The sequence below is a fragment of the Ruegeria atlantica genome (assembly GCF_001458195.1).
GTDB classification, from domain to species: domain Bacteria; phylum Pseudomonadota; class Alphaproteobacteria; order Rhodobacterales; family Rhodobacteraceae; genus Ruegeria; species Ruegeria atlantica.
The window spans coordinates 55061-110374 of record NZ_CYPU01000071.1; the positions used below are offsets into that span (position 1 = coordinate 55061).

The window sequence follows — 55314 nt, forward strand, 5'->3', positions numbered from 1 at the left end:
TTGTCCTGTCTTAAGAGCAGATAAACCTTAAAACAGGGCAACCCCGCACATGTTCGACGCCGCACCGATGCTGCGAGATGTCTTTGGATTCGACGACTTCCGCCCCGGGCAGGAAGAGATCGTCGATGCCGTGACCGCAGGTGAAAACGTGCTGGCGATCATGCCGACGGGTGGCGGTAAATCCCTGTGTTTCCAACTGCCTGCGTTGATGCGGGATGGCGTGACGGTGGTGATTTCCCCGCTGATCGCCCTGATGCGCGATCAGGTTCGCGGGCTGCAAGAGGCCGGCGTTGAAGCAGGTGCTCTGACCTCGGGCAACACGCCCGAAGAAACAGATGCCGTGTGGGAAGCGCTGGAGGCCGGGCGGCTCAAGCTGCTTTACATGGCCCCCGAACGTCTGGCTGCAGGGTCGGCGCTGGGGATGCTGAGCCGGATCAACGTCAGTCTGATTGCCGTGGATGAAGCCCATTGCGTCAGCCAGTGGGGCCATGATTTCCGTCCCGACTACCTGCGGATCGGTGAGCTGCGGCGCGCGCTGGGCGTCCCCCTCGCCGCCTTCACCGCCACCGCAGATGCCGAAACGCAGGACGAGATCGTCGAAAAACTGTTCGACGGCACGCCCCCCAACAAGTTTCTGCGCGGGTTCGACCGGCCCAATATCCACCTTGCCTTTGGGGCCAAGGATGGCCCCCGCAAACAGATCCTCGACTTTGCCAGTGCCCGAAAAGGGCAATCTGGCATCGTCTATTGCGGCACGCGCAACAAAACCGAAGTGCTCGCGCAAGCCTTACGCGCGGAAGGTCACTCTGCCTGCCACTATCATGGCGGAATGGAGGCCAAGGATCGCCGTATCGTCGAAACCCGCTTCGCCCGCGAAGACGGGTTGATCGTGGTTGCCACCGTGGCTTTTGGCATGGGCATCGACAAACCCGACATTCGATGGGTCGCCCATGCGGACCTGCCTAAATCCATCGAGGCCTATTATCAGGAAATCGGTCGTGCGGGCCGTGACGGTGGCCCTGCCGAAACTCTGACCCTGTTTGGCCCCGACGATATCCGCCTGCGCCGCTCGCAAATCGACGAAGGGTTGGCCCCGCCAGAACGTCGCATGGCCGACCATGCACGCCTGAATTCTCTATTGGGTCTGGCCGAAGCATTGTTATGCCGCCGTCAGACTCTGTTGGGCTACTTCGGTGAACAGGCAGAACCTTGCGGCAAGTGCGATCTGTGTGACACCCCGCCCGAAGTGTTCGATGGGACCACGCCCGTCCGCATGGCCTTGTCTGCAATCCTGCGCACCGAGGAATGGTTCGGCGCCGGCCACCTGATCGACATCCTGCTGGGCAATGAAACCGACAAGATCCGCGCGCGACGTCATGACCAACTGTCGACCTATGGGATCGGCAAAGAGTGGTCGCGCCCGCAATGGCAGGCCATCTTCCGACAGATGATGGGGCATGATCTGGTCCGCCCAGACCCCGAACGCCACGGCGCACTGCAAATGACCGAGGCTGCCAAGCCCATCCTGAAGGGTGAGGCCCGGATCAACCTGCGCAAGGACACATTGCGCAAGGCCGGACGCCGCCCGGCGGTCAAAATGATGGTGTCCGAGGAAGACGCGCCGCTGCTATCGGCCCTGAAAGCCAAACGGCGCGCTTTGGCCGAAGCCGCGCGGGTACCGGCCTATGTCATCTTCCCTGACCGCACGCTAATCGAAATGGCTGAGAAACGCCCCCTGTCTCTGGACGATATGGCCCGAATTGGCGGGGTCGGCGCGAAAAAGCTGGAACGTTATGGTGACACGTTTCTTGAAGTCGTCGCCGGTGAGGTTGAAGCCGTTCATCCCGCGCGCCGCAAATTGGCTGGCCGGGATCAGGGCGATATCTATGACCAGTTGCTTGAAGTGCAGTCGCAGCTATCACGCGGTCCGCAGGGGATCGACAAGCCGCTAACTTGCTCGGCCTCGCAACTCGCCAAGGTTGCACAATTGCGGTCAGATGACCCGCGCGCAATGGAACATGTTCTGGGTGACCGCCGTCACGAAAGGTTTGGAGCCGCCTTTCTGGACGTGCTGCGACAGACGGACTAGATACGGCCCAGTACAGGCAAGGAAAGAGAGTGGATATGCTGGTAGTTATTTCCCCGGCCAAGCGGCTGGACTGGGCGGAACGGGATGTCGAAGTCACGCAGCCAGACTTTCAGGACGATGCCATCCGCCTGTCAAAAACCGCCCGCAATCTGACACTGGGCGACCTGAAAAAGCTGATGGACCTAAGCGATGATCTCGCGCGCCTGAACCGCGACAGGTATCGCGCCTTTTCAGATGCGCCCGAGGCGGATGTGACACGCCCCGCCGCGCTGGCCTTTGCGGGCGACACCTATCAAGGGCTTGAAGCTGCGTCGCTGGATGCCGAGGAGATGGCCTGGGCGCAGGATCATCTTCGCATTCTGTCCGGTCTTTACGGTGTGCTGCGCCCGCTGGATTCCATTCAGGCCTATCGGCTTGAGATGGGCAGCAAGCTAAAAACCCGCCGCGGAAAGAACCTGTATGAATACTGGCGCGATCAACTGAGCAAAGCGCTCAACGCGCAAGGTGCTGAGGTTGGATCGGACGTTCTGGTCAACTGCGCCAGCCAGGAATATTTCGGCGCAGTAGACCTTAAAGCACTGAAGCTGCGCGTTATCACCCCTGTTTTCATGGAAGACAAAGCAGGCACGCCTAAGATCGTGAGCTTTTTTGCCAAAAAAGCGCGCGGTGCGATGGCAAGGTATGTCATTCAGCACAGGCTGGACGACCCCAAAGGACTGCTGGACTTTGACTCAGGTGGCTATGTATACCGCCCCGATTTGTCAGAAGAAAACAAACCCGTCTTTGTGCGGCCCTATCAGGCTTGATCCAACATCGACGGGTCATAGGCGACGAGTTCAACCGTATTGCCTTCGGGGTCTTCGGTGAAGATACCGCGCCAGCCGATCCATCCGAACTGCTCGATCCGGTAGGGCTGGCCAACGTGGTCATACCACTGCATCACTGCCTCTTGTTCGTCGAATGGCAGCGACAATGCGATGTGATGCAGAGACGACGCTCCACCCGTCACCGGTTTTTGCGACCCGGTCGGGTGCAACCCTGGTCGCGGGGCGGCGGTGTGGTGAAACAGGGCTAGGACCTGCGTGTGGCCACCATATCCGGGCGCAATCTGGAAGAAGGTGATCGCGCTGTTGTGGTCACCGCTAAGACGCTTTAACCCGATCACGTTCTCATAAAACGCGACCATGGCGGCCATATCCGCGCAGCGGATGGCAATCTCACCCAGTGCGCGGGGCTGAAATCCACGATCTTCAGACATGGGTGCAATCTAGTCAGCCCAGATTTACTCTGCAACAACCGGGCAACAATCATCCGGCCTATGGGTCAGAACCATCTGGTGAATCGTCTGCTTTTGCAGCGGTTTGGTCAGGTAGTGATCCAGCCCGGCAGATAAGATTCCCTGATCGTCACCAGCCATCGCATGAGCCGTAAGGGCGACAATAGGAACATGACGGTCAGTCTCAATCTCACGGCGCCGGATTTCGGCTGTGGCCTGTTTGCCGTCCATTTTAGGCATCGAGATATCCATAAAGATAAGGTCTGGGTCAAACTCCTGATACGCCTGCACCGCTTCGATCCCGTTGCCGGCAAAGCGCAGGTCGATGTTCAGATTTTTGACCATCTTCTTAAGGATCAGTTGATTGGTCCGGTTATCTTCGGCCGCCAGAACACGCATGATACGCTGCGTTCCTTCACATGCGGGTTGGTTAGGTGCCTGATTGATCGGTGCGGTCTCCGAAAGCGACTCAACGCCCTGTGGGTGGCCAAGCGCTTTCAGGCGCGCGTACAGCTCAGCCCTGGGGATCGGCTTTTGTAGAACGCCTTCGATCAGGTGGCGCGCGGGGTGGGCGTGAATGACACCGGGATTGGCCGACATCACGACAATCGGCAGAGCGCCCCACCCCCTGTCTTTCAGCATGACAGCCAGCTCAAGCCCGTCCATGTCGGGCAGGTCATGATCGCACAGCAGAAGGTCCACACTGTCGTCCAGCGCCGTCAGCGCCTCTCGGCCTGAGGTGCAAACGGTGACCTGCACCCCCAGCCGACCCAGCTGTTTGGACAGGATCGCGCAGTTGGCGGCCAAATCATCGACGATCATCACATGGCGCAGGCGCCCGTCAAGATCGGGCGGGGCAGGTTGCGGGCCTTCAGCGGTCGGCAGTGAGGCACGAAAGCCAAAGCAGGAGCCCTGCCCCGGCTCGCTATCCACCCAGATAGCACCGCCCATCAATGTGATCAGCCGTTTCGTTATTGCCAATCCCAGACCGGTTCCTTCAAAGGCCCGGTTTCGCTCGTCTTCGACTTGATTGAATTCGCCAAAAATGTGCCCGATCTTGTCTTCATCGATGCCGATGCCAGTGTCCTCGATCGCAACATGCACATCGCAGGATTGGGCATCCGGGTTCGGCACGCCGGTAACGCGGATCAGGACATGGCCCTCGGACGTAAACTTGACCGCATTGCCGACGAGATTGGTCAAAACCTGCCGGACCCGCCCTGGATCGCCAACAAACATTGTGGGCAGGAACAGATCGTAATCCACCAATAGCGTCAGACCTTTATCGCGCACGCTGGGTTGCAGCAGCATCGCGACTTCAAGAATGCAGCGTTCAAAGTCGAACTGTTCCGGGTGCAGGGTCAGCTTGTCCGCCTCGATCTTGGAATAGTCCAGGACATCGTTGATAATCACCAAAAGCGCCTCGCCCGAGTTGCGGATGGTGTTCAAATACAGCCGTTGTTCTTCATCCAAAGGTGTTTCGGTCAGCAATTCGGTCATGCCCACGATGCCGTTCATCGGGGTTCGGATTTCATGGCTCATGTTGGCCAGAAAGGCCGATTTGGCGCGGTTTGCTGCCTCGGCCCGTTCACGAGCAGCGGTCAATTCGGCCTCATGGCGCACGGATGCGGTGATGTTCAGGGCCAGGCTCACCACATCGCCACCATGACCGCGCTGGTCGATCAGCTTGATGTAATGGCCGTTCCACAGCCGGATTACCTCGGGCTGGGGGTGAGGCATCGCCCATCTCTGCAGCATTCTATCGCGCCAGCCAGGCGTCGGCTCGGACCCAAGATCAATCAGCCCCTCAGTGGTCAGAATCTCAAGAATCCTCGGATAGGTTACACCCGGCGCAACCTCTTCCAGCCCGTCAAAGACGCTTAAGTAAGCCGCGTTTGCCCCAATCAGGCGACTTTCCTCGTCAAAGAACGCGAATCCATCCTGAATAGTTTGGATTGAATGCCACAGGCGGCGCTCGGCCACCTCGATCTTGGCGTTGGCGACCGTCAGATCGGATTTGACCTTTTCATTTTCACCCCGGACCGTTTCAACCTCGGCCTGGGTTTCACCGATCCGCTTGGTCAATGCCATCGCATGCAGGCCCAGTTTGCGGTTTGCAGCCGACAGCTCTGCCTGTTTCATTTCCAACAACCGCTCGGCCGCCAGACGTGCGCGCCGTTCCTGTGACAGTTTTCCTGCAAGACTCATCTTTGGTGTTTCCGGGACAATCTGCGTCCAGCATCCGGGCAGAGAGTGAAGAACTGTTTAAGCCGTTGCCCAATGATCGAACCTTGTGCCACTCTTGCCGAAACGGAGGTTTGTTATGCGGTGTTTCTTCGGCGCGTTGTTGGCCTGTGGCGTGTTTGCCCATCCTGTGGCCGCGGGCTGCGCAACGGATGGCCAGATCAATCGGTTCGTCGCGGATTACCTCTCAGCTACGCCCACATCTGCCCTTTCGCCTGATGGCACAATGAAAGATGCACTGTGTACGCAAGCGCGTATAGTGTCTGCATTAGAGCCACATTTAGGGCCGGTCATCGGCTACAAGGCCGGTTTGACGAGCGCACCGGCACAAGAAAGATTTGGCGCATCCGAACCGGTTCAGGGCGTATTGTTCCGCAACATGATGCTGGATGACGGCGCGACCGTTCCATCAGACTGGGGTGCGCGACCGGTATTTGAGGCCGATCTGGTGCTGGTTGTCGGCACAGCGGATATCAATCAGACCACGTCTCCAGAGGAGGTGCTGCAAGGCATCTCAGCCATCCGCCCGTTTATCGAACTACCTGACCTGACCTTTGCCGAGGGTGAACCGATCACCCCGGTCACGCTGACAGCAATTGGCGTTGCTACGAAGCTGGGTGTTTTGGGGGCAGAAATCCCTGTGTCCGATCCGGCAGCTATGGTGCAGGCCTTGGCTGATATGACCGTCACCCTCCGCGCCGCAGATGACGAGATTCTGGCGCAGGCACCGGGCACAGCGGTACTGGGGCATCCGGCCAATGCCGCCCTTTGGCTGATGTTCAAAGGGATTGAATTTCAACCGAGGGACTTGATTTCCGTCGGATCATTCGGGCCGTTATTCCCGCCTGCAAAGGGTAAAGGCGGGGCGTCTGTGTCTTACGACGGCTTGCCCGGCAATCCCACGGTCAGCGTGGTGTTTGACTGACCTATCACCGCCCCTCGCGCAGCCAGCCCGCCAGAAGGAACCCGCCCGCCAGCAGCAATACAAGCCAAGGTGGCAATAGCCCGGCCTGCGTCACGTCACGTGTTTCATAGGCGTCGCGCGGGGTCAGACCGATCCATCCGCGCCCTGATGCGGGACGCCCGGCACGTACGTTGCGGATCGACGGCAAACCGTCCTCCAAACGTACCGTACCGCCGCGCAATTCTGTTGTCACAGGTTCCAGTACCTCGGCCGTTGCGATCGTGCGTTCGAATTCCTTGGGGGCAGCAGGGCCAAGCCCGATGACGGTGGATTGTTCCCCTTCCTGCAGGCGGTAGAGGCCAATTTCCGGTCCGAAATACTGTGCTTCGAACCGCCCCGGCGAGACCTCATCCAAGGTAATTTCGACCGTTTCGCCGTTCGGGCGGGTTACGGTTACCGGCCCGACCTCATCCCCCAGCGTTTGACGGATGATGCGCATCACCTGACCATTGGCCTCGGCCCATAAGGCCTCTTCCTCGAGCTCGGGCTCTTTCATCATCCAATGCGCCAACCGGCGCAGCAATTCCAGCTGCGGTCCGCCGCCTTCGAATCCGCGGCTCCATAACCAGGCATGGTCCGAGGCCAGCAGCGCCACGCGCCCTTCGCCAACACGGTTGAGCACCAACAGGGGCCGGTCATCCACGCCCGTCATCAACACCTCACCCGTACGGTGATTGACGTCGATCTGGCGCAGCCAAGCACCCCAGTTATCCGAGTCGCCAAGGTCCGTCGTGACCGGATGGCGATGCCCCAGGTCGGTGACCATCGGCACATAGCGTTCCTCGATCACCCGCGCAGTGGGTTGCGCGGGCAGGATCGGTGCCAAAGGCGAGCGGAAGATACTGTCGGCGCTGGCGAAATCCGGTCCGGCAGCAACAAGAACGGCACCGCCTTCGTTTATATAGTTGGTGACGTTGTCCAGATAGATCGCCGGTAGGATGCCGCGCCGCTTATAGCGGTCAAAGATGATCAGGTCGAAATCGTTAATCTTTTCCAGAAACAGCTCGCGCGTCGGGAAGGCGATCAGTGACAATTCATCCACCGGCACCCCGTCCTGCTTTTCAGGGGGGCGCAGGATGGTGAAATGTACCAGATCCACGGAACTGTCAGATTTCAGCAGGTTGCGCCATGTCCGCCCGCCCGGATGCGGCTCTCCGGACACCAGCAACACGCGCAGCCGGTCACGGACCCCGTTCATCTGGATCAGCGCGGTGTTGTTGCGATCGGTCAGTTCGCCCTCGGCCTCTGGTACGGTGAACTGAATCACGTTGCGCCCGCCATGGGGCAGTGTGATCGGCAGCTCAACATCAACACCAATGGGAATCGTGAATTGTTCGGCTTCGGCCCCGTCGACCGAAATTTCTAGTGGCGCGGTCGAGGCCCCAGTGGGCGCTGCTCCGCTATCGTCGACCCTTAGGGTCAAAGTGACGGGTTCATCAATAATGGCAAAGGCAGGTGCATTGCGGACGATCAGACGGCGATCCCAATCCGTTTTGCGTCCTGTCTGCAAAAGGTGCATGGGCGCGGGCAGGTCGGGGGCCTGATCGGCATCATGCACGATGCCGTCCGACACCACCAGAATGCCCGCGATCCGGGCTCGAGGCTCTTCGGCCAGCGCTTCGTTCAGCGCTGCCATGACTTGGGTGCCTTCGTCCCCGTCTCCGTCGCCTACGCGAATGCGGCGCAGTTCCGTATTGTCACGGGATTCAATCTCGGCCGCCAATTCCTTTGTGGCCTGCGCGGTCTGATCCGCCCGGTCCGAAAGGGTCTGGCTGGCGCTTTCATCCTCTATCATCAGAACGATATCGGTCAGCGGCGCGCGATCCTCGACCTGATAGACCGGACCTGACAGCGCAGCGATCACAACCAGCGCCGCCAAACCGCGCAAAGCCCAGCCAGACAGACCGCGCCACAGGGCCAGAACAACCCCAGCGACAGCAATCGCCACTACGATGGCGAGAATGGGCCAAGGGATCAGCGGATCGAAGATGACGGTTCCTGTCATTGTCCCAACCTGTCCAGCAAGGCAGGCACGTGCACCTGATCTGATTTGTAGTTCCCGGTCAGCACATGCATCACCAGATTGACACCAAAGCGGTTTGCAAGCTCACGCTGCCGCTCACCTGCATACCCGCGGCCAACCGGCAGTAGTGCCTGACCGTTGCGATCAATGGCCCAGGCCGCACCCCAGTCATTGCCGCCGATCACCACTGGCGTCACGTTATCATTGAGGTTGCGGAACGGCATGCCTTCGATCTGTTCGGCATCCAAGGGTGCGGCCTCGACCCACACTTCGGTGCCCGCGTAGCGACCCGGAAAATCCTGCAGCAGGTAGAAGGCACGGGTCAGGACATGGTCATGCGGTACAGGCTCTAACGAAGGGATATTCAGCGGAGCCGCGATCTGTTGCAGCTTGCGCCCATTCGGGCTGGCGGCCCCGAAGCGGGCTACATCCGCGTCTCGCGTGTCGAACAGAATCATTCCGCCCGAACGCAGGTAAGCGTTGAGCTTGGTATAAGCCTCAGCCGACGGTTGCGGCTGGTCAGGTGAGATCGGCCAATAAAGCAACGGGAAAAACGCCAACTCGTCCCGTTCCAGATCCACGCCAATGGGTTCAGCAGGTTCTACCGACGTTCGGAAAAACAACGTCTGAGCCAATCCCCGCATTCCTGCAGCCGCAATATCGTCAACCTGTTGATCACTCGTCAGAACATGCGCCAGAACCAGTTCCTGTGTGGCGCTCAACGCGAAATCTGTACCTTCGGGCGTTTGCGCCTGTACTTCGGGCACCAGCAAAATCGCCCCCAGTGCGACAGCCGCCGCCCTGGCAAGACCCAGGCGACCGGACAACGCCAGCGAGGCGATGACGTCGATCGTCAGTAACAACAATGCAAGGCTCAGCAGGATGCCCCCAATGGGTGTTTCGGTGCTGACCTCCTGGCCCTTGATCGGAACATCCGACGGCCAGACCGCTGGGCTGAGAACCGTTTCATCGGTCAGAACATTGCGTGCCAATTTCTGTTTGCCGCTTTCGTAAAGGCCGGGTCGCAGATCGGGACCGATCTGACCGGTCACAAGTTCAACACCATCGACGCCCGGTAGATTTCCGGCATCAAACAGAACACCAAAGCCATCCATAACTTGGATCGGTTCCCACGTGGTGCCTTGCAACTGTGACTCCTGCCGTGATTTCGCCGCTGACGAAACCGCCAGCCGGTCCAGCATTTCAACAAAAAGCCCAGACAAGGGAAGGCTGGACCATTCCGCATCCGCCGTGACATGGAACAGTACCACCTGCCCCAAACCCAACGCTTTGCGGGTCACCAACGGCGTACCATCCGAAAGTGAGGCAATCACCCGGTCCGCCAAATTAGGGTCTGGTTGCGCCATGACTTGCGTGGTCACTTTGACATCTTCCGGCACCTGAAGTCCGTAGAAGGGCGAGTTCTCCGGGAAAGGTGCCAGCCCTTTGGCTTCGCCCCAGCTCATCGCGCCACCGACCGAGCGTCCGCCGCTGCGCAGGCGCACCGGCAAAAGGGTGTCCTCGGCATCCCGGCCAAGATCGCTGGCCGCCATCCGCGGACCGGCAAAGCGCAGCAGCAAACCGCCCTGTTCCACCCATTCGACCAGCGCCGCTTGTTCGGACCCGGCCAGTTTCGCCACATCGGCCAGCACGATCACATCTGGATTGGCGGGCAGGACTTCCAGCAATCCGCCATCGACGAAGTCCGCCGTAGGGGTCAGAACTTGCGTCAGGTAATGCAACGGCGACAACAGCTCTAACCCTTCGCGGTTCAGCGATCCGGCAATCAGGGCGACTTCGCGTCGCCGCAAGCTGTCATCGGTCAGCGTGACGGCCCCTGCCGAACGCTCACCCTGAATCTCGAACCGGGTGATGCGCGCGCGCAGTTCGGAAGGCAGCGACAGTTCCACCTGCGCCTGTGTCTCACCGCTGGCAAACTCCATCTCGGCCGATTGCAGGACACGCATTGCACCGGCAGGGTCACGCCCCTGAGCCAGTATCGTAATGCGATCGACAGGGCCGGGTTCAGCCCGTTGCGTGGATAATTGAATGACCCCGTCCTGATAAGTGGCAGGCAGAATGGCGACCGCAGGCGACGGGGCCTGATAAACGGTCACATCACCGCGCGCGCGCAGGGCAGCCAAGATCGCCTCGTGCCCCTCGTAGGTCAGGCGGTCGCTGAACCAATGGGTGTCAAACCCTCCGTCCACCTGATCCATGGCAGCCAGCGCCATATCGACTTGCGCCCAGGTCGGTTGCCACGGTGTCGGGGTCAGCCCGGGTAAACGGCCACGCCATGCTTCGGCGGCTTGGAAAACGGGGGCTTCAGGTTCGGTCAGGCGCAGGATAGCCACGGTGCGACCCGCGCGCCCGGCCTCGATCAGCTGCACATTGATCTGATCCAGCGTCGTTGACCAGCGGGTCGCCCCGGCCCAACTGGCATCCAGCACCAGCAGCAACGGACCGGAGCCTGCCTGATCGCGCGAAGGGTTCAGGACCGGTCCGGCCAATCCAATGATAATCGCCGCCGCCGCCAGCATGCGCAGCAACAGCAGCCACCATGGGGTGCGGTCAGAAACGCTTTCGTCATCCCTCAACCCCAGCAGCAGCGTCACCGCCGGGAACAACCGACGGATCGGCGCGGGTGGCACGGCACGCAAGATCAGCCACAGGATCGGCAGGGTAAAGAGACCCATCAACACCCACGGTGCGGTAAAGCCAATGCCCGCCAGAACCGTCATCCCGTACCCCCATCCAGCGCACGATAGAGCCACAACAGAGCCGCTTGCGCACTGTCATCGGTGTGATGCAGCCCCAGTTGCCACCCTGTCGCGCGGCACAGCCGGGTCAGTGCGTCCTTACGCTTGGCAAGCCGTTCCAGATACCGCTCACGCAGATCTCCGGCCTTTAGGGTTTCGTGTCGGACAGATCCGCCGACGCTTTCAAAGATTGTGCGGCCCCGGTAGGGAAAGGTCTCTTCTCCGGGATCAAGAACCTGCAGAACCAAGCCTCGCACCCCACGGTCTGCGGCTTTGGTGAGGGCCAGTTCAACCTCATCCAGCGGACCAAGGAAATCGGAAATGAAAACGGCGCGGGCATGCGGGATCATGGCGCGGTGTTCGGGTGGCGCATAGTCGGACTCAGCATCCTCGGACCACGCTTCTGCCAGTCGGATGACCTGCGCGTTGCCGCGCCGTGGCGGCAGGGTCGTGCCAGTCAGGCCGACGCGCTCACCACCGCGCACCAGCAGGATCGCGGTTGCCAAACCCAGCAGACGAGCGCGGTCGGCCTTGGCGGACAGGTTCTTGTCAGACGCAAACCGCATCGACGCGCCCTGATCAACCCACAGCATAACCGATTGCGCAATCTGCCACTCGCGTTCGCGCACAAATTGTTGATCCCCTCTGGCAGAGCGCCGATGGTCGATCATCCGGCGGCTGTCGCCGATCTGAGCGGGGCGGTATTGCCAGAAGTCATCACCAAGCCCCGCGCGGCGGCGGCCGTGGTCGCCCAGCAGAACGGTTCCGGCCAATTGCTCAGCCCGTGCCAACAACGGCGGCAGCCGGGACGCTTCGGCCTCAGATCTTTCTCGAAGGGTCAGCGCCGCATTCACGCCGCAGCCTCGGTGCGGACAAGACCAGCGGCAGTCGAGTCGATCAGGTCAGCCAAACTGTCACCGCGCGCCCGCGCCGCAAAGTTCAACGCCATCCGGTGGCTGAGCACCGGACGCGCCATGTCCAGCACATCCTCGGAATTTGGGGCCAAACGCCCCTGCAGCATCGCCCGGGCGCGCACCGTCATCATGAGTGCCTGCGCCGCACGGGGACCGGGGCCCCAGGCGACGGTTTCAGCCACCCGTTCGGAAACACCCGCCTCTTCGGGGCGGAAGGCGCGGACAAGATCGAGGATCAGTTCCACAACAGAGTCCCCGACCGGCATACGGCGCAACAGGGTCTGAGCGGCCAACAGCTCTTCCTTGCTGAAAATCTCGTGCGCTTCGTCCTCTTCCACGCCAGTCGTGGCCAGAAGAATATCGCGCTCGGTCTGGCGATCGGGATAATCCACGTCAATTCGAACCAAGAAACGGTCCAGCTGCGCCTCGGGCAGTGGATAAGTACCCTCTTGCTCGATCGGGTTTTGCGTCGCCAATACATGGAATGGTTCACCCAGATCGCGGTCTTCGCCAGCCACAGTCACAGTGCGTTCCTGCATCGCCTGCAAAAGCGCTGACTGAGTCCGGGGGCTGGCGCGGTTGATTTCGTCCGCCATCAGCAGCTGACAGAAGATCGGACCGGAAATAAAGCGAAAGTGGCGGCTGCCATCCTCGGCTGTGTCCAGAACCTCGGACCCCAGAATATCGGCGGGCATCAGATCAGGCGTGAACTGGATGCGGTTACCGTGCAGACCCATCACGGTCGACAGCGTTTCAACCAGCCGCGTCTTGCCAAGCCCAGGCAGGCCGATCAGCAGGGCGTGCCCACCGCACAACAGGGCGGTCAGCGTCAGGTCCACGACCCTTTCCTGTCCGATAAAGCGACGGGTGATCGAGGCCTTGGCCTCTTGCAGTTTGATTTCCAGCGCTTCGATCTCGGACACGAGGTCGGCAGGTTCGGTCATGACTTTCCCTTCCGTGGACTATTATGGTTGAAGTGTATCGCGCGAAAAGGAAATGGCAAAAGCAATGAGCGGACAAAAACCTGTGACCCCCTCTCCGGACGGGCTGGCGGCCTCGGTCAAAGCGGCCAAAACCAGGGGTTTACCCCCTGTTCACCTGTGGAATCCTCCGTTTTGCGGCGATCTGGACATCCATATCGCAAAAGATGGGTGTTGGACTTATTTAGGGTCGCCGATCAACCGGTTCGAGCTTGTGAAGCTTTTTTCCTCAATTCTTAAGAAAGAAGACGGGAAATACTACCTTGTGACCCCGGTGGAAAAGGTGGGAATCACTGTCGAGGATGCGCCCTTTGTGGCCGTGGATTTTGACGCGACAGGCGAGGGTCAGGCCCAAGTACTGACATTTACGACCCGTGTTGGTGATACCGCGATAGCTGGTCCTGATCACCCGATCCGAATTGTCATCGATCCCGAAACAGACGAGCCGTCACCTTACGTATTGGTTCGCGCAAATCTTGAGGCGCGCATAGATCGCAAAAGCTTTTATCGTCTTGTGGACATCGCAACGCACAAAGATGGCTGGTTTGGCGTCTGGTCCAGTGGGCAGTTTTTCCCGCTTATCCGGTCGGACAGCCTGACCGACTAGGCCGGTTTTGCGACCCGACGATCCTGTGCCAGAACAACAGCCATTGCCACGACCCCTGCGCCCAGCGCTCGGGTCCAGTTCCACTCTTCGCCCAGCACCAGCATGATCAGCATCACGTAGAAGGGGGCGACATTGATGTGAAAGGACGTAAGCGCGACGCCCAGTTTGCCAATCGATGCAACAAACAGGATCTGGCTGAGCGCCATGGAAATCAGCGAATAGATCGCCAGCATCCCAATTTGACGCGTGTCGATAGAAATGGACGGCACGATATCCATGCCCAGATGATGTGCTCCGGCTATCAGGATGGTTGCCATGAAGAACCCGCCAACAAATGTGACCGCTGCGCGCCCGGTCTGGCTTAATTCGGGGAAATCTCGCGAGGTTGCCTGGCTACCCCAGCAAAACAGGGCTGTCGCTGCAACGGCACAGGCCGCGCCCAAACCCAACTGTGCCGGGGCTACCGCGCTGGTGGCGATCAATCCGCCCACTACCGAGATTAGAACCCCAACAGCAAAATTCCACTTGAGTCGCCGAGTACCAGAAGCAAGTTCCAGCAATGTCGCAATCAATGGCGCGCATGAGGCAATGATGGCCGTTGTGACCGGGTCAGTCAGTTTTTGCGCCACGATCAGCAGAAACATCCCCAGACCGATACCAAACCCGCCGACGACAAACGCATGTCCCCAACGGGCACGTAGAACCCGTTCCGGGCCATCTATCATGACCCAAATCGGGAGTAGAAACGCAACAGCCATGGCCATGCGCGCAACCAACAGCGCAACTGGCGGCCATGTCTGCAACAGCACCTCGGCCGCCGGAAACCCAGCCGCCCACGTCAGCATGGACGCCACTGCCAAGCCGTTGCCGGACAGGACCGAGTTTTGGCCGGCAGGCGCAGAAAGGGCGTTCCCGCGCGCGGGGTCTGGGCTCATCGCCATTATGTTCGAACCTTTTGTTGGTACGGCGTTCTGAAATGATTCGCCGCGTTGCCCGGACCCTCGCTGATTCAGTCAGCCGGATCTGGTCGAATTTCGACAAACTGTCGTTTTCAGTCTCTTTTGTTAAAATCGCCTCGCGGATAAGGTCAGCGCACCAGCTAACCAAAGGCCTCCGATGCCAAAATTCGCAGCCAATATCTCTCTGCTCTTTGCCGAGCTTCCCTACCTGGACCGGTTTCAGGCCGCCGCAGAGGCCGGGTTCAAGGCGGTCGAGATTCTGTTTCCCTACGAACTGGCCGCCAAGGAGACACACCGCGCGTTGCTGGCCAACGGTTTGGATCTGGTGCTGATCAATGCACCCCCACCCAATTACACCGGCGGTGATCCCGGTTATGCCGCTGTTCCCGGTGGTGAAGGCCGGTTCCAGTCGGATATCCGCCGCGTTTTGCGCTATGCTCAGGTGCTGCGCCCGGGGCTGATCCACATCATGTCAGGCTATTCCTCGGGACCGGACGCGTTTGAATGCATGGTTCGCAGCCTACAATGGACGGCCGACCTTGCGCCGCACCGACAATTCACGATTGAACCGCTCAATCCAGTGTCCCAGCCCGATTACTTCCTCAACGATTACAACCTGGCTGCTGACATCCTGGATCGTGTGGATCGCCCGAATGTCGGCCTGCAATATGACAGCTTTCACGCGCATATGATCCACGGAGATGCGCTGCAGGTTTGGGAACAGTTTCATCCACGGGTCGTACATGCCCAGGTCGGAGCAGCCCCGGACCGCTCTGAACCGGGACGCGGTCCGACGGATTTCGCTCAGCTTTTTAACGCTATGACGGCGTCGGGATATTCCGGTTGGGTTAGCGCCGAATACACACCGTCAACATCCAGAACCGTGCACTCATTGGGCTGGATGTGACGCCAGTTTCCCTATTCCGTCTGGCAATCAGGGGGAAAATATCTAAAACCGGGGCATCGCGACCTTAAGGATGCCCGAAATGATCCCTGCCCGCTTGGCCCACGCTGTATTCGGACTGATCATGTCCGGCCTCATGTCCTGTATCGTCACTGGCATCGCCACGGTCAAAGCTGTCGGTTTCGGACCGTCCACATTTGGTGACTGGATGGGTTCCTGGGCTTTTTGCTGGCCCATCGCCTTCGCCGTCATCCTGACCCTTGGACCAACAGTAAAACGTATGGTCGAGGGGTGGGTCAGACCGCAGGACTGACCCGCTGCAAAGAGGGCCCGTCGGGCCTGATGAGCAGCGCCCTAATGCGCCTCGGCCCAGTTCGCACCCTGCCCGGCATCCACGCTCAGCTTTACGTCCAGCTTCACCGCCGGATCAGATGCGCCTTCCATCACGTCGCGCGCGACATCGATCAAAGGGTCCACCGCATCCTCGGCAACTTCGAACAGCAATTCGTCATGCACCTGCAGCAGCATCTTGGCGGGCAGACCATTGATCGCATCTGGCATCCGCACCATCGCGCGCCGGATTACATCCGCCGCCGTTCCCTGAATCGGTGCATTGATCGCCGCCCGGCGCGAGAACCCCGCATGCGGCCCCTTGGCATTGATCTCGGGCGTATGAATTTTGCGCCCGAACAAGGTCTGCACATAGCAATGTTCTTTGGCGAAGGCGACGGTGTCGTCCATGTAGCGACGAATACCCGGAAAGCGTTCAAAATAGCGGTCGATGAACCCCTGTGCCTCGGCCCGCGGGATGCGCAGGTTGCGCGCCAGGCCAAAGCCTGAAATGCCGTAGATTACACCAAAGTTGATCGCCTTGGCCTGACGGCGGATATCCGGCGTCATCTCGTCCAGTGGCACATCGAACATCTCGGACGCGGTCATGGCGTGAATGTCCAGCCCATCGGAAAATGCCTGTTTCAGAGCCGAAATATCAGCGATATGCGCCAGAATGCGCAGCTCGATTTGGCTGTAGTCAAGGCTGACCAGTACGTTGCCCGGCTCGGCAATGAACGCCTCGCGAATTCGGCGACCTTCCTCGGTGCGCACTGGGATGTTTTGCAGGTTCGGATCGGTCGAGGCCAGACGGCCCGTGTTCGCCCCAGTGATCGAATAAGACGTATGCACCCTACCCGTATCGGGGTTGATATGGGTCTGCAGCGCGTCCGTGTAGGTCGATTTCAGCTTGGACAACTGCCGCCAGTCCAATACACGACGTGGCAATTCATGCTCGGTTGCCAGATCTTCCAGGATATCAGCGCCGGTCGAATATTTCCCGGTCTTACCCTTTTTGCCGCCTTCCAGACCCATCTTGTCGAACAGGATCTCGCCCAGTTGAGCCGGGGAGCCGACGTTGAAATTCTCACCCGCCAATTCGTGGATTTCAGCCTCTAATCCGGCCATTTTCTGGGCAAATGCGTTGGACATCCGGCTCAGCACATCGCGATCGACCTTGATGCCGTGCATTTCCATCTCGGCCAGAACCGGCACCAGCGGGCGTTCGAGCGTCTCATATACCGTTGTCACCTGCACCTGATGCAGTTGCGGTTTGAACAGCTTCCATAGGCGCAGAGTTATATCGGCATCTTCGGCCGCATAGGCGGTCGCCTCATCAATCGGCACCTTGTCGAAAGTGATCGCCGATTTACCCGAACCCAGCAGCGGTTTGATCGGGATCGGAGTGTGATTCAGATAGCGTTCGGACAAGGTATCCATACCATGCCCATGCTCACCCCCATGCATCGCGTAGGACATCAGCATCGTGTCATCGATTGGTGCCACGTTCACGCCATAGCGGACGAAAATCTTGGCGTCGTATTTCATGTTCTGCCCAATCTTCAGGATCGACGGGTCTTCGAACATAGGTTTGAGCAGATTCAGGGCCTCATTGACGGGCATTTGGCCCTCGGCCAGCGCGTCTGAACCGAACAGATCGTCGCTGGCGCTTTCGCGGTGGATCAGCGGGATGTAACACGCCTCGCCCGGCTCAACCGACAGGGAGATGCCAACAAGATCAGCGATCATTTCATTCAGGCCGGTGGTCTCCGTATCCACGGCGATCCAGCCGCGCTCATACGCCTGGTCGATCCATTTTTGCAGCGCACTCGCATCCCTTACGCATTCATACTTTGACGCATCAAAGGGGATAACTTCAGCTTCGACCACCTCAGCAGCTGGCGCAGGCGCATCGGCAATCGCTGGTGCTTCGGCACCCAACTTTTCCGCGATCCGCTTGGTGAGCGTGCGAAACTCCATATCTGCCAGAAAACCCAGCAAGGTTTCAGGTTCGGGGTCTTTCACCTCAAGATCGTCCAGCGTGAAATCCAGCGGTGTGTTCTCGTCCAGTTGCACCAGTTTCTTCGACAGTTCGATCTGGTCGCGCTTTTCGATCAGGGTCTGGCGGCGCTTTGGCTGCTTAATTTCTTCGGCCCGGTCCAGCAACGTTTCCAGATCACCATATTCGTTGATCAGCAGGGCGGCCGTTTTGACCCCAATGCCTGGAGCCCCGGGCACGTTATCGACGCTGTCGCCCGCCAGTGCCTGCACATCAACCACGCGTTCAGGGCCAACGCCGAATTTCTCAATCACGCCATCGCGGTCGATGCGTTTGTTCTTCATCGCATCCAGCATTTCGACACCGCCGCCAACCAGCTGCATCAGGTCCTTGTCCGAGCTTACGATTGTCACACGCCCGCCCGCCTCACGCGCCTGCACAGCAAGGGTCGCGATGATGTCGTCGGCCTCGTACCCTTCCAACTCTTTGCAAGCGATGTTGAAAGCTTTCGTTGCTTCGCGTGTCAGGGGCATCTGCGGGCGCAGGTCCTCGGGCATCGCTTCGCGGTTGGCCTTGTAGAGGTCATACATATCGTTGCGGAACGTGTGCGAGCCCTTGTCGAAGATCACCGCCACATGGGTCGGTGCGTCCGGGCCAGCGTTCCCTTCAACATATTTCTGCAACATGTTGCAAAAGCCAGAAACTGCGCCAATCGGCAGCCCGTCCGACTTTCGCGTCAGTGGCGGCAGCGCGTGATAGGCCCTAAAAATAAAGGCCGATCCGTCAATCAGATGCAGGTGACACCCTTTTCCGAAATTGCTCATGCGCGCGCTCCGTTCTGGTTGGAAACGGTTCTGCCACAGGCCCGCGTGGGTGGCCAGTAAAGAAGGTAGTCAATCCACACAAGAGGCCGGAAAACTGTGCCGGAACGTTAACGCAGGCCGTCAATCACGCGACCCGGAATTCCTGCCCGGTTCTGTCCCAGATCAGCCCCACACGCTCGGCAATGCCCTTCATCTGCTTGTGCAGCGACCGGTCGTTCAACCTGCGGCTCAATGTGCGCAAGGGAACAAGATTACGTTCTCCATACCCGTCGATCAGCAGAAACATTCGGGTTTCGTTGCGCAGCCCGTAGACAATGTTGGTCTCGTGAATATCGCGGGCAACAATCTGAAGCTGAAACAGTTTTTTGGCAAAGCTGTTCAGTTCATTCAGAACATCATTGCTCAGCGCTCCATCCTCGCACAGCTTCGCAAGGGGACGCGCGAGCTGTCCGTCACCGGATTCAATTCGTTCCACAATGATCGCCGGGCCAATGTCGGTTTGCGCTATGCCAAAACATCGCGCCAAAGGCAGTTGCTCGATGTCGGTCCCGCTTTTCAGCGCCGCCTTCATCTCACCCTCGATTTCCTTCAGCGCATTGCGAAAAACAGAATCGGGCAGAAGCCGCCGGATCAACCGTTTTGCAAAGGATCGGTTGGGCCGTTTGCGCGGGCGCGTCACCTTTACCAATAAGTGGGATTGCCCCGGACAGGCATACACGTCTCGATGTCCGCCGCTGGCAATCGGGTCCTGATCGGACACCCGCAAAAGCTGCACTGCAAAAAGCATCCGGCCTCCGAATTTATTGCGCGTCGTGCTCCGACAGTACGTATTTGCAATCGCAATATGGGCATTCGACCCAGCCGGTATCTTCGGGAATCTGCAACCAAACGCGCGGATGGCCCAATGCGCCTTCGCCGCCGTCACAGGCAACACGTGCGGTTTCGACGATCTTGGTTTCCGGTGCATCAAGTGTCACGGCTGGCGATCCTTCATTGGTTGTCGGCCTCGCGGGCATGCATTAGGTGCGTTTATGAGCGATGAGCAAACCGGGGGCAAGGGTCTCATGACCGATGCGGCAATCAGGATCGATGGACTGCGCAAGACCTATCGTGGCGGCAAGGGCCAGCCCGAGAAACAGGCACTGAAGGGCATTGACCTGAGAATTCCACGGGGGTCGGTGTTTGGCCTGCTGGGCCCGAACGGGGCCGGTAAATCGACCTTGATCAACATTCTGGCTGGTCTGGTGGTGAAATCGGCCGGTTCAGTGTCGATCTGGGGGTACGATCAGGACCGCAACCCACGCCAGTCCCGCGCCGCGATTGGCGTGATGCCGCAAGAGCTGAACCTTGACCCGTTTTTTACCCCCCGCGGCGCGTTGGAGGTGCAGGCCGGTTTGTACGGCGTACCCAAGTCCGAGCGCCGTAGCGATGAGATCCTTGAACTGGTCGGCCTCAGCGACAAGGCCGAAGCCTATGCCCGCACCCTGTCGGGTGGCATGCGGCGGCGGTTGCTGCTGGCAAAGGCGCTGGTGCATCACCCCAAGATCCTGGTGCTGGATGAACCGACGGCAGGCGTGGATATCGAACTGCGCCAAATGCTGTGGGCTAATGTGCGCAAGCTGAACGAACAGGGTATGACCATCATCCTGACCACGCATTACCTGGAAGAAGCCCAGGAAATGTGTGACGAGATTGCCATCATCAACCACGGTGAAAAAATCGCTCAGGATAGCACCGCCAACCTGCTGGGCCGAATGGACAGCCGAACCATGGTGATCGTGCCCGACAACCCAGTTGTCGATCTGCCCGCAACCGAAGGGGTCGAAGCCGCCTTGCGCGACGATGGTAACCTTGTTCTGCAATATCGCAGCGCCCAAACCAACGCCGAGCAGGTTCTTGAAGCTGTCCGCGCAGCCAATATCCGCATTCGCGACGTCCGCACTGAAGAGGCTGATCTAGAGGATGTGTTCCTCGCCTTGACGTCCAGCCGCTCCGAGGACACCCCGGCGGTTGATCCGGATCAGCCGCGCCGTGGGATGCATAGGGTTAAGCTTTAGTCTCGGTCGATTCGGGCCTGATAGCAGTTGTTTCGCGCGGATCGTACATGGATATAGGCCACATCTGGCCGGGCAAAGATATCTCTGACTTTTGCACCGATCTGATCCGTGGGCGTGATCGCCCCGGTGCCATAGACGATGCGGTCATCTGTGCCATAGCCCTTAATAAGGTAGTCGGGCGACGAGGTCAGAATCTCGGGCAGGTCTTGCCCCTCGTATCGCTCACAGGGTGCAGCACACAGAAAGATTGGCCCGGTTTCCGCATATGGATGTGTCTCTAAAAAGGGCCTGTGGGCCAAGACCAGCATTTCTTCGCCCTCGGGAATATTTTGCAAACAATGGCGACACGGGTTACCGGCACCCGTGGAAACGGCCCGTTCTGGCGTTGCGCCATAAGCATCCGGGTGTCCTGCCTGAAGGGCGCGTACGTCGTCGGTGGGCAATGCGGTGATTTTGAACATTTCAGGTCTCCTTTTTCCCGACATTGCCCATCGGACCAAACCCAATCGACCCGTTTCCTGCGCAAAGGACTCGAAAAAGAACAAAACGTGAATATAATATGGAATCGTCATGTATGCCGAGCTGTCGATCACGTCGAATTTCACCTTCCTCACCGGGGCGTCCCACCCCGAGGAGTATATGGAGCGTGCCGTCACCCTGGGCCTGCCCGCCATCGCCATCGCTGATGACAACTCGGTCGCCGGGATCGTCCGCGCCCATACGCAGGCGCGCGAGATTACCCGCAAGGTGCGCGAACGGCTGGAGTGGGAGGCGCAGAACACCTCCATAGGCCCGCCTTGCCCCGATCACATCCCCAAACCGTCCTCGTACCCGATCCACGCGGTGCCCCGCCTGATACCGGCGGCACGACTGATCTTTACCGACGCACCCACGGTTACCGCCCTGCCCCTGAACCGGCAGGGCTGGGCCAACCTATGCCGTATCCTGTCCAAAGGCCGCCTGCGCGCCGAAAAAGGCGACTGCATCCTGCACTTGTCCGACCTGCTGGAGTTTTCCGACGGCCTCCACTTGCTGCTGTGGCCACAAACGGCCCGGTCTCCGGGCGGCGCGGACGGCTGGCGGACACAAGCGCAACAGCTGACGCGCCGCTTTGTCGGGCGGATGCATCTGTTGATGCACCCCCGGTATGATGGCGCAGATAGCGCGTTTTTCTCTATATTAGAGACTGAATCAAAACAACTCGATATCCCCACCCTCGCCAGTGCCACGCCGATGATGCATCACGGGGGCCGCCGCAAGCTGGGGGATGTGCTGACCGCTATCCGCCTGCGCCGCAAGGTCGATGAGCTGGGCCGAGACGCACTTGCAAATGGCGAACAACGTCTGCGATCCGAGTCCGAAATGCTGCGCATTTTCAAAGGTTATGAGGGGGCCGTCGCCCGCGCGCATGAACTCAGCGAACAGCTCACATTCTCGCTGGACGAGCTGCGTTATGAGTACCCCAGCGAGGGCAGCGAGCAGGAAACCCCGACCCAACGCCTGCATCGTCTGGCGCATGAAGGGTTGCAATGGCGCTATCCGGCAGGCGCATCCGAGAAGGCGAAAAAGATGCTGGCGCATGAGCTCGCCCTGATCGGCAAGCTGAAATACGAACCCTACTTTCTGACAGTCCGCGATATCGTTCATTTCGCCCGCTCGCGCGACATCCTCTGCCAGGGACGCGGCTCGGCGGCCAATTCGGTGGTCTGCTTCTGCCTCGGCATCACCGAAGTCAGCCCCGAGATGGGCACGATGGTCTTCGAACGCTTTGTCTCCGAGGCACGGGATGAGCCGCCCGATATCGACGTCGATTTCGAACATGAGCGCCGCGAAGAGGTGATCCAGCACATCTATGACCGCTATGGCCGCCATCGCGCCGGCCTCTGTGCCACGGTCGTGCATTATCGCGGCAAACGCGCCATCCGCGAGGTTGGCCGCGCGATGGGACTAACCGAAGATACGATCTCAGCGCTCTCATCTCAGCTTTGGGGCTTCTTCTCCGCTGCGGGGCTTGAGGCGGAACGGATGCGCGAGATTGGCCTCGACCCCGAAGATCGCCGTCTAAAACAGACTCTAATGCTGGTATATGAGATCGACGGTTTCCCCCGTCACCTGTCTCAGCATGTCGGCGGCTTCATCATCACCGAGGGGCGTCTGGACGAGCTTGTTCCTATCGAGAACGCCACGATGGAGGACCGCACGGTCATCTGCTGGGACAAGGACGATATCGACACGCTGGGCATCCTCAAGGTCGATGTCCTCAGCCTCGGGATGCTGACCTGCATTCGCAAGGCCTTTGACCTGATCGGTCAGCACCATCAGACCAGCTATACACTCGCCACCCTGCCGCCCGAGGACCCTGTCGTCTACGACATGCTGTGCAAGGCGGACTCGATTGGCGTGTTTCAGGTGGAATCGCGGGCACAGATGAACTTCCTTCCCCGGATGCGGCCGCGTAATTTCTATGATCTGGTGATCGAGGTCGCCATCATCCGCCCCGGCCCCATTCAGGGTGACATGGTCCACCCTTATATCCGCCGCCGGAACGGAGAGGAGGAGGTCAGCTTCCCCTCGGACGAGTTGGGCGAGGTGCTGGGCAAAACGCTGGGCGTGCCGCTGTTTCAGGAACAGGCCATGCAGATCGCCATTGTCGGCGCAGGCTTTACCCCGGAACAGGCCGACCGGCTACGCCGGTCTCTGGCAACCTTCAAGAAGCACGGCAATGTCAGCGAATTCCGCGCGCTATTCCTGCGCGGGATGAAACGCAACGGGTATGAGCAGAACTTCGCCGAACGCTGTTTTTCCCAGATCGAAGGCTTCGGCTCTTACGGTTTCCCAGAAAGCCACGCGGCCAGCTTTGCGCTGCTGGTCTATGCCTCGGCCTGGATCAAATGCCATCATCCGGGGATATTTGCCTGCGCCCTGCTGAATTCGCAGCCAATGGGGTTCTATGCCCCCGCCCAGATCGTCCGCGATGCGCGCGAGCATGAGGTTCAAGTGCGCCCGGTCTGCATCAATGCCAGCTTTTGGGACAATGTGATGGAACCTGACGGTCAGGGCGGGCTGGCGCTGCGGCTGGGCTTCCGCCAGATCAAGGGCCTCAGCGAGGAAGATGCCAGCTGGCTGACAGCCGCGCGCGGCAATGGCTACCATCAGGTCGACGATGTTTGGCGCCGTGCCGGTTTGGGACCATCGGTGATCGAACGGCTGGCCGAGGCGGATGCCTTCGCCGCCTGCGACCTGACACGGCGCGAGGCATTGTGGCAGGCCAAAGCGATCGCCACAGCCAAACCCCTGCCGCTGTTCTCGCAAGATCTGGAAGGGGAGGAGCTGGATGAACCCGAGGCCTACCTGCCGAAAATGACCTTGGGCGAGCAGGTGGTCGAGGACTACGTCGCCACCCGCCTCAGCCTACGGGCGCATCCGGTGGCCCTGCTGCGGCATATTCTGACACCGGACCCGCGCGACAAAACCACGCCTGTCGCATGACCGCAGAACGGGGTATTGCCCCTGAACAGAGTCGAAATCGGACCACCCCAATGACCAGACCCACCCTGCCCCCACGCTTTCCCGCGACGCCAGATCAGATCAACTCGCAGGTCCGCGCCTTTTATGCCCGCGTGCGCGAGGACACAGTAATGGGACCGGTCTTCAACAAACATGTCCACGACTGGCCCGCCCATGAGGAAAAGATCGCCGCCTTCTGGCGCAACGCGATTTTGTTCGAGCGCAGCTATGACGGCAATCCGCAGCAGGTTCATATCGAACGTCCCGACGTAAAGCCCGAGTTCTTCGCCCATTGGCTGGATCTGTTTGAAGAGGTCGCGACGCAGACGCTGCCCCCTGAAACCGCGGTACCGTGGGTCGCGCTGGCGCGCCGCATTGGTGTGGGAATGAAGGCCGGTGTTCAATCCGCGCGTCAACCCAAAGACGCACCCCCGATCCTGCGGTGATCCCGCGTCATAGCGGCCATGCAATGTTAGCGGTAAATTAAGGACTATGCGCGCAGCCAAAATGGGTTTACTCAAAGGCAAGCCACCCGCAACATACGCGGTGTGATGGCACAGTCACAACACCGAAACATCACCCGAGGCCACAACGATGAGCACTCAGAACTCCACCCTTCGGGGACTTGGCTATGCGTTTTTGGGCTTTGCGGTCTTTGCCAGCCATGACGCGCTGATCAAGGCGCTTGGCGGCGTCTACTCGGTGATGCAGATCATCTTTTTTGCCACGCTGTTTTCCTTTGTGCCGATGGCTGTCACGATTCTGACCGACCGGACAACCGGGAACTTCCTGCCCCATCACCCATGGCTAGTTTTGCTGCGATCTGCCCTGATGGTCACTGCGATGTCCTGCGCGTTTTACTCCTTTTCCGTATTGCCGCTGGCCGAGGTCTATTCGCTGCTGTTCTCCTTCCCGCTGATCGTAACGGTCCTGTCGATACCCATTCTCGGCGAGGTGGTCCGCGCCCAGCGCTGGGCCGCCGTGGGCGTGGGCTTGATCGGCGTTCTGATTGTCCTGCGTCCGGGCGCAACGGATATCACGCTGGGCCATCTGGCCGCCCTGACAGCCGCCTTTTGCAGCGCCTTTGCATCCGTGTTGGTGCGCAAGATCGGGAATGAGGAACGTTCGGCCGTGCTGATCCTGTACCCCATGCTGCTGGCCATCGCGGTAATGAGCCTGGCCCAACCAGCCGTGTACCAACCCCCGTCCCTGCTGCATCTAGCGATGATGGCGCTGGTGGGCGTGTTTTCTGTCATCGCCCAGCATCTGATCATTCTAGCCTATCGCGCGGCACCCGCCGGGGTTATTGCCCCAAGCCAGTATAGCCAGATCATCTGGGCCACGATATTCGGCATGGCTTTCTTTGGTGAACGCCCAGACGTCTGGGTAGCAGTCGGTGCAAGCGTCATTATCGCATCCGGCGTCTACGTGGTGTGGCGCGAAAGCAGAACCAACACGACCTCAGCCAACACGCCCGTTCTGCGGGTGCGGTCACCTCGGTCGGATACCGGGGCGTCACGGCCCGGGGAGTAAACGTCAAACTATAAAAACGGCGCACTATTCCGCGCGCCGCTTTCAACCGCATTACGCGGATTGTCTTGTATTAGAGCCTTAGTAAACGACGACCGACCGAATGCTTTCGCCTTTATGCATCAGGTCAAAGCCGTGATTGATATCATCCAGACCCATGGTGTGGGTGATCATCGGGTCGATCTCGATCTTGCCGTCCATGTACCAGTCGACGATCTTGGGCACATCGGTTCGTCCCCGCGCGCCGCCAAAGGCGGTGCCGCGCCACGAGCGGCCGGTGACCAGCTGGAATGGGCGGGTCGAGATTTCGGCCCCCGCAGGTGCCACGCCGATGATGATCGATTCACCCCAGCCTTTGTGCGCCGCTTCCAAAGCCGTGCGCATCACGCCGACATTGCCGGTGGCGTCAAATGTGTAATCCGCGCCGCCTTTGGTCAGGTTGACCAGATAAGGCACCAGATCGCCTTCAACCTCGGATGGGTTGACGAAGTCGGTCATGCCGAACCTGGTCGCCATCTCGACCTTTGACGGGTTCAGGTCGACGCCGACGATCTGATCTGCTCCGGCCAGACGCAGGCCCTGAATGACGTTCAGGCCGATGCCACCCAGACCAAACACGATAGCCCGGCTGCCGATCTCAACTTTGGCAGTGTTGATGACGGCACCGATACCGGTGGTCACACCGCAGCCGATGTAGCAAATCTTGTCGAAAGGCGCGTCCTCACGCACTTTGGCCAGCGCGATCTCGGGCAGAACCGTGTGGTTGGCAAAGGTCGAGCAGCCCATGTAGTGCAGGATCGGGTCACCATCCAAAGTCGTAAACCGCGAGGTTCCGTCGGGCATCAGGCCCCGGCCTTGGGTTTCGCGGATCGCCTGACACAGGTTGGTCTTGGGGTGCAGACAGTATTCGCACTCACGACATTCAGGGGTGTAGAGCGGGATCACGTGATCGCCCGGTTTCAAGCTGGTGACGCCCGGACCGACGTCGACAACCACACCCGCGCCCTCGTGACCCAGAATGGCCGGGAACAGGCCTTCGGGGTCAGCACCCGACCGGGTGAATTCGTCGGTGTGGCAAAGGCCGGTTGCTTTGATCTCGACAAGAACCTCCCCCGCCTTGGGGCCTTCGAGGTTCACATCCATCACTTCCAAAGGTTTGCCCGCCTGAATGGCGACGGCGGCACGGGTGCGCATGATCGTTGTCTCCCTGTCTTATTTGCCCCGACCCTGCGTTAATTGCAGGGTGTTTTCAACTGCGCTTTGGTGGCAGGTTGGCTAAATGTTTGATATTGCAGTAACGACATTGTCAGAAGGAGAAACGCCAATGCACCGATTTATTCCCGCGCTGGTCCTGCTGGCAGGCTGTGCTGAAACGACTGCACCTGTGGAAACACCCGCCTCAACGGACGCGCCGGTTGATCTGGCCTTTTGCCTGGGCGGCGATTTTGCCGATTCCATCGGCAAACCGGTTTCGACCATCCAAGCCCAGTTGCCCGAACGGTCGCGTGTTCTGGGTCCTGATGACATTGCCACACAGGATTATCGCATCGACCGGCTGAATGTTTTCGTGAACGGAGCCGGAATCATTCAACGCCTGACCTGCGGGTAAGCGTGGACTCGAGGCATGATTCTACGGTAAGAACAAAATAGGAACATTTTGATATCTGCCAATGCCAAAACGCCGAATACTCTCACTGTGGTTCCCCCGTCTGGGGGCTGAACGGCTGATCCGTGCCGCGCGGGGGCTGCATGTTGGCCCTTTGGCGGTGGTTGCGGAACAGTCGAACATGCAGGTGATCACCTCATTGAACGCAGAAGCGCAGGCCGCAGGTCTGCGTGTGGCCCAGCCCGTGCGTGATGCCCATGCCATGTGCGCGGCCCTGATCACACGACACCGCAACGCCCCCGCCGAGGCCGCGTTTCTGACCGCGCTGCGCCGCTGGGCCGGCAAGTTCAGCCCATGGGTGGCTGAAGAGATCCCCGATGGTCTGATCGTCGACCTGTCGGGCTGCACGCATCTGTTCGGCGGGGAGGAGGCGCTGCTGAGCGTCATTGAAACCGATTGCGCCGATATGGGGCTGAGCGTTCAGATGGGTATCGCCGACACGTTGGGCGCAGCCTGGGCCCTGGCGCGTTATGCGGGGCAAGAGGCCACATCTGACCGCAACGGCGACGCCATCAGCCAAGAGGCACGCGCCACCCGCGCACGCGCAGGGAAACGGCGGCACTGGACCAAGGGCGGGGCCGCGCCGCAAGTGATGGCTCAGGGCGGTGGCGCGCGGATCGCAGCACCAGGACAATCTTATGGCGCGCTCAGCCCTCTGCCGATTGCGGCGCTGCGGCTGGAAGATCAGGTTGTAGCACAACTGAACCGGCTGGGCCTGCGCCGGATCGGCGATCTTTTGGGTCAACCCCGGGCTTCTCTCGCCCGACGGTTCGGGCGCGGGCTGGTGATGAGACTGGACCAAGCGATGGGCAGCGCCCCCGAGCCGGTCTCGCCCGCACGTCCGCCCCATCACTTTGCGGTGCGGATGACCTTGCCCAACCCGATCGGGTTGATCGAGGATGTGATGGCCGCCATCGACCGGGTGTTGCCCACGCTGTGCACGAAGCTGGAAGAGAAGGCGCGTGGCGTCCGCACCCTGCGGCTCGAGGCGCATCGCGCCGATCAGGCGGCCGAGATCATCGAGGTTGGTCTGGCCCGTCCAACCTATGACAAACACCGCATTCGCCCTCTGTTAGAGATGAAAATCGACAAAATAGACGCAGGCTATGGCATCGACATGCTGCGGCTTGAGGCGATCCAGACCGAGCCCATCCATGCCCGCACCGTGGCCGGTCACGCCGAGGCCCGCCGTGTGGCCCGCGCGCGGCTGGAGGGCAATACAGCCGTAGATGATCTGATCGGTAAACTGGGCGCGCGGGTCGGGTTGGACGTGATCACCCGGCAGCACCCGGCGGCCTCACATATCCCCGAAAAAACCGCGCAGACGTTGGCGGCGGCGTGGTCGGAACCCGCCCGTGACTGGCCTGCCCCGTCGCGCCCGCGCCCGTTGCAGATGTGGCAGCCCGAACCGGTGATGGCCGCTGAAGCCCCGGATGTTCCAGCCGCCTTTCGCTGGCGCGGGCGCGACTGGCAGTTGGCACAGGCCACCGGTCCGGAACGGATCGCACCCGAATGGTGGCTGGATGACCCCAACTGGCGCAGCGGCGTGCGTGACTACTGGGTGGTGGTCACCGAACAGGGTGAGCGACTGTGGCTGTTTTACGGCCATGGCGGCACGATGTCGGCAGGCTGGTTCTGTCAGGGGCAGTTTGGTTAGAACGCCTGATTAGACTCTATTTTCCGCGGTAAATCAGCCAATCCGGCAGGTAATCCAGCAAACGGATCACCCAAGAGAACGGTGCCGGGAAATCGGTGCGGAACCGGCGGCGCGACATCGCCCTGACCACCCGGTCCGCCGCGTCCTCAGGTGTCATCAGCATCGGCATCTTGAACGTGTTCTTTTTGGTCAAGCGGGTCTTAATGAAGCCTGGATTGACGATCCGAACAGTTACCCCCGTGCCTGCCAGATCAAATCGCATCGTTTCAGCCAATGATACAAGCGCCGCCTTGCTGGCCGCGTATCCGATAGCAGCCGGAAGCCCGCGATAGCCAGACAAAGACCCGATCAGGGTAATGTCGCCCTGTCCGGCCCGTAAAAACCCTGGCACCGTCTCACCCAACACACGCAGCGCGCCAAGGTAATTCACGTCTGTCATGGACAGAACAGCTTCAGTATCCCAATCGGCCGATTTCATAGGCTCGTAGGCACCGGCATTGTAGACCAGCCCATCCACCACGCCGACATCTGCAACGGCCCGGCGCACAGCCGCCAGATCGGTCACATCAAACGGCACCGCCCGCGCGTTCGGAAGGGTTTTGCAAATCTCGGCCAAGCGCGCCGCATTGCGCGCCGAGAGGATCAGTTTTGCCCCCTGTCGGCTTAGCGCCTGGGCCAAAGATCGGCCTAGCCCCTCACTGGCGCCCACGATCCAATAAGTTCTTCCGTCAAAACTGCTCATGCTTGGGCCATCCGGACTGTCGGGTACATATGGCCCGGACATTGGTTTCGTGTTGTTTCAGACAATTTAAGGATTGTACGGATCGGCAACAAAGCTGGATCACGTTAACGCTCAAAAAACCGAGCAAGACATCATGACGTAACGCACGTTCAAAAAAAGTCCAACGTGATTGATCCGTACACGCATCTGATGCGTAATCCTTTTAAATTGCCGAACTAAGGGGATCACATGTTCGACGAACCAAGGGGCGCACGCAAGAAAATCGCAATTGTAGGTGCAGGAATATCAGGCCTATCCGCAGCTTACTATCTATCCGACGACAATGATGTAACGGTCTATGAGGCCGAGCCAAGACTGGGCGGCCATGCCCGAACGGTCATGGCTGGTAAAAACGGTGATCAACCGGTCGACACCGGTTTTATCGTGTTCAACTATTCCACCTACACCAACCTGACTAAACTGTTCGATGAATTGAACGTTCCCGTGATCAAAAGCGAGATGAGCTTTGGCGCCACGATCGACAATGGTCGCCTCGAATACGGATTGAACAATCTGCGCACCCTGACAGCGCAAAAACGCAACCTGATGCGTCCGGCCTATTACAAGATGATTTCGGACATCCTGCGCTTTGGCAAAGAAGCCCCGGAAGCTGCCAAGAACAATGACACTACGATTGGCGAACTGATCGACGAACTACGTTTGGGCCACTGGTTCCGCCACAACTATCTGATGCCCATGTGCGGGGCGATCTGGTCTACCCCCGTCGAATTCATTGACCGCTTTCCCGCACGTTCGCTGGTGCAGTTCTTCCAAAACCATGCCTTGCTGGCCGGTGATCGGTCAAAGCAGCATCAGTGGTGGACGGTCAAAGGTGGCAGCATTGAATATGTCCGCCGGATCGAGGCTGCATTGCGCGCCCGCGGTTGCGAAATCCGCGTCGCCTCCCCCGTGCAGCATGTTCAGAGGGATGAGTTGGGCGTGACTGTACATAGCGAAGGCCAGGCTGACCTTTATGATGAGATCATCCTTGCCACCCATTCCGACCAGTCGCTGGCCATTCTGGGCGAGAACGCCACACCCGAAGAAATTGCTGCCCTTAGCGCGATCAAATACCAGCCCAACAAGGCCGTCTTGCATTGCGATCCCGGTCAGATGCCCAAAAGACGGGCCTGCTGGTCCAGCTGGACCTATCGTTCGCAGGCCGGAAATGTCGGCGTTACCTACTGGATGAACCGGTTGCAGAACATTCCGGACAATGATCCGATGTTTGTAACGCTCAATGTTGCGGCGGATATTCCCGCAGACAAAATCTATGACGAAGTCGAATTCGCCCATCCGGTTTTTGATCAAGCCGCACTGAAGGCCCAGGGGCAAATTCGCGGCATGCAGGGACAGAACAAAACGTGGTTTGCCGGTGCATATAACCGGCATGGTTTTCACGAAGACGGGATTGCCAGCGCGATGCATGTTGTCGCGCAGTTGAACGGCACCTCGCGAACCATCGGAGCTGCCAATGGCATTGCTGAAAATGACCCGGTCATTCCTGTCGCGGCCGAATAGCTCGGTCTGGTGCGTCGCTCTACTGTCGCTGACCTTGCTGGCCCCGGTCGGGCTGGCGGCGTCACCTGTGTCGAACGAATTGCCGAACGCCGAACTGCGCGGGTCCGCCACGTTCCGATACCTTGGCCTACCGATCTATGACGCAAAGCTGTTCACGCCAGGCGGTGCCCCGTTCAGTTGGAGCGATGATTTCGGATTGCAGCTGACCTACCGCAAAAACCTCAAGCAGAAGGCTCTGGTCGAATCCACGCTGGACGAGATGACACGGCAAGGAAACAGCGGACTGACCCAAGTCCAGCTTGAGCAGTGCTTTCAGGCTGTCAGCAAAGGCGACAGCTATATGGCCATCTCGGAAGGGTCGAACAAGGTTGGTTTCTGGCGGAACGGGCGCAAAACCTGCACCCTGTCCGGGCCAGGCGTCACAAAGACATTCATGTCGATCTTTCTGGGAGACAATACCAGATCCGCAAGCTTTACGCGGCAATTGAGGGGACAGTGATGCTGTATCCCCGGGTCAGCCTCTATGCGCTGATGCTCGCAGCGGCGGGTATTCCCCTCTACATCCACCTGCCGCGTTTTGCTGCGGTTAACCTTGGGATTAGCCTTGGGGTGATTGGAACGGTGCTGCTGTTGATCCGGCTTGTGGATCTTGTGCAAGACCCGCTGATAGGCTGGGCGATTGACCGATGGCCGAAGGGTCAGTTGCTGTTCGCAGCCATGGCCGCCGTTGGGCTGGCGGTTGGCTTTCCGCTGCTCTTTGCCTTGCCACAGGGCGCAAGCGTGACATCGCTGATCCTGATCCTGATACTGCTGTTCTCGGCCTACAGCCTCGGGACCATCCTGCTTTACGGGCGCAGCGCAACCCTGGCCAAAACACCAGACGCAAAAGAGTTAATGACACTGGCAGCCTTCCGTGAAGGTGGACAATTGGCGGGGGTTGTCATTGCCGCGAGCGCGCCTGCACTGTTCGTCGCTTTAGGGGCGAACGCACAGGGATACCCCGCCTTTGGGCTGTTTCTGGGCGTCCTGTCGATCGTAACCATCGCGCTGACATTTCCAATGTGGCGGCGCACGCCGATTACTGGCGAGGGCCTGTCTTTCGCAGGGCTGGGTCAGGCTGGGGCATTGCGACTATTGGCGCTGGCGTTGGTAAACAGTTTGCCGGTAGCCATCACTTCAACCCTGTTTCTGTTCTTCGTCGAAGACAGGCTGCAATTGCCGGCCAAGGCGGGTCCCTTGTTGATCCTGTTTTTCCTCAGCGCCGGCGCCAGTGTGCCGCTTTGGGCCAAGCTCAGCAATCGCATTGGTCCAAAACAGACCCTAATCATTGCTATGCCGCTGTCTATTGCCAGCTTCATAGGTGCTGCGATGTTGCCGGCGGGTGAGCTTTTGGGCTTTGCTCTGATCTGCCTTGCCTCGGGTGCGGCACTTGGGGCCGATATGGTGGTCCTGCCCGCCATGTTCTCGGTCGTTTTGACCCGCGCCGGCCTGAACGCCTCAGCCGCGTTCGGCATCTGGTCCTTTGCGGGCAAGCTGGGCCTCGCGCTTGCCGCTTTCTTTACATTGCCCCTGCTGGAACGCAGCGGCTTTTCACCTGGCCAATCGAATTCCGCCCAAGCCCTGGAAACACTCAATCTGGCTTATGCGGTACTACCCTGCATCCTGAAACTTGGCGCGTTTGGCATGGTCCTGACGTTGCCCACGGAGGTCTCAGCCAAATGAAAACGCTTGTTGTTTTACTGTTCGCCACTCTCGCTTTGTTTATTGCCAAGAACCGGTTCCTGAGCTTCCGGTCACAAACACCGGCCGACTACACCGGCACTGGGCCTGCATTCAAAATGAAAGAGGTTCTGAACGGAGAGATCCTGTCCGAAGGGCTGATCTATGGTCCGAACGGCAAGATGTCGAACAGCTTTGTCGCCCGTATGGTTGGGAACTGGGATGGCAACACCGGCACGTTGTCCGAGCATTTCACCTATTCCAACGGCAAACAGATGACACGTAAATGGTATCTGACGCTGGGCACCGGCAATACGTTCATCGCCACGGCGGATGACATCGTCGGTGAAGGTCATGGAACAATTTCAGGATCAACTGTCAAACTTACCTACCGCATTATTCTTCCCGAGGATGCCGGTGGGCACACTTTGGACGTCACCGACTGGATGTACCTGACCGAAAACGGTGTAATCATGAATCGGTCCGAGATGCGCAAGTTCGGCATCAAGGTCGCAGAGCTGATTGCCACGATGCGCCCCGCGCCCGAGGTTAAATCCGCACATGTCCCCAGTTCAAACGGCTATGATGCGGACGCAGAACAAAGGCCGCTGCAATGATCTCGCGTCGGGTCCTTGTTGCGGGCCTGGCGATCGCCGGGCTGGCTGTTCTGACTGCCTGTTCGGCCAAACCGCGCATTCCCAAGACCTTTCTGTCAGACCGGCAGTTGAACCTTGAAGAATTTTTTGAAGGTAAAACCGTCGCCTATGGTCAGTTTCAGGATGTTCTGGGCAACGTACCGCGCCGATTTACGGTGGATATCGACGGAACGTGGGATGGTGAAACCCTGACCCTGGTCGAGGATTTCCTCTATGATGATGGTGCCACCGAACAGCGTATCTGGACGCTGACCAAGACGGGTGAGGACACCTGGACCGGCACGGCCCCCGGCGTTCTGGGCACCGCCAGCGGTGTCGAACGCGGCGATACGTTCAACTGGACATACAAGATCGACCTGCCGATCAAAGAAGGCACCATACGGGTCGACTTTGACGACTGGATGTGGCTGCTGGACGATGACCGTCTGCTGAACCGAGCCTATGTCTCGCGTTATGGCGTCCGGCTGGGCGAGGTCATTCTGTTTTTTGAGAAGAAATAAGCTAGCAGCAAAAGAAAAGGGCAGGTCCGAAGACCTGCCCTTAAACTTTGTGGTTTAGCTCAACTTAGAAGTTGAACTGCGCACCGAAGTCAGCGCGGATGCGCCCGTCCTCGTCACCCGTTTTGATTTCGCCGATACCACCACGCAGCGATGCACCGCCGCCCAGGTCGTAGATGGCGCCAATACCGATATTGCGGGTATCGTTGTCAGCGGAACCGTCACCGTAAGCAAACTGCAGGGTGGTTGCAGCGCCGAGGTCGTATGCTAGCGACAGACCGTATGCGGTGCCGTTCTCGGCGTCATCAACAACGTCATCGTCCGCAACAAACAAGGTACCCGAGAAGTCACCGAATTCTGCGCCCAGGGTCAGAACGGTCAGCGACTGCTTTTCGCTGCTGCTGTTCACGTTCGCTTTGGTCTGACCATAAGCCAGAGCGGCAGTGATGTTGTTGAAGGTGTAGGTTGCGCTGATGTCCCAACGGTCTGCGTCTTGCGGAACACCGTCCAGAGCAACAGTTGCCTGGTCATATGACGCGCCAAATGCGAAATCGCCAATTGCGTACTGGAAGAACACGGCATTCGCGCCCGAACCGGTCGAGGTGTACTCTAGGAAGCTGTAGTCAACGCCCGAATACTGACCCAGAAACTCTTCCAGGCCCGGTTCGTTACCGAAGTAGTTTGCCAAGTTGTCAAAGGAACCTGCAACGTTGCCGGCGTCAACACGCAGACCACCGTAGATGACCGAGAAGCGTGCGCCGTTCAGGCCCGCGCTGTTCTGTTCGCCGTTGCCGGAATCGTCATCAGCCTGCAGACGCACACGTGCCTGGAACTCAACGCCGCCATCGGTTTCTGCGGTGCCGTCGATGTTCAAGCGGAAACGCGAGACCAAGATGGTGTTGTCGGTGTCGACGTTCGCGGTGCCATCAGCGACGATGTCGCCGTTTGCATCCGTGGTAAAGTTGTTAACAGTGCCGGTGCGATCTTCTTGGTAGCCAATACCAAAACGACCGTAGCCGCTGAATTTAACGTCGGCCGCTGCAACGCTTGCAGTTGCAATCAGAGCCGTCGATGCAATGAGAAGATTTTTCATGGTAAACCCACAAGTTTTGAGAGGAGTGCAGCCGCTAGGGCGACTGCTGGCCTACTCGGACAAATTCCGAGCGTGCGCAATGGTTTCGCTGCATTTCATTCTGGGCAAGGTTGGTATTTGTTGCATCTTTGCAAATGCAGAATACCGCACGAAACCCAATTTCCTGAGTATTTACGTATGTTTCGCGATCAGCAGTGTTTCGTTACAAAAAGTTGATCAAAGAAATGCGACGATGCCCCTTTAAATGCCAAAAAACGTACATGTTTGCAATTGAGACTTCCCGGGGGCTGACCCCACCTTCCGAAAATAGGCAGATTCGGGCAAAATCCCGCTCAAAACAGGTTCTGTGATGGGTAAATCGGATGATGAAACCCACCAATCAATTGCTGGTGTAGAAGAAAGACAGCTTGCGGCTGACCCCACCTGGCGGCAGCGGAAAGGGCGAGGCCGCCTGCACTTGCGCCCTTGCGGCCCGGTCAACATCGGACGACCCTGAACTGTCGATGACATCGACCCAGGCCAGCGTGCCATCGGGATTGATTTCGAAAAACACCTTGGCGAATCCCCGGGCAGCAACAAATACCGGGGGTGCGCGGTTCAGGTGGACCAAGACCTCACCCGCATAATTGGTAGTGTCCGAATTGCCGGGGCCACGCCCGCCCGAACGGCTGCCACTACTGCCAGACCTGAAGGCATCCAGACCTTCGCGCCTGTAGGCGTAAAGGGGCGATTCAACCACCTCTGACGGGAACTGCAACTCGCTGAAGTCCCGCGCACCATTCAGCACGCCCCGCCGTTCCGGCGTCGGTTGGCGTTCAGGGCGCTGCGGCCGGATCGAAGACGTCACGGCCAGTTCTGTCACGTCTTCATTTGCATCCTGGTCGGTTGGATCAACCGGATCATCCGGCTCAATCGCCTCGGACTCCAACGGTACAACAGGGATCGCGGCCTCGGGCGACGGGGTGACCGGCAGCGCCGCCAGCTCTTGCGGTTGGGGCGACACGGGCTGGACCTCGGTCGCGACCTCTGGCTCGACCGCGACTGCCTCGGGGATTCCTTCGGGCACATCGGTCGCTGTTTCCGCTTCGACCGGTGGGGTTTCGTTGACATCTTCGCTGGCGGCGGCATCGCCTTCGGATGTGTTTTCGGTCTCTGCCACATCAGGCTCAACCGGTTCCGTGGCAGTCGGCTGAACCACTTCTGCTTCGCCGATATCGGGCGCGTAAACCTCCTGCGGGTTTTCCGACGCCACAAGCGCCTCACTGACCGGGATTTCCGGTTCCTCAGGCAGTGTTTCAACCGGCGGCTCTGGTGCCTCCGCCGGTTCAGGTTCAATCGGTTCGGCGACAACCTCGGCAAGATCTTCGAATGTCGTGCTTAGCTCAATTGATTCAGGCGCTTGGCCACCTGGCGCGTCTTCTGCAAGCCGCTGCCCGGTCACGCTTAACCCCATCAGGTGCAACAACAGCGACACCAGAATAGCCACCGCCGCAATCATAACCGACCGGCGGATCATTCCAGCGCCTTCTCGGTCACAACAAAGACGGATGAGGCGCCCAGACGGCGTAGCGCGCCGGTTACCTCGATCAGACGCGGGCCCGGTGCGTTTCGGTCGGGGACGATGCGCACGGCTTCGGGCCCTTGGCCACGCATATGCGTTTCGGGATCTGTTGGCGTTCCACGATAGCTCAGCGTGCCGTCGGCGTGCAGGATCAGCGCATCAGGTGGCTCGCGCCCTTCAAGGTCTGCGGTGTTCACGAGCTCAAGATCCGGATCCAACGGCGGGGCCAGCGTGCCGGCGAGCAGGAAAAAGATTAGCATCAGGAAAACGACGTTGATCAGAGCAATCGTCGAGTCGCGTCTGCGTTTGGGGCGCCTGTACTTGATCATTCCAGCACCAGAACGCTTAACCCGTCACGCCCGCGCAGCCGGACCAATACGTCGATGACGCGCTGCGCCGTTGTATCCGGGTCCAAACTGACCAGAACCTGCCCGGCCTCCAATTGCGTTTCCAGATCATTGAGAGAGACCGTTTGCCCGTTCAGCACCAGCCGCTCTGACCCCAACTGCAGGAACAACCGCTCGGTCGGTGTCGCCGAAGTCGTACTGCCGCCCACTGCGTTGCTCAGCTCGATTTCGCCATATTTGGAAAAGGTAGAGGTCAGCATGAAGAACAGCAACAGCAGGAAAATCACGTCGATGAGTGGAGTCATCGACATGGGGCGTCGGACAAAGGGTGCGGTATTACGCATGTCCGGGGGCGGTCGCCACGGCCCGGGTATCGTCGGCCTGCGCAACAGCCTGCCCCGGCACCAGAATTGTGCGCAGCGCCTTGTCCGCAAAGACCCGTTCGCGCGCCGTGCGGCTTTCGAACCAGGACAACAGCATCGAGGTCGGCATCGCCACGGCCAGACCCACAGCCGTTGTCAGCAGGGCAACCCAGATACCTCCGGCAAGCAGGGATGGGTCGACAGACGACCCAGCGGATTGCAGGCTGCGAAACGCCTCAATCATCCCCAGGACCGTACCGAACAGACCCAGCAGCGGCGCAAGCTGCGCCACGGTGTCCAACAGTCGGAAGCCGCGTTCAAGCCCGGCAAGCGCCAGACCGGCCTCGGCATCCAGCCGTTGGTCCAGACCCGGCGTATCTGAGGCATTCATCGCAACCCGTACCAGGGGGGCAAGGTAACTGCGGCTTTTGTCCAGACGGGCGTGGGCGGTTTGCGGATCGCCTGCATCCCAGGCCGCCAGCGCCTCGGACAACACCCGGTGACGCCCGACGCCCGATGCAGCGAATTGCCAAAGCTTGTAAAGCGTGACCGCAACGGTCACCACCGACATCGCGATCAGGATCGCAACAACAGGCCCGCCCAGATCAAGGATTTCGCGCAATGCATCAAAGGGGCTCATCCAATCAACTCCACATTTGTTCGGCTTTGCAGTTTCAGCCCGTCTTCACATATCGAACTGTCCGCCCCGGCCACCTTGCATGCGTTGGTACCGTTGATCAGGGCTTTTCCGACCGAGCTGCAGGCCATGCCCGGCAAATCGAATTGGCGCACACGTGGTCGTTCCGTAGGTAAGTCGCGGAAGTTGAATAGAGAAAGTCTGACAACGCTACCGGAGGCATCAAAGATGACTGTCTCAAAACTGACTTCGTCAATGGCTGTCCCAGTTTGGTTTTCCACGACAAAGGTCAGTCGGCAGGCGTTTTCGACATCCTGAACCGTATTCAGCTCAATTTGCAGACCTTCCGAAGCGGCCACCTCGGACTGCGCTATCGCAACTGCAGGCAATGCACATACACAAAATGCAGCAAGTGCCGGACGGAGAAAAAACATTGGCGCGCTCCCGATTGTTCAAGGCAGACATCAAGGGCCGGCGACGCTCCGCTGGCGTTCAGATACACATAGTCAATGCAAGGGGATGACGAAAGGGGGACCTTTGGGTTTGTGAATAGGGATCACGTCAGCGTTCATGCGCGGTTGCAAGCGCGGAGGTGATCAGCCACTCAAGGGCGTTTGATTTAATACCGTTTTCAGCTGAAAGCACGCTACTTCGGCATTCCAAAATCTGTGCATAAACAGGCCAGTCTTTCTGGTTCGGCGGGTAGATCGAACCGCCGAGCTTTCTGAGTTCCCACTCATGCATCTTTCCGCCAGTTACGCCAAAGCTGATCTGACCGGGAATATGCGAAGTTCGCCAAGCGATCCACGGTCGACGAGGCTGGGAAGATACTCAATCAGAACGCAGCCTGCAACATTCGATGGCTCCGGTATTGGCCCCGTATAGAGTTGCTGTACTGTCACAGGAGATCAATTGACCTTCAGGGCGCAAATTTTTGAAAAAAGTGGTGAGCCGTGCAGGATTCGAACCTGCGACCCGCTGATTAAAAGTCTTATTGCCTCTTTTTCGATAGCGTTATGGGCAGTTCGATTGAGCAGCTTATTCCCTTTAATAATTAGAGTATTCGCGGGTTGTGGTTTCTACAAGGCTCTTCCCAACTCCCCGCATTTTGCTTACCCTATGCGTACCTAAGTCATCTGGACTGGTCTTGAAGTACTTGAATGGCGATTGTTTGATCATGCGCGAAGGCTACGAGAGTACCCTGCCCGTCTCAACCCAAGTTCTTCTGACAAGACCACCTCGCCTTCGTGATCAACAGCCCGCCACAGATAATGCCTCTTGCCATTCACCTTCACGAAAACCTCGTCCACGTGCCACTTCCATTTAGAGAATGCGCGCAGCTGCTGAACACGCTTTCTACGGATCTCAGCAGCAAACATCGGGCCAAACCTGTTCCACCAATATCGGATAGTTTCGTGGCTCACGTCGATCCCGCGTTCGTGCAGCAGATCTTCGACATTCCTAAGCGAGAGCGGGAAACCGATGTACAGCATCGCTGCCAAGCGGATAATCTCGGGACTGGTTTTGAAGTATTTGAAAGAGACAGGTCTGGTCATTGGCAAAAGCTACGCAACCGCCCTGCCCCGCTCAAGCAAAGTTCGTCTGACAAGACCCCCGGGTCGGTTCTATTGTACACCGGTGATTTCAACCTTGCCCACAACACTGGCACCGCTTTCGGCTTCCATCGTTCTGGCAACGACATCAGCCCGAACCTGGGAGCTCGAGGCAAGTTTCAGATCGTCGCAACTCAAACTGCCATTGTGCTTGCCCTCTAATGTAATCTTCTTGGCCGACAATGCACCATCGACGGATCCGCTCAACTGAACGGTAATCGAGCCAGCACTTACATCCCCAACGATTTGACCTTTGACGTCAACACTCCCCCCTTCTGACCTGACGTTGCCTTCAATTGTCAGGTCTTTTTCTACTATTGAACTTGCCACATTGAGATCCTCTGACTGAGTTCGCGGCAACCCTAAGACGGAAGCCGGGTTTTGACCACCCAAGTCAAAGGTGACCCGGTTCCCGGGCGAAGATCCGCCTCTAGCCAAATGCAAAAATGCAGGGCTGTTTTTTTAGGATGCCCTCTCAAAGAGGCAAAGGCGCGCACGAGAACCGAGCCCATACGCTGTGCGAATACGGACGATTCGATAGGGGCTTCACCTTTGACGATGCGGGCTTGATCCAGCAATAGAACGCAGCATTTTGTATACATCGAAGATGGCGTAGAAGTAGAGCTTACGCTTTTTGGACATGTTTCAGATACTGGGGATAGGCTCCTTGAGCTCAGCGAAGTAAGACACTTGTCCTTTGAAGATAGATCCAGGAGTGATTTCTGGGGCCGTCTTTTTTGCCCTTAGAGGGCGTGTAACAATCTTTGAAGGGCCTCTATTTGTCGGACTTTCCCAAGCACGGCCCTTTTTCCTTTTTGGGATGACGCGAATAAACCATTGCTCAATGACACATGAAACTCGCTTTTTCTTCCGCTGTAGGCTCTGAGCGGCCATCTGACGGTTCGAGACGCTCAGCCTAGACCACTGCAAGTATCGGGCCGTCCAAGAGTCGAACGATGTCACCGAAATAGCCAACTGATCGGGCAGGCAACGAGGGATTTGAAGTTATTACGACGGCGAGGTTTCGTTCAAAGTGCGCCGCGATGACTTGGCCGCCATAGCCTCTCGCTAGTGCATAGCCGGACGGCGATAAGAACCATCCGTATCCGTAAGCGAGGCCTGACCAGGGGGAGCGAGCGTGGGGTTTGGTTGAAGCCTCAATCCAGTTTGTGGGAATGATCTGAGTTCCTCGGAAAACCCCGCGATCACGCAGTAGGGTTACCGGCACTTGGAAACCCGTCTGCCTGGCACCTTGTTGTGCCAAATCCGTTTGGCAGCGATCCACGCTGATCTTGATGACACCGAGAATGCTGCGAAAGCAGTAGACGCAGTTCTTTCAATCGATCCTCAATTTTCAGTGCAAACCTATACTGGCCATATGGTCTACAAGACTGACGAACTGCGCAGGTTCTGGGCGGATGCTATGCTAAAGGCCGGTCTACCAGAGTAGCGCCGCAGTATTGTATTGGGTTTCAGAGATCAGAAGTTTGCTTCGGCTGCCACGAATTTGCGCAGCGCTTTCATATGCAAACGGAAAATCGGATCGGACCCAGTATCAAATAAGACAGCTGTTCGCCACAAGCCGCCATACATTCGTTGCGCAGCATCCGTCGATTTGGGCTCGAAGCGGTCGCTCGTAGAGTTTGGTCGAACGTCTGCTGTGTGGACTTTGCAGCCATCCACATTTTTATTCCAAAGGACCGCAGTCAGCCCTAAGCGGACATCCGTAACAAGGATTTGCAGCTCCTGCTTCGGACCATAGGCCGTCAGAGATTGATGGGAGGTGTCGTCAAACTGGTTAGGGTCGCCGTTGCAAGCAGGATCAGGACAACAGCCAACATCTCTATTGAAATCGACCGTCGGAGAACAATTGTCGCGCCACGCTTCTCAGCCCTGAGAGCCGGAACAAGTCTCAGCTTATTCAGCGACGCAATGCCTAGCAGGGCGGAAACGATCACGACCTTGACCAAAAGTACCAATCCATAGGCCGTTCCGAACAAGGCGGCCACTGAGCCCGAAAGCAGCCATGCGAGTGCCGCGCCTACTAAAATCAGAACGGCAACTCCGTAAGCAGCGACATTGCCAAAGTGGTGCAGTAGATCGGCCCCAGTTGGAGTGAGCGCCGCTTTGCGCAAAGGCAGGAGAGCGCCGACCCAAAACGCGGCAGCCAGCAGATGCAGAACCGGTAAGACTGCGAGAGCTGCCCTAGGTTCTCCGAGCGAGTGTCCCACCTGGGCGAAGGACATCGCTACGGCAAGGCTGCCCGCCAAAGCGATCCAGTGCCCTACGCGGGGGAGCAGGATTGCCAATATAGCGAGTTCACCTATTCCTCGCCAAATAGCGGCGGTGCCAAGAGGACTGTCCCAAACAAAACCAAGCATCATTGGGTCCGTCGCGCCCTCAAAACCCATTCCGGATATCCGCGCCGCTCTGATGCCGAAACGTAGAGCAAGCACGGCAAGACCGACAATCGCTGCACCGACCGCGAGGTGCTGCGCAAGCCGTAGAACAGACTCTTCAGCGCGCTTGGCAAAGAGGAGCGTGAACAGGGCACCACCCATCGCCAGCAGCGCCGCACCGTAGCCAAGTGCCTTCGCCAAAATGGCCAATACGACAACACCATCTATAGGAGCCAGTCCTGTCACTGAACGACTGTGAAAGAGAAGCTGCCCTGCATCGGGTGACCGTCTGACGCCATGCCTCGCCAGTCGAAGCGGTAGCTCCCGGGTGCAAGCTCTTCCAAGGGCATAGCACGGAATTCCGTGGTGGGGTCCATACCTGTCTCGCGCTCAATTTTGACGTCGCCATCGGGTGAGGTCAGCGTGACCGAGATGATGCGCATCGGATCATCGAACCGCATGGTAAGCTCCGGCACGTCCGTGACAGTCGCGCCGTCAGCCGGCATCGTTTCTTCTGACTTTGAATGCGCAGCCGCAAGCACAGGACCCATTGCTACGGCCAAACCGAAAAGAGTTTGTTTGATCATCTGAGTTTTCCTCTATTCGGATTGGGCATTCAGTTCATCGTGAAACTCACGAAGGTCATCGGGCCAGGTTGATTTGATAAAAGACAGCACCGCTATGATTTCGTCATCGCTGAGCACACCTTCATAGACCGGCATACCAGTTGCAGGCGCATTCTCCATCAGCCCGGCCAGGCCAAATTTGGTCAGGGTGAAGAGCGTTTCATCATCGTGATGCCACGTATGCCCTTTAGCGTCATGCGGCGGTGCTGGTAGCAAACCATCCTCGCCGCGTATCCGCCAGTTTGGCTGTCCTTCCAGGCGCGCTCCGTGGCAGGCAGCACATTGGTCCGCGTAGATATCTTGGCCAGTGGCGACCAGTTCGGCGTCATCCGGTGCCAGTACACCAACCGCTTTGGAGGGCTGGGCCAGAACGAACGCTCCGGCGAAACCGGCGAGCGCAAGCCCACCGGTGACCAATATTGTTGTTTGCCCTACCATCAGGTATCGAACGGCTGCGCGGTGCCCGCCCGGTAGTACACCATACCGGTCCCAGCCTCTCCCCCAAATGCGATGACGTCATAACGGGCGGACGGATCGTCGCCCATACCAGGGGAGCCCATTGGCATGCCGGGAACAGAAAGCCCTGTGATGTCAGGTCGATCCCTCGACACAGCTTCCAGTGCTTCGAACGGCACATGGCCTTCAAAGACATAGCCATCGGCTTCAATGGTATGACAGGATGCGAGGTTCAGCGGGATATACCGCGCTGACTTCTGTGCTTCGGGGTCCGTCAGTTCCTCAACAGTGACGGCGTAGCCACGCGCGCGAGCCAAGTCGGCCCATGCGTGACAACATCCGCAACCTGGTGAGCTGAGCACGTGCATTGGGGTGCCTGCACGGACGGGAAGAGCAGTTGCGATGAGAGCGGTTGCAGACAGTGTGGTGAAGTGACGACGTGTGATCATGTCTGTCGGTCCTTTGATGTGAAATTTGAACGGAATGCGGGCGAGCGCCCGTTGCCATTCAGGCTTTCGGAGGACCGGTGGGAACACCCAGTGCGAGGCCTGAAAAATCGGCTCGAGCGTACGTCACACCACCCACTGAGATCATCAATGGAGCATTCGGCGAAATCCCCGCCGTGGCGATAAGATCAACAAAACAGGATGTTGACCCCATGCCGCTAGTGTTGTCGCAACAATCCGCGACAGCTTTCTCGGCATCAGCCAATGGATCGTCGCCCGCCATTTGAGCATGATGACCGGAAGGATCCGATCCATGGTTCAAGCCATGCTTCACGGACGCTGCGGATGCGCCGGAGAATGCAACAACAAGAAGTATCGACAGGAGCAAGCGAAACATACCAAATACCTACTGGGGGTATGAGGTTTTGACAAGTTTCGAGGATGTTTCGCCATATATATCCTAGTTGCACCCATTTTGGGTGCACCACATCTCTGGATCATGCCCGGCTAAAACAGTGGAACATGGATCACCTGAAATTCCGGTAATACTGAATTTTGACTGACCTGCGTATTAGTCAGCAACGGCAAGGTCAGCAGGTGGGCGTTTAACCCAAGGTGTTGCCGGTGACGAAGGTGTACGAACTTTCGACCAGATCGATGACAACATCCAACTCTTCTGGTGTGGTCGGTGAATATATCATCACAAAGCCGCTCCACCCACGACGTTGCTTGGCCCAAGGGTGTGCAACGGCCCAATCAGCCTCAATTGCCTGTCGCGCCATTGCGGGGTGCAGCGAAGCGTGCAAGCTGCCATCAGGATGCATATGCGCAAATTCAAACCCACCAACGATAGAGTTCGGTTGAGACAACAACACGTCGGAATCAAGCTGAAAGCCAATCGCGCCAGGTAGCGAAATGCGTGTCGGTCCAAGTGTGACCCCTGGGAATTTCGCAACACGCTCCAGCAATAGCCGGGCCAAATCGGCATCAATTTCGACACCAATCTGAGTATGCGGTACGCCGCTTGTTGTTTCAGGACGGGGCGAGGTGCGCTCCGGCAACGAGCGCTCTTGTGCGAGTACCAACGGGCACGTCAAAGCCACTGCTGTCGTAGCAACCGCCAGTTGTCTCAGGAACACATTCATTTTGTTGTTAGCCCGTCAAAAGTAAAGATTGAGTGCTCAGCGCCGTATCGGTGCCCCTGCACACATCATTCAGCTTTTAACGCTTCGATATTGATCAAGAGCTCTATTTCGTCGCTCACTGCTGGTGCAAAGGCCCCAAGTCCGAATTCAGACCGCACGATAGTCGCCGTTGCTGCCAGCCCCAAGGTCGGCGTGCCCTCCTTTTCACCAAAAGGGTATGGCGCCGACTTGTTAAGCGTTGTTTCCAGAACAACAGGTTTGGTGACGCCATTCATGGTCAGGTCGCCAGAAATATTCGCGGAATTGTCCCCGGTCACTTCAATGCTGGTTGAGGCGAATGTGACCACGTCACCGTCACTCGCGCTAAAAAAGTCATCGGACATGAAGTGTTGCAAACGGGCATCCCAGCCCGTGATCATGGATTTTACAGGCATAGAAACTGTGACAGAAGAGGCAGACGGATCATCTTCGTTGAACTCTATCTCACCGCTAAAACCTGAGAACATTCCATATGTTTCTGAGAATCCGATGTGGTTGTAGCTGAACAATACCTGGCTGTGTCCAGGATCCAGCTCGTAGGTGCCACTCTCGGACAATGCGGGTGTCGCGCCCATCGATAAAAGTACCGCCAGCGGGGTTGCTGCTACTTTGAACATTGATACGCTCCCATTTTGACAAGACGTGTTTGTGGAATTGAGTATTGGGATTTAGGTGTTGGTCGACCATGCTTTTAGGACAAAGTGTTCTACCGTGCAACAAATTGTTCTATAGGAGGGGTGATTGAAAGAAGATCCCAGGCTGATCGCCACACGACAGGCCGCACTTGATGCGGCGCAAAAGATACTGATGGATGAAGGCGTGCTACACGTAACACATGGCGCAGTTTCAAAGGCAACGGGCATTTCCCGCAGTACGCTTTACAGGCACTGGGCAGATGCGCGCAGTCTGCGTGATGCAGCGTTCAGGCGCATCGCAACACCGCCGAACATACCACCCAGAACCGATGGCCCGTTGCGATCTGACCTGCGCTGGTTACTCGGAGTACTGATGGGAGCTTTGAATCACACACCATGGGGCCAAATCGCGCCTCAAGTTGTCGCTGCTGCGTCCACCGATGCAGAAGCGCGGTTGGTGATCACTGAATTTATGAAAGACAGGTTCGCAAGTGTTGAGGCCGTCTTTTCAGCTGCAATAGTTCGCGGTGAGATCACCGCTGATGTACCGGTCGAACAGTTGATAGAACTGGCTGTCGCTGCACCTTATTTCCGCAAACTGATACGTCACGAGACACTGGACGAAGATTGGTTGGATCAACATGTCGATCTGCTTTGCAGTATCGCGAAAACCAATTCGGGACAGTGACCATCACCTAACTTTGCAATCAAAGCGACCTACAACTGGCGCGAGATTACGACAGAACAGCAAGTTATGATCAATAGCCTGTCCAGCCACTTCCTCATAGCGGATTCTCCAAAAGATATCGGCAAAGAAGCGCTGTGATTGTTCGTCGAGGTTTGCAAAGTCTGCTTTCTGCGCAGTGCTGACATTTGTGCCGAACGCAACATCGGTCACTTTGGGCTCAAAGCGGTCTTGGGGCGCTGCAGCGGTTGGAACTGCTGCCCAGTCCCGAATACAGACATTGCAATATCCAAGTTGATCTCACGTTTTCATTGCCTTGGCCCAGAAAGCCGCCATTCAGTTTTCAGAAGCTGACGCTCGCAAAATTCGGGACAACCGGCGGCTCTGAGCCCAATTCTACCGCCTCGGTGATTTTGCGAGCACGGTAGATACGGTTCGCGTATTTGTACTTCTTGTGATCGCGATTGCGCCCAGCACTAAGGCACATGCAAAAGCTTGAGGTAAAGAGATGGCTTCGCCAAAAGCAAGATATCCCACGGCAAACATCGTGGGCAATTCGATGCTTCCAGCGACCGCAGTTTGGGAAGCCCCAATAACAGGCGAGCATTTCTTGTAGATAAACTGGGGTACGAAAGCGGTAACCAGACCAATACCAACAATGAAAAGCCAATCGGATTGTTCCCTTGGGAGAAGCTCTCCAACCTCAGCACCTACGATGAGCGGCGCGAGGCCCAGTACAGACCCCTGATCGCGACTTTCGTCACAGAGTATCAAGCGGAATACAACCGGCTCGCGGGAAATATCGAGAAGGATCGGAGCAAGGCGGAACGCAAGCTCTCCGGCGTGAAACGGAAGATCAATCAGATGACTGTCCGAATCTGCGAAGGCATGTTCAACGAAAGCATGAAGGACAAGCTCACAACACTGGAGCAGGAAAAGGCGTCAATCGAAATGGAACTGGAGACCATGGATGCTGAAGTCCCCGTCCGCCTGTACCCCGGCCTCTCCGACGTGTATCGCGCGAAAGTTGCCAAGCTAACCGAGTCGCTGAATGATCCAAACCTCAGGACAGCAGCAGCCGAGCATATCCGAAGCCTGATTTCGGAAATTCGCATGGTTCCCGAAGGCGATAGCCTTCAGATCGAGTTGGTCGGCGAACTCGCAGGCTTGATGGCGTTGTCCGAAAAGCAGAACGCCCGCAGCGATGCCACGGGCGGTTCTGTGACGCTGAAATGCGTGTTCAAAACTATTAGTTAATCTTGATGCCAGAGCATCCGTTCACTCCCGTGTTTGCCAACGGCTGCTCTGCGGCCAAATCGTGGAGCGTGACGCGGCGGAGCAGCGGAACAAGGCGCGCGCGCACTTTACAAAGAAGCGCGGGATGTCTGCAAAGAGGCCGGAAACTATGTCTCGATGAGTTTGTTCGAAAGCCTGATGTCGGACGAAGAAGGCCATATCGACTTCCTCGAGACTCAGATCGAATTGTTTGACCGCGTCGGAGCGGAGCTTTTTGCGCACCTAAACGCAACCAAAATGGAAGATGCCGAATAGTCGCTCCTGATGGCGCAGGGTTTGCGATACCCGTCAAGGAGGTGGGCATCGCGTGCCTAGGCGCACTCCTGCACGCCGAGGCCTATCAGATACTCACCGGTCACAAACATAAGCTCGTTGGGGCCGGCGAACCGCGCCTTGGACATGAACCATTTTCTGACAGGATTTGGGTAGTAGCTCGACAGTGACGCGCTTTTTATGGCGAACTCATCTTCCGTCATCTTTTTCCGGTTCGAACGATGGGGACCGTGAAACCCGAAGATCGTCTGGGGCGAAATGCAGACATCGCCCGCGCCCAGCAGCATGGTGCAGCTAGAGTGGCAGTAGTCTCCAATGATTTGAAACTGCGCGTCCGTACGGTTGGCGATTTCTATATGGACCATGCGATCCACTACCCGCCCCCCTGGATCATTGCCGACCTGTATCTCTTTTGAAGTTGCCGCCACGCACATCAGAAAGAGCGCCGCCAAAGCTGCCATGATGCTTCTCATCCGCCCGCCTGCTCAAGGGTGGAGTTTTCACTTTTATATTTCCTAACAGAAAAGCGGCCTCGCCGGAATGTCACGCCCGGACGTAAACGTGTCCTGTGCCTTCAAAGACCCACCCTGAACCAGAGGAAGTCTGCGGATTTCCAAGCATGGCGCTTGCAGCTTTATAAGCAACGAAGCTTTTCGGGCGTTGCGTATCCTGCCTCAGGCGCGTTTTTCGCCGATGGATACAACGCCCAGGATGGACAACACTTTGGCCTCGATCTGCTCGGCATTCAGGCCCGCAACCGTATACATGTCCGCAGGGTTGGCTTGGTCGATAAAGGTGTCGGGCAAAACCATGGACCGGTATTTGAAGCTTTGGTCAAAAACGCCTTCATCCGCCAAAAGCTGGGCAACATGACTGCCAAAGCCGCCAATGGCACCCTCTTCGATGGTGATCAACGCTTCGTGGTTGGCGGCCAGATCCAATATCAAATCGCGGTCCAGCGGCTTGGCGAACCTGGCGTCGGCGATCGTCGGTGTGATCCCCCGTGCGGCCAGAGCCTCGGCTGCTTTTTGCACTTCAGCCAGTCGGGTTCCGAATGACAGCAGCGCGACGCGCGCGCCTTCCTGGATGATCCGGCCTTTGCCGATTTCCAGAACTTCACCACGTTCGGGTAAGTCGACGCCGACACCTTCGCCGCGAGGGTAGCGGAAGGCAATCGGGCCATCATTATGCGCGACGGCGGTGGCCACCATATGCACCAACTCGGCCTCATCCGCTGCGGCCATGACCACGATGCCGGGCAGGTTTGACAAATAGGCTATATCGAACGACCCCGCATGAGTCGCGCCATCTGCGCCCACCAACCCTGCACGGTCGATCGCAAAACGAACCGGCAGGCGCTGGATGGCCACGTCATGCACGACTTGATCGTACCCGCGCTGCAAAAACGTCGAATAAATTGCACAGAAGGGCTTCATCCCGCCGGCGGCAAGAGCGGCGGCGAAGGTCACGCCGTGCTGTTCGGCAATCGCCACATCGAAACAGCGCGAGGGGTAGCGTTCCGCAAACAAGTTCAGCCCGGTGCCGTCGGGCATCGCAGCGGTGACCGCAACGATCTTGTCATCGCGCGCGGCCTCTTCAACCAGGGTCTTGCCAAAGACCGATGTGTAAGACGGTGCGTTTGAAGGTGCTTTCTTCTGCTCGCCCGTGACGACGTCGAACTTCGCTGTTGCATGGCCTTTGTCGCGGGCCTGCTCGGCCGGGGCATACCCCTTGCCCTTCTTTGTCAGCACATGAATGAGGATCGGGCCCGTGGCGCGGGCCTTGACCGTGCGCAGGACAGGCAGAAGTTGATCCATATCGTGCCCGTCAATCGGACCAAGATAAGAAAAGCCCAGCTCCTCAAACAAAGTTCCACCCACGGCCATGCCCTTGAGCATCTCCTTGGCGCGTTTTGCCCCCTCGCGGAAGGGTTCCGGGAGCAGTGAAACCGCGCCTTTGGCTGCGGCTTTCAGATCATGGAACGGTTCTTCTGCGTAAATTCGCGACAGGTAATTGGACAGCGCACCAACGGGCGGGGCTATGCTCATTTCATTGTCATTGAGAATGACGATCAGGCGTTTCTTCAGGTGGCCCGCGTTGTTCATCGCCTCAAAGGCCATGCCTGCAGACATTGAGCCGTCACCGATCACGGCAATCGCGTCACCCAATCCCTCGGGCGTCACACCGCCCAGATCGCGCGCCACGGCAAACCCCAGCGCGGCACTGATCGAGGTTGAGCTGTGTGCTGCGCCAAACGGGTCATAGGGGCTTTCGCTGCGCTTGGTGAAGCCGCTCAGCCCGTCCTTCATGCGAAGGGTACGGATACGGTCGCGCCGTTCGGTCAGGATTTTGTGCGGATAGCACTGATGACCAACGTCCCAGATGATCTTGTCGCGCGGCGTGTCGAACACGGCGTGCAGGGCGGTCGTCAATTCGACCACGCCCAGACCCGCGCCCAGATGCCCACCGGTGACGGACACCGCCGATATTGTCTCGGTCCGCAATTCCTGCGCCAACTGATGCAACTGTGCGTCCGAAAACTGCTTGAGATCCGCAGGGCGGTTCACAAGGTCCAGTAGGGGCGTATTCGGGCGGTCAGACATGTGGCGTTCCTGGCTTAGCTGTCCCGGGCAATAACGAAGCGTGCCGCGTCCTTCAAGGTTTCAGCCTTGGCACCGTATCCATCCAACGCCGCGCAGGCCTGATCGACCAGTTCTACGGCGCGGGATTTCGCGGCGTTCAGACCCAAAAGCGAAACAAACGTGGCTTTGCCCGCCTCGGCGTCCTTTTGCAATCGTTTACCGGCCTTCTCGGCATCACCTTCAATATCCAGAATGTCATCAGCGATCTGAAAAGCAAGGCCAAGCGCCTGGGCATATTGGCGCAAGGGTTCGGGATCTGCCTGGGCCAACCGCGCACCAGCGCAGGCGGACCATTCAATCAGCGCACCGGTTTTCCCAGCCTGAAGCGTGGTGATCTGCTCCAGTGTCAGTGGCGCGGCTGCTGTTTCAGCCGCCATATCCAGCGCTTGCCCCAGCACCATTCCCTGCGCACCGCTTGCTTTGGCCAGGGTTAGAGCCAATTCAGCACGAACCTCTGCATTTCCGACCTCGGGCCGGGTGCACAGCTCAAAGGCCAATGTCTGCAGGGCATCACCGGCCAGAACGGCGGTGCCTTCGTCCCACTTTACGTGCACGGTCGGACGTCCACGTCGCAGATCGTCATCGTCCATGCAGGGAAGGTCATCATGGACCAGAGAATAGGCGTGCAGGGCTTCGATGCCTGCCGCAGGCCAGATTGCCTGTGTTGAGTCGATGCCATGCATCCGCGCGCTTTCCAGTACCAAAAAACCACGTAACCGCTTGCCGCCCTGCGTGGTGTAGGCCATCGCCCGGGTAACATCCAATTCGTCCAGCGCGCTCAGAACCAGATCGAACTGAGCCTGAATCCGCGCGGCATCCTGCGCCAGAATTTCCTTGAACATTTACTGACCTTCGACAGGCGTCGTCCCGGTTGGCTGCCCATTGGCATCCAAAGTAATGGCTGCGACCTTTTCTTCAGCCCGCTTCAATTCGTCTTCGCAGCGTTTCTTCAACGCGGCACCGCGCTCATACAGCGCAATGGACTGATCCAGCGCCACGTCACCACGCTCCAACTGGCCGACAACGGCCTCAAGCTCTTTCATCGCTTGTTCGAATGTCATCTGATCAACAGGAGTATCGGTCATCGGGCTGCCTTCATCAGTTCTTCCACATGGGCACGAGTGGCCTCGGCAAGGGCGTTCAGATCATAACCGCCCTCCAAAGTCGAGACGATACGACCTTCACACAGCTCATCGGCGATCTTGCACAGCTCAGCCGTGACCCAGGCAAAATCGCCTGTAGACCAGTTCAAGTTGGCCAGCGGATCGTCTTGATGCGCATCAAAACCTGCCGAGATGATGATCAGTTCCGGCTTGAATGCGCGCAGTCTCGGGAAGGCTTGCGTTTCGTAAGCTGTCTGCATCTCGGCCCCACCAGTGCCGGGTGCCAACGGGATGTTCAAAACGGTCTCATAAGCGCCGGTTTCATCCGGGCGCCCCGATCCGGGCCACAGCGGCATTTGCTGGCTGGTGATCACCAGTGCACGTCTTTCGTCCCACAGCAGATCCTGCGTGCCGTTTCCGTGGTGAACGTCGAAATCGACGACGGCTACGCGTTTCAATCCATGATGATCCAATGCGTGCTTGGCCGCCAGCGCGGCGTTTCCAAACAGGCAAAACCCCATTGCCGTTTCGGTTTCGGCATGGTGACCGGGCGGGCGGATGGCGCAAAACGCATTCGAGGCTTCGCCACCCAAAACCATATCCACCGCCCGCACAACCGCACCGGCAGCCCGGTAAGCCGCGTCCACCGACCCCGGAGACATGAAGGTGTCGCCGTCAATCTGTTTGAAGCCATCGGAGGGTCTGTTGTTACGGATTTCACGGATATGGCTTTCCGGATGCACGCGCAGCAAGTCATCATCCGCGGCCAAAGGGGCGGTTACACGTGTCAGTTCCAAGCCTTCTAATGCGTGAAGAATGTGCTCTAACCGCGCCACCCTCTCGGGGTGACCTTGCGGTGTCACGTGATCAAGGCAATCGGCGTGGGTCAAAAGGGCGGTTGTCATCGGGATCCCATCTTCATCTGGCCAAAAATATCCTCGCCCAAGGCAAGAAAGCGCCGCGGCTGAATCAATCTGGTGCCAGCATATATCCGGCGCCGCGGACGGTCTGCAGGTAACGCGGCTGCTTGGGGTCTTGTTCGATCTTGCGGCGCAGACGGGTGATCTGAACGTCCACCGCGCGTTCCTGCGCCTGACCCTTGTCGCGGCCCAGATCTTCGACCAGTTTGGTTCGGCTGATCGGCTCTCCGGGCTGGGCCGAAAAAATCTTCATCAACTGGCTTTCGGTCGCCGTCAGGCGCACCGGGTCTTCGCCCTGCCACATCTCGCCACGCTCGATATCGTACCGGATCGGACCAAGATGCAGTATCTTCGCCGTCGCGTCCTGCGCAGGCGTTTCCGGCACCCGCCGCAGGATCGCATTGATCCGCAACAACAGCTCTTTTGGCTCGAACGGTTTGGCCAAGTAGTCATCTGCACCGGCCTCAAGCCCGGCAATGCGATGTTCGGTTTCGCCGCGCGCGGTCAACAGCAGGATAGGAGTGGTATGGGTTTCGCGCAGCGCCTTGGTCAGGCTGACCCCATCCTCGCCGGGCATCATCACGTCCAGCACGATCATGTCGAAATCCAACCCCGAAAGCACCCGCCGTGCATGTGCTGCATCCCTTGCAGCCGTGACCAGAAATCCGTTCCGCATCAGAAACTTCTTCAACAGATCGCGAATGCGCTCGTCATCGTCGACGATCAGCAGATGGGCATCCATTTCGTTCATGAGGTGGTATCCCGCAGTTTCGTATAGGCATGACGCATATCAGCATCCATCATTGCTTCAAGCACTTTACGAAACCCCGACACAGCCTCGGGTCCCGCCTTTTTGTACGCCGCACGCATTCGAACGCGCTGGGCCTCAGACAGTTTGGCCTCTAGCGCCTTGCCCTGCTCTGTCAGAAATAGGTGTCTTTCGCGTTTGTCCACTGATCCGACCCGGCTTTCGACCAGACCGTCGTCGATCAACGTCCGCAAAACCCTGTTCAGAGACTGTTTTGTTACGCCCAGAATGGCCAGAAGGTTGTTGACAGTCGTACCCGGTGCGCGGTTGATGAAGTGGATTGCCCGGTGGTGCGCCCGTCCATAGGCCATTTCGGTCAGTATGCGATCAGGATCTGCGGTAAAGCCGCGATAGGCGAAAAACATCGCCTCGATCCCCTGCCGCAACTGTTCGTCGGTCAAAAACAACAGGCTCTCGCCACCAAAGGCTGGGGCGGGGCGGGTATCCGACATAGTATGCCTCATTCGTTACTCGACCCGAGTTTATGTCAGCGTTATTGACATTCCAAGAGTGGACGGGTATCGAATCGCAGTTTTTGCGCAACTTTATGTCCGATGTGGACTTAATTTACGCAATAATCGGAAATTGATCCCATGTCAGGAGGTTTCGCATGGCGGGGTATGATGATCGTGATGGCGTCATCTGGTTGGATGGCAAACTGGTGCCTTGGCGCGAAGCCAATGTGCATATCCTGTCCCACGCGATGCACTATGCGTCTTCGGTGTTCGAAGGTGAACGTGCTTATAACGGCAAGATTTTCAAAAGTCGCGAACATTCTGAACGTTTGATTGCCTCGGCCGAAGCGCTGGACATGCCTATGCCCTATTCGGTGGATGACATCGAGGCCGCCAAGGACGAAGCGCTGAAAGCCAGCGGTCTGCAGGACGCCTACGTCCGTGCGCTGGTCTGGCGTGGTTCGGGGGAAGACATGGGTGTGGCATCAGCCAAGAACCCGGTCCGGATGGCCGTCGCCGTGTGGCCTTGGGGCGCCTATTATGGTGACGCCAAGATGCAGGGCGCCAAGCTGGATATCGCGGAATGGAAACGCCCCAGCCCGGAAACCATCCCGGTGCACGCCAAGGCGGCGGGTCTCTATATGATCTGCACCATCTCGAAACATAAGGCCGAGGCCAAGGGCTGCTCGGACGCGCTGTTCATGGATTGGCGCGGTTACGTGGCCGAGGCGACCGGTGCGAATGTGTTCTTCGTGAAAGATGGTGAAGTTCATACGCCCCTGGCCGATTGCTTCCTGAACGGGATCACGCGCCAGACCGTCATTCAGATGCTGAAAGACAAAGGTATCACCGTCCACGAGCGCCGCATCAAGCCCGAGGAAATGGCGGATTTCGAACAGTGCTGGCTGACCGGCACCGCAGCTGAGGTGACCCCGGTGGGCCAGATCGGCGATTATACGTTTGAGGTCGGAGACCTGACCCGCGAGATCGCGGCAGATTATGAGGCGCTCGTGCGCGCTTGATCGGATCTTGCAGCTGTGATTGAAGCCCTTGCGTTTTCGTGGGGGCTTTTTCATTGCCGTACGTTCAAGAATCCTTGCAGATCGTTCACACAGCTGGACGAACGCGCGGCCGCGTCTATCTTAATCCAATGTTGGATCTGCTTAGCGATGTTCTCACCCGCCTGTCCTTGAAGGGCACATTCTACTTTCGAACCTCGTTTTCACCGCCCTTCGGTATACAGGTGCCAACCTATCAAAATGTAGCCAGATTTCACTTTGTACAGCGCGGAGAGCTGAAAGTATTCGTCT

General features: G+C 58.2%; 58 protein-coding genes and 2 pseudogenes (1 of these 60 running past the window's edge). 23 read left to right on the plus strand and 37 right to left on the minus strand.

Annotation, left to right across the window (positions count from 1 at the left end; all coding sequences use genetic code 11):
- Positions 1 to 49 precede the first annotated feature (49 nt).
- Together recQ and yaaA are read left to right on the plus strand one after the other, a co-directional pair.
- A complete protein-coding gene (recQ, locus tag RUA4292_RS19455; RefSeq protein WP_058279100.1) occupies positions 50 to 2089 on the plus strand; it encodes a DNA helicase RecQ in 2040 nt (679 codons plus the stop codon).
- A gap of 35 nt (positions 2090 to 2124) precedes the next feature.
- Complete coding sequence (gene yaaA / locus RUA4292_RS19460; protein ID WP_058279101.1) at positions 2125 to 2895, plus strand: peroxide stress protein YaaA; 771 nt, start codon at positions 2125 to 2127, stop codon at positions 2893 to 2895.
- Here yaaA and RUA4292_RS19465 read toward each other — a convergent pair.
- Both RUA4292_RS19465 and RUA4292_RS19470 read right to left on the minus strand, forming a co-directional pair.
- Positions 2886 to 3347: a VOC family protein gene (locus RUA4292_RS19465; RefSeq protein ID WP_058279102.1), complete on the minus strand. Its 462-nt coding sequence runs from the start codon at positions 3345 to 3347 to the stop codon at positions 2886 to 2888. The two genes, yaaA and RUA4292_RS19465, sit on opposite strands and share 10 nt — an antisense overlap.
- A gap of 24 nt (positions 3348 to 3371) precedes the next feature.
- Positions 3372 to 5573: a response regulator gene (locus tag RUA4292_RS19470; RefSeq protein ID WP_058279103.1), complete on the minus strand. Its 2202-nt coding sequence runs from the start codon at positions 5571 to 5573 to the stop codon at positions 3372 to 3374.
- Between the two features lie 115 nt (positions 5574 to 5688).
- Between RUA4292_RS19470 and RUA4292_RS19475 the strand changes: the two genes are divergently transcribed.
- Entirely contained in the window at positions 5689 to 6534 is an 846-nt protein-coding gene (locus tag RUA4292_RS19475; RefSeq protein ID WP_058279104.1) for a 2-keto-4-pentenoate hydratase, read from the plus strand.
- Positions 6535 to 6538: 4 nt separating this feature from the next.
- On the opposite strand, the gene RUA4292_RS19480 is transcribed toward RUA4292_RS19475, so the two are convergent.
- From RUA4292_RS19480 to RUA4292_RS19495, 4 genes are read right to left on the minus strand one after another with little or no spacing between them, the layout of a single operon-like run.
- Positions 6539 to 8578 carry a hypothetical protein gene (locus RUA4292_RS19480; RefSeq protein WP_058279105.1) on the minus strand — a complete coding sequence of 680 codons (2040 nt, stop codon included), beginning with the start codon at positions 8576 to 8578 and terminating at the stop codon, positions 6539 to 6541.
- The gene (locus RUA4292_RS19485) at positions 8575 to 11337 is read right to left on the minus strand and encodes a DUF4159 domain-containing protein (RefSeq protein WP_058279106.1); all 2763 of its coding nucleotides are present in this window, start codon (positions 11335 to 11337) and stop codon (positions 8575 to 8577) included. The genes RUA4292_RS19480 and RUA4292_RS19485 overlap by 4 nt, the downstream gene beginning before the upstream one ends.
- The gene (locus RUA4292_RS19490) at positions 11334 to 12209 is read right to left on the minus strand and encodes a DUF58 domain-containing protein (protein ID WP_058279107.1); all 876 of its coding nucleotides are present in this window, start codon (positions 12207 to 12209) and stop codon (positions 11334 to 11336) included. Before RUA4292_RS19490 ends, RUA4292_RS19485 begins: the two co-directional genes overlap by 4 nt.
- The gene (locus tag RUA4292_RS19495; RefSeq protein ID WP_058272869.1) at positions 12206 to 13213 is read right to left on the minus strand and encodes an AAA family ATPase; all 1008 of its coding nucleotides are present in this window, start codon (positions 13211 to 13213) and stop codon (positions 12206 to 12208) included. The genes RUA4292_RS19490 and RUA4292_RS19495 overlap by 4 nt, the downstream gene beginning before the upstream one ends.
- 64 nt (positions 13214 to 13277) lie before the next feature.
- Between RUA4292_RS19495 and RUA4292_RS19500 the strand changes: the two genes are divergently transcribed.
- Positions 13278 to 13856, plus strand: a complete 579-nt coding sequence (locus tag RUA4292_RS19500; RefSeq protein ID WP_058279347.1) for a DUF1285 domain-containing protein — start codon at positions 13278 to 13280, stop codon at positions 13854 to 13856.
- Here the strand turns inward: RUA4292_RS19500 and RUA4292_RS19505 are convergent.
- The gene (locus RUA4292_RS19505) at positions 13853 to 14797 is read right to left on the minus strand and encodes a DMT family transporter (RefSeq protein WP_233493503.1); all 945 of its coding nucleotides are present in this window, start codon (positions 14795 to 14797) and stop codon (positions 13853 to 13855) included. The genes RUA4292_RS19500 and RUA4292_RS19505 overlap by 4 nt on opposite strands.
- 175 nt (positions 14798 to 14972) lie before the next feature.
- On the opposite strand from RUA4292_RS19505, the gene RUA4292_RS19510 reads away from it, so the two are divergent.
- Both RUA4292_RS19510 and RUA4292_RS24250 read left to right on the plus strand, forming a co-directional pair.
- On the plus strand, positions 14973 to 15722 hold the full coding sequence (locus RUA4292_RS19510; RefSeq protein WP_058279108.1) for a hydroxypyruvate isomerase family protein: 750 nt from the start codon (positions 14973 to 14975) through the stop codon (positions 15720 to 15722).
- A 79-nt stretch (positions 15723 to 15801) separates the two neighbouring features.
- On the plus strand, positions 15802 to 16032 hold the full coding sequence (locus RUA4292_RS24250; RefSeq protein ID WP_082637211.1) for a DUF2798 domain-containing protein: 231 nt from the start codon (positions 15802 to 15804) through the stop codon (positions 16030 to 16032).
- A gap of 41 nt (positions 16033 to 16073) precedes the next feature.
- On the opposite strand, the gene polA is transcribed toward RUA4292_RS24250, so the two are convergent.
- The 3 genes from polA to RUA4292_RS19530 all read right to left on the minus strand — a co-directional run bounded on the left by polA (position 16074) and on the right by RUA4292_RS19530 (position 19849).
- Positions 16074 to 18872, minus strand: a complete 2799-nt coding sequence (polA, locus tag RUA4292_RS19520) for a DNA polymerase I (protein WP_058279110.1) — start codon at positions 18870 to 18872, stop codon at positions 16074 to 16076.
- Positions 18873 to 18996: 124 nt separating this feature from the next.
- The gene (locus tag RUA4292_RS19525; protein WP_082637200.1) at positions 18997 to 19659 is read right to left on the minus strand and encodes a YrbL family protein; all 663 of its coding nucleotides are present in this window, start codon (positions 19657 to 19659) and stop codon (positions 18997 to 18999) included.
- A gap of 13 nt (positions 19660 to 19672) precedes the next feature.
- Positions 19673 to 19849, minus strand: a complete 177-nt coding sequence (locus tag RUA4292_RS19530) for a zinc-finger domain-containing protein (protein WP_082637212.1) — start codon at positions 19847 to 19849, stop codon at positions 19673 to 19675.
- An 87-nt stretch (positions 19850 to 19936) separates the two neighbouring features.
- Here RUA4292_RS19530 and RUA4292_RS19535 point away from each other — a divergent pair, with 87 nt between their 5' ends.
- The gene (locus RUA4292_RS19535; RefSeq protein ID WP_058279350.1) at positions 19937 to 20929 is read left to right on the plus strand and encodes an ABC transporter ATP-binding protein; all 993 of its coding nucleotides are present in this window, start codon (positions 19937 to 19939) and stop codon (positions 20927 to 20929) included.
- Here the strand turns inward: RUA4292_RS19535 and RUA4292_RS19540 are convergent.
- The gene (locus tag RUA4292_RS19540; protein ID WP_058279351.1) at positions 20926 to 21390 is read right to left on the minus strand and encodes a DUF1203 domain-containing protein; all 465 of its coding nucleotides are present in this window, start codon (positions 21388 to 21390) and stop codon (positions 20926 to 20928) included. The two genes, RUA4292_RS19535 and RUA4292_RS19540, sit on opposite strands and share 4 nt — an antisense overlap.
- Before the next feature lie 109 nt (positions 21391 to 21499).
- Here RUA4292_RS19540 and RUA4292_RS19545 point away from each other — a divergent pair, with 109 nt between their 5' ends.
- The 3 genes from RUA4292_RS19545 to RUA4292_RS19555 all read left to right on the plus strand — a co-directional run bounded on the left by RUA4292_RS19545 (position 21500) and on the right by RUA4292_RS19555 (position 25969).
- The gene (locus RUA4292_RS19545) at positions 21500 to 24418 is read left to right on the plus strand and encodes an error-prone DNA polymerase (RefSeq protein WP_058279112.1); all 2919 of its coding nucleotides are present in this window, start codon (positions 21500 to 21502) and stop codon (positions 24416 to 24418) included.
- A gap of 50 nt (positions 24419 to 24468) precedes the next feature.
- On the plus strand, positions 24469 to 24882 hold the full coding sequence (locus RUA4292_RS19550) for a group III truncated hemoglobin (RefSeq protein ID WP_058279113.1): 414 nt from the start codon (positions 24469 to 24471) through the stop codon (positions 24880 to 24882).
- 148 nt (positions 24883 to 25030) lie between these two features.
- The gene (locus RUA4292_RS19555; protein WP_058279114.1) at positions 25031 to 25969 is read left to right on the plus strand and encodes a DMT family transporter; all 939 of its coding nucleotides are present in this window, start codon (positions 25031 to 25033) and stop codon (positions 25967 to 25969) included.
- Between the two features lie 78 nt (positions 25970 to 26047).
- Here the strand turns inward: RUA4292_RS19555 and RUA4292_RS19560 are convergent, their stop codons facing one another.
- Positions 26048 to 27160 (minus strand): S-(hydroxymethyl)glutathione dehydrogenase/class III alcohol dehydrogenase, encoded by a 1113-nt coding sequence (locus RUA4292_RS19560; RefSeq protein ID WP_058272862.1) that lies wholly within the window; start codon positions 27158 to 27160, stop codon positions 26048 to 26050.
- Positions 27161 to 27290: 130 nt separating this feature from the next.
- Here RUA4292_RS19560 and RUA4292_RS19565 point away from each other — a divergent pair, with 130 nt between their 5' ends.
- Together RUA4292_RS19565 and RUA4292_RS19570 are read left to right on the plus strand one after the other, a co-directional pair.
- Positions 27291 to 27575, plus strand: a complete 285-nt coding sequence (locus RUA4292_RS19565) for an I78 family peptidase inhibitor (protein WP_058279352.1) — start codon at positions 27291 to 27293, stop codon at positions 27573 to 27575.
- A gap of 61 nt (positions 27576 to 27636) precedes the next feature.
- Positions 27637 to 29289 carry a DUF6504 family protein gene (locus RUA4292_RS19570; RefSeq protein WP_058279115.1) on the plus strand — a complete coding sequence of 551 codons (1653 nt, stop codon included), beginning with the start codon at positions 27637 to 27639 and terminating at the stop codon, positions 29287 to 29289.
- A gap of 16 nt (positions 29290 to 29305) precedes the next feature.
- On the opposite strand, the gene RUA4292_RS19575 is transcribed toward RUA4292_RS19570, so the two are convergent.
- Positions 29306 to 30031, minus strand: coding sequence for an SDR family NAD(P)-dependent oxidoreductase (locus RUA4292_RS19575; protein WP_058279116.1), 726 nt, complete (start codon positions 30029 to 30031; stop codon positions 29306 to 29308).
- Between the two features lie 228 nt (positions 30032 to 30259).
- On the opposite strand from RUA4292_RS19575, the gene RUA4292_RS19580 reads away from it, so the two are divergent.
- Genes RUA4292_RS19580 through RUA4292_RS19600 form a run of 5 tightly spaced genes read left to right on the plus strand, consistent with a single transcriptional unit; the run spans position 30260 to position 34466 of the window.
- Entirely contained in the window at positions 30260 to 31591 is a 1332-nt protein-coding gene (locus RUA4292_RS19580; protein WP_058279117.1) for an NAD(P)/FAD-dependent oxidoreductase, read from the plus strand.
- Positions 31545 to 32090 carry a hypothetical protein gene (locus RUA4292_RS19585; RefSeq protein WP_058279118.1) on the plus strand — a complete coding sequence of 182 codons (546 nt, stop codon included), beginning with the start codon at positions 31545 to 31547 and terminating at the stop codon, positions 32088 to 32090. Before RUA4292_RS19580 ends, RUA4292_RS19585 begins: the two co-directional genes overlap by 47 nt.
- Complete coding sequence (locus tag RUA4292_RS19590; protein ID WP_058279119.1) at positions 32090 to 33313, plus strand: MFS transporter; 1224 nt, start codon at positions 32090 to 32092, stop codon at positions 33311 to 33313. The genes RUA4292_RS19585 and RUA4292_RS19590 overlap by 1 nt, the downstream gene beginning before the upstream one ends.
- Complete coding sequence (locus RUA4292_RS19595; protein WP_058279120.1) at positions 33310 to 33927, plus strand: DUF3833 domain-containing protein; 618 nt, start codon at positions 33310 to 33312, stop codon at positions 33925 to 33927. Before RUA4292_RS19590 ends, RUA4292_RS19595 begins: the two co-directional genes overlap by 4 nt.
- Positions 33924 to 34466: a DUF3833 family protein gene (locus RUA4292_RS19600; RefSeq protein WP_058279121.1), complete on the plus strand. Its 543-nt coding sequence runs from the start codon at positions 33924 to 33926 to the stop codon at positions 34464 to 34466. Before RUA4292_RS19595 ends, RUA4292_RS19600 begins: the two co-directional genes overlap by 4 nt.
- Before the next feature lie 64 nt (positions 34467 to 34530).
- On the opposite strand, the gene RUA4292_RS19605 is transcribed toward RUA4292_RS19600, so the two are convergent.
- From RUA4292_RS19605 to RUA4292_RS19645, 9 genes and pseudogenes are all read right to left on the minus strand, one after another.
- Positions 34531 to 35556 carry a porin gene (locus RUA4292_RS19605; protein WP_058279122.1) on the minus strand — a complete coding sequence of 342 codons (1026 nt, stop codon included), beginning with the start codon at positions 35554 to 35556 and terminating at the stop codon, positions 34531 to 34533.
- Between the two features lie 379 nt (positions 35557 to 35935).
- Positions 35936 to 37072, minus strand: coding sequence for an energy transducer TonB family protein (locus tag RUA4292_RS19610; protein ID WP_058279123.1), 1137 nt, complete (start codon positions 37070 to 37072; stop codon positions 35936 to 35938).
- Positions 37069 to 37446 (minus strand): ExbD/TolR family protein, encoded by a 378-nt coding sequence (locus RUA4292_RS19615; protein ID WP_058279124.1) that lies wholly within the window; start codon positions 37444 to 37446, stop codon positions 37069 to 37071. Before RUA4292_RS19615 ends, RUA4292_RS19610 begins: the two co-directional genes overlap by 4 nt.
- Positions 37443 to 37808, minus strand: a complete 366-nt coding sequence (locus RUA4292_RS19620) for an ExbD/TolR family protein (protein WP_233493504.1) — start codon at positions 37806 to 37808, stop codon at positions 37443 to 37445. Before RUA4292_RS19620 ends, RUA4292_RS19615 begins: the two co-directional genes overlap by 4 nt.
- Positions 37801 to 38466, minus strand: a complete 666-nt coding sequence (locus tag RUA4292_RS19625; RefSeq protein ID WP_058272851.1) for a MotA/TolQ/ExbB proton channel family protein — start codon at positions 38464 to 38466, stop codon at positions 37801 to 37803. Before RUA4292_RS19625 ends, RUA4292_RS19620 begins: the two co-directional genes overlap by 8 nt.
- Positions 38463 to 38897 (minus strand): hypothetical protein, encoded by a 435-nt coding sequence (locus RUA4292_RS19630; protein ID WP_058279125.1) that lies wholly within the window; start codon positions 38895 to 38897, stop codon positions 38463 to 38465. The genes RUA4292_RS19625 and RUA4292_RS19630 overlap by 4 nt, the downstream gene beginning before the upstream one ends.
- Before the next feature lie 127 nt (positions 38898 to 39024).
- Positions 39025 to 39207 (minus strand): hypothetical protein, encoded by a 183-nt coding sequence (locus RUA4292_RS19635; protein WP_058279126.1) that lies wholly within the window; start codon positions 39205 to 39207, stop codon positions 39025 to 39027.
- A 488-nt stretch (positions 39208 to 39695) separates the two neighbouring features.
- A pseudogene (locus RUA4292_RS19640) lies at positions 39696 to 40019 on the minus strand (IS6 family transposase); the annotation flags it as partial.
- A gap of 69 nt (positions 40020 to 40088) precedes the next feature.
- Positions 40089 to 40406, minus strand: a complete 318-nt coding sequence (locus RUA4292_RS19645; protein WP_058279127.1) for a bactofilin family protein — start codon at positions 40404 to 40406, stop codon at positions 40089 to 40091.
- An 898-nt stretch (positions 40407 to 41304) separates the two neighbouring features.
- Here RUA4292_RS19645 and RUA4292_RS19650 point away from each other — a divergent pair.
- Positions 41305 to 41526: a hypothetical protein gene (locus RUA4292_RS19650; protein ID WP_058279128.1), complete on the plus strand. Its 222-nt coding sequence runs from the start codon at positions 41305 to 41307 to the stop codon at positions 41524 to 41526.
- A gap of 316 nt (positions 41527 to 41842) precedes the next feature.
- Here the strand turns inward: RUA4292_RS19650 and RUA4292_RS19655 are convergent, their stop codons facing one another.
- From RUA4292_RS19655 to RUA4292_RS19685, 7 genes are all read right to left on the minus strand, one after another.
- A complete protein-coding gene (locus RUA4292_RS19655; RefSeq protein ID WP_058279129.1) occupies positions 41843 to 42721 on the minus strand; it encodes a CopD family protein in 879 nt (292 codons plus the stop codon).
- Entirely contained in the window at positions 42718 to 43062 is a 345-nt protein-coding gene (locus RUA4292_RS19660; protein WP_233493505.1) for a copper resistance CopC family protein, read from the minus strand. The genes RUA4292_RS19655 and RUA4292_RS19660 overlap by 4 nt, the downstream gene beginning before the upstream one ends.
- Positions 43063 to 43074: 12 nt before the next feature.
- Positions 43075 to 43539: a c-type cytochrome gene (locus RUA4292_RS19665; RefSeq protein ID WP_058279130.1), complete on the minus strand. Its 465-nt coding sequence runs from the start codon at positions 43537 to 43539 to the stop codon at positions 43075 to 43077.
- Positions 43539 to 44006, minus strand: a complete 468-nt coding sequence (locus RUA4292_RS19670; RefSeq protein WP_058279131.1) for a DUF411 domain-containing protein — start codon at positions 44004 to 44006, stop codon at positions 43539 to 43541. The genes RUA4292_RS19665 and RUA4292_RS19670 overlap by 1 nt, the downstream gene beginning before the upstream one ends.
- Before the next feature lie 58 nt (positions 44007 to 44064).
- A complete protein-coding gene (locus RUA4292_RS19675) occupies positions 44065 to 44400 on the minus strand; it encodes a hypothetical protein (RefSeq protein WP_058279132.1) in 336 nt (111 codons plus the stop codon).
- 208 nt (positions 44401 to 44608) lie between these two features.
- On the minus strand, positions 44609 to 45148 hold the full coding sequence (locus tag RUA4292_RS19680) for a luciferase domain-containing protein (RefSeq protein ID WP_058279133.1): 540 nt from the start codon (positions 45146 to 45148) through the stop codon (positions 44609 to 44611).
- A gap of 65 nt (positions 45149 to 45213) precedes the next feature.
- Positions 45214 to 45804 carry a YceI family protein gene (locus tag RUA4292_RS19685; RefSeq protein WP_058279134.1) on the minus strand — a complete coding sequence of 197 codons (591 nt, stop codon included), beginning with the start codon at positions 45802 to 45804 and terminating at the stop codon, positions 45214 to 45216.
- Positions 45805 to 45928: 124 nt separating this feature from the next.
- Between RUA4292_RS19685 and RUA4292_RS19690 the strand changes: the two genes are divergently transcribed.
- Complete coding sequence (locus tag RUA4292_RS19690) at positions 45929 to 46510, plus strand: TetR/AcrR family transcriptional regulator (RefSeq protein WP_058279135.1); 582 nt, start codon at positions 45929 to 45931, stop codon at positions 46508 to 46510.
- A gap of 3 nt (positions 46511 to 46513) precedes the next feature.
- On the opposite strand, the gene RUA4292_RS19695 is transcribed toward RUA4292_RS19690, so the two are convergent.
- A complete protein-coding gene (locus RUA4292_RS19695; protein ID WP_058279136.1) occupies positions 46514 to 46720 on the minus strand; it encodes a hypothetical protein in 207 nt (68 codons plus the stop codon).
- Positions 46721 to 47182: 462 nt separating this feature from the next.
- Here RUA4292_RS19695 and RUA4292_RS24620 point away from each other — a divergent pair, with 462 nt between their 5' ends.
- Positions 47183 to 47764 carry a hypothetical protein gene (locus RUA4292_RS24620; RefSeq protein ID WP_158507071.1) on the plus strand — a complete coding sequence of 194 codons (582 nt, stop codon included), beginning with the start codon at positions 47183 to 47185 and terminating at the stop codon, positions 47762 to 47764.
- A gap of 81 nt (positions 47765 to 47845) precedes the next feature.
- Positions 47846 to 48058 (plus strand): annotated as a pseudogene (locus tag RUA4292_RS19705) (ferritin-like domain-containing protein); the annotation flags it as partial.
- 56 nt (positions 48059 to 48114) lie between these two features.
- Here the strand turns inward: RUA4292_RS19705 and RUA4292_RS19710 are convergent.
- From RUA4292_RS19710 to RUA4292_RS19740, 7 genes are all read right to left on the minus strand, one after another.
- Entirely contained in the window at positions 48115 to 48537 is a 423-nt protein-coding gene (locus RUA4292_RS19710; RefSeq protein WP_145975027.1) for a hypothetical protein, read from the minus strand.
- Between the two features lie 213 nt (positions 48538 to 48750).
- Complete coding sequence (gene dxs / locus RUA4292_RS19715) at positions 48751 to 50679, minus strand: 1-deoxy-D-xylulose-5-phosphate synthase (RefSeq protein ID WP_058279139.1); 1929 nt, start codon at positions 50677 to 50679, stop codon at positions 48751 to 48753.
- A 14-nt stretch (positions 50680 to 50693) separates the two neighbouring features.
- Positions 50694 to 51560 (minus strand): polyprenyl synthetase family protein, encoded by an 867-nt coding sequence (locus RUA4292_RS19720; RefSeq protein WP_058279140.1) that lies wholly within the window; start codon positions 51558 to 51560, stop codon positions 50694 to 50696.
- Positions 51561 to 51803 carry an exodeoxyribonuclease VII small subunit gene (locus tag RUA4292_RS19725; protein ID WP_058272726.1) on the minus strand — a complete coding sequence of 81 codons (243 nt, stop codon included), beginning with the start codon at positions 51801 to 51803 and terminating at the stop codon, positions 51561 to 51563.
- Complete coding sequence (locus tag RUA4292_RS19730; protein ID WP_058279141.1) at positions 51800 to 52726, minus strand: histone deacetylase family protein; 927 nt, start codon at positions 52724 to 52726, stop codon at positions 51800 to 51802. The genes RUA4292_RS19725 and RUA4292_RS19730 overlap by 4 nt, the downstream gene beginning before the upstream one ends.
- Positions 52727 to 52790: 64 nt before the next feature.
- Complete coding sequence (locus tag RUA4292_RS19735) at positions 52791 to 53492, minus strand: response regulator (RefSeq protein WP_058279142.1); 702 nt, start codon at positions 53490 to 53492, stop codon at positions 52791 to 52793.
- Positions 53489 to 54001 (minus strand): MarR family winged helix-turn-helix transcriptional regulator, encoded by a 513-nt coding sequence (locus RUA4292_RS19740; RefSeq protein ID WP_058272723.1) that lies wholly within the window; start codon positions 53999 to 54001, stop codon positions 53489 to 53491. Before RUA4292_RS19740 ends, RUA4292_RS19735 begins: the two co-directional genes overlap by 4 nt.
- A gap of 158 nt (positions 54002 to 54159) precedes the next feature.
- Here RUA4292_RS19740 and RUA4292_RS19745 point away from each other — a divergent pair, with 158 nt between their 5' ends.
- Complete coding sequence (locus RUA4292_RS19745) at positions 54160 to 55026, plus strand: branched-chain amino acid aminotransferase (protein WP_058272722.1); 867 nt, start codon at positions 54160 to 54162, stop codon at positions 55024 to 55026.
- Between the two features lie 128 nt (positions 55027 to 55154).
- A protein-coding gene (locus RUA4292_RS19750; RefSeq protein WP_058279355.1) for an AraC family transcriptional regulator crosses the window boundary here: on the plus strand, positions 55155 to 55314 show its start. Its footprint extends 791 nt past the window's final position; 160 of the gene's 951 nt are visible here — the first part of the coding sequence; it begins with the start codon at positions 55155 to 55157; its stop codon lies off the right edge, out of view.

Excerpts from the sequence above, each read along its gene's own strand:
- recQ (WP_058279100.1), top strand. The coding sequence starts at position 50 with ATGTTCGACGCCGCACCGATGCTGCGAGATGTCTTTGGATTCGACGAC.
- yaaA (WP_058279101.1), top strand. The coding sequence starts at position 2,125 with ATGCTGGTAGTTATTTCCCCGGCCAAGCGGCTGGACTGGGCGGAACGG.
- RUA4292_RS19465 (WP_058279102.1), bottom strand. The coding sequence starts at position 3,347 with ATGTCTGAAGATCGTGGATTTCAGCCCCGCGCACTGGGTGAGATTGCC.
- RUA4292_RS19470 (WP_058279103.1), bottom strand. The coding sequence starts at position 5,573 with ATGAGTCTTGCAGGAAAACTGTCACAGGAACGGCGCGCACGTCTGGCG.
- RUA4292_RS19475 (WP_058279104.1), top strand. The coding sequence starts at position 5,689 with ATGCGGTGTTTCTTCGGCGCGTTGTTGGCCTGTGGCGTGTTTGCCCAT.
- RUA4292_RS19480 (WP_058279105.1), bottom strand. The coding sequence starts at position 8,578 with ATGACAGGAACCGTCATCTTCGATCCGCTGATCCCTTGGCCCATTCTC.
- RUA4292_RS19485 (WP_058279106.1), bottom strand. The coding sequence starts at position 11,337 with ATGACGGTTCTGGCGGGCATTGGCTTTACCGCACCGTGGGTGTTGATG.
- RUA4292_RS19495 (WP_058272869.1), bottom strand. The coding sequence starts at position 13,213 with ATGACCGAACCTGCCGACCTCGTGTCCGAGATCGAAGCGCTGGAAATC.
- RUA4292_RS19500 (WP_058279347.1), top strand. The coding sequence starts at position 13,278 with ATGAGCGGACAAAAACCTGTGACCCCCTCTCCGGACGGGCTGGCGGCC.
- RUA4292_RS19505 (WP_233493503.1), bottom strand. The coding sequence starts at position 14,797 with ATGGCGATGAGCCCAGACCCCGCGCGCGGGAACGCCCTTTCTGCGCCT.
- RUA4292_RS19510 (WP_058279108.1), top strand. The coding sequence starts at position 14,973 with ATGCCAAAATTCGCAGCCAATATCTCTCTGCTCTTTGCCGAGCTTCCC.
- RUA4292_RS24250 (WP_082637211.1), top strand. The coding sequence starts at position 15,802 with ATGATCCCTGCCCGCTTGGCCCACGCTGTATTCGGACTGATCATGTCC.
- polA (WP_058279110.1), bottom strand. The coding sequence starts at position 18,872 with ATGAGCAATTTCGGAAAAGGGTGTCACCTGCATCTGATTGACGGATCG.
- RUA4292_RS19525 (WP_082637200.1), bottom strand. The coding sequence starts at position 19,659 with ATGCTTTTTGCAGTGCAGCTTTTGCGGGTGTCCGATCAGGACCCGATT.
- RUA4292_RS19535 (WP_058279350.1), top strand. The coding sequence starts at position 19,937 with ATGACCGATGCGGCAATCAGGATCGATGGACTGCGCAAGACCTATCGT.
- RUA4292_RS19540 (WP_058279351.1), bottom strand. The coding sequence starts at position 21,390 with ATGTTCAAAATCACCGCATTGCCCACCGACGACGTACGCGCCCTTCAG.
- RUA4292_RS19545 (WP_058279112.1), top strand. The coding sequence starts at position 21,500 with ATGTATGCCGAGCTGTCGATCACGTCGAATTTCACCTTCCTCACCGGG.
- RUA4292_RS19550 (WP_058279113.1), top strand. The coding sequence starts at position 24,469 with ATGACCAGACCCACCCTGCCCCCACGCTTTCCCGCGACGCCAGATCAG.
- RUA4292_RS19555 (WP_058279114.1), top strand. The coding sequence starts at position 25,031 with ATGAGCACTCAGAACTCCACCCTTCGGGGACTTGGCTATGCGTTTTTG.
- RUA4292_RS19560 (WP_058272862.1), bottom strand. The coding sequence starts at position 27,160 with ATGCGCACCCGTGCCGCCGTCGCCATTCAGGCGGGCAAACCTTTGGAA.
- RUA4292_RS19565 (WP_058279352.1), top strand. The coding sequence starts at position 27,291 with ATGCACCGATTTATTCCCGCGCTGGTCCTGCTGGCAGGCTGTGCTGAA.
- RUA4292_RS19570 (WP_058279115.1), top strand. The coding sequence starts at position 27,637 with ATGCCAAAACGCCGAATACTCTCACTGTGGTTCCCCCGTCTGGGGGCT.
- RUA4292_RS19575 (WP_058279116.1), bottom strand. The coding sequence starts at position 30,031 with ATGAGCAGTTTTGACGGAAGAACTTATTGGATCGTGGGCGCCAGTGAG.
- RUA4292_RS19580 (WP_058279117.1), top strand. The coding sequence starts at position 30,260 with ATGTTCGACGAACCAAGGGGCGCACGCAAGAAAATCGCAATTGTAGGT.
- RUA4292_RS19585 (WP_058279118.1), top strand. The coding sequence starts at position 31,545 with ATGGCATTGCTGAAAATGACCCGGTCATTCCTGTCGCGGCCGAATAGC.
- RUA4292_RS19590 (WP_058279119.1), top strand. The coding sequence starts at position 32,090 with ATGCTGTATCCCCGGGTCAGCCTCTATGCGCTGATGCTCGCAGCGGCG.
- RUA4292_RS19595 (WP_058279120.1), top strand. The coding sequence starts at position 33,310 with ATGAAAACGCTTGTTGTTTTACTGTTCGCCACTCTCGCTTTGTTTATT.
- RUA4292_RS19600 (WP_058279121.1), top strand. The coding sequence starts at position 33,924 with ATGATCTCGCGTCGGGTCCTTGTTGCGGGCCTGGCGATCGCCGGGCTG.
- RUA4292_RS19605 (WP_058279122.1), bottom strand. The coding sequence starts at position 35,556 with ATGAAAAATCTTCTCATTGCATCGACGGCTCTGATTGCAACTGCAAGC.
- RUA4292_RS19610 (WP_058279123.1), bottom strand. The coding sequence starts at position 37,072 with ATGATCCGCCGGTCGGTTATGATTGCGGCGGTGGCTATTCTGGTGTCG.
- RUA4292_RS19615 (WP_058279124.1), bottom strand. The coding sequence starts at position 37,446 with ATGATCAAGTACAGGCGCCCCAAACGCAGACGCGACTCGACGATTGCT.
- RUA4292_RS19620 (WP_233493504.1), bottom strand. The coding sequence starts at position 37,808 with ATGCGTAATACCGCACCCTTTGTCCGACGCCCCATGTCGATGACTCCA.
- RUA4292_RS19625 (WP_058272851.1), bottom strand. The coding sequence starts at position 38,466 with ATGAGCCCCTTTGATGCATTGCGCGAAATCCTTGATCTGGGCGGGCCT.
- RUA4292_RS19630 (WP_058279125.1), bottom strand. The coding sequence starts at position 38,897 with ATGTTTTTTCTCCGTCCGGCACTTGCTGCATTTTGTGTATGTGCATTG.
- RUA4292_RS19635 (WP_058279126.1), bottom strand. The coding sequence starts at position 39,207 with ATGCATGAGTGGGAACTCAGAAAGCTCGGCGGTTCGATCTACCCGCCG.
- RUA4292_RS19660 (WP_233493505.1), bottom strand. The coding sequence starts at position 43,062 with ATGATCAAACAAACTCTTTTCGGTTTGGCCGTAGCAATGGGTCCTGTG.
- RUA4292_RS19665 (WP_058279130.1), bottom strand. The coding sequence starts at position 43,539 with ATGGTAGGGCAAACAACAATATTGGTCACCGGTGGGCTTGCGCTCGCC.
- RUA4292_RS19670 (WP_058279131.1), bottom strand. The coding sequence starts at position 44,006 with ATGATCACACGTCGTCACTTCACCACACTGTCTGCAACCGCTCTCATC.
- RUA4292_RS19675 (WP_058279132.1), bottom strand. The coding sequence starts at position 44,400 with ATGTTTCGCTTGCTCCTGTCGATACTTCTTGTTGTTGCATTCTCCGGC.
- RUA4292_RS19680 (WP_058279133.1), bottom strand. The coding sequence starts at position 45,148 with ATGAATGTGTTCCTGAGACAACTGGCGGTTGCTACGACAGCAGTGGCT.
- RUA4292_RS19685 (WP_058279134.1), bottom strand. The coding sequence starts at position 45,804 with ATGTTCAAAGTAGCAGCAACCCCGCTGGCGGTACTTTTATCGATGGGC.
- RUA4292_RS19710 (WP_145975027.1), bottom strand. The coding sequence starts at position 48,537 with ATGGCAGCTTTGGCGGCGCTCTTTCTGATGTGCGTGGCGGCAACTTCA.
- dxs (WP_058279139.1), bottom strand. The coding sequence starts at position 50,679 with ATGTCTGACCGCCCGAATACGCCCCTACTGGACCTTGTGAACCGCCCT.
- RUA4292_RS19720 (WP_058279140.1), bottom strand. The coding sequence starts at position 51,560 with ATGTTCAAGGAAATTCTGGCGCAGGATGCCGCGCGGATTCAGGCTCAG.
- RUA4292_RS19725 (WP_058272726.1), bottom strand. The coding sequence starts at position 51,803 with ATGACCGATACTCCTGTTGATCAGATGACATTCGAACAAGCGATGAAA.
- RUA4292_RS19730 (WP_058279141.1), bottom strand. The coding sequence starts at position 52,726 with ATGACAACCGCCCTTTTGACCCACGCCGATTGCCTTGATCACGTGACA.
- RUA4292_RS19735 (WP_058279142.1), bottom strand. The coding sequence starts at position 53,492 with ATGAACGAAATGGATGCCCATCTGCTGATCGTCGACGATGACGAGCGC.
- RUA4292_RS19740 (WP_058272723.1), bottom strand. The coding sequence starts at position 54,001 with ATGTCGGATACCCGCCCCGCCCCAGCCTTTGGTGGCGAGAGCCTGTTG.
- RUA4292_RS19745 (WP_058272722.1), top strand. The coding sequence starts at position 54,160 with ATGGCGGGGTATGATGATCGTGATGGCGTCATCTGGTTGGATGGCAAA.